At 58.6% G+C, this 57,671-nt stretch carries 53 protein-coding genes, 1 tRNA gene and 5 pseudogenes (1 of these 59 running past the window's edge); 37 read left to right on the top strand and 22 right to left on the bottom strand.

From position 1 onward, the window contains the following. A protein-coding gene (locus HME9302_RS00455; RefSeq protein WP_181815631.1) for an RHS repeat domain-containing protein crosses the window boundary here: on the bottom strand, window positions 1-3,972 show its 5' portion. It extends 261 nt beyond the left edge of the window; 3,972 of the gene's 4,233 nt are visible here — the first part of the coding sequence; the start codon lies at window positions 3,970-3,972; the stop codon falls past the left edge of the window. 171 nt (window positions 3,973-4,143) lie between these two features. Beyond that, window positions 4,144-4,365: a hypothetical protein gene (locus HME9302_RS00450; RefSeq protein WP_147270730.1), complete on the bottom strand. Its 222-nt coding sequence runs from the start codon at window positions 4,363-4,365 to the stop codon at window positions 4,144-4,146. 788 nt (window positions 4,366-5,153) lie between these two features. Between HME9302_RS00450 and HME9302_RS00445 the strand changes: the two genes are divergently transcribed. From HME9302_RS00445 to HME9302_RS00420, 6 genes are all read left to right on the top strand, one after another. Further along, window positions 5,154-5,720 (top strand): hypothetical protein, encoded by a 567-nt coding sequence (locus tag HME9302_RS00445; protein ID WP_181815630.1) that lies wholly within the window; start codon window positions 5,154-5,156, stop codon window positions 5,718-5,720. 180 nt (window positions 5,721-5,900) lie between these two features. Further along, entirely contained in the window at window positions 5,901-7,811 is a 1,911-nt protein-coding gene (locus HME9302_RS00440; protein ID WP_147270729.1) for a hypothetical protein, read from the top strand. Then, window positions 7,808-10,567, top strand: a complete 2,760-nt coding sequence (locus HME9302_RS00435; RefSeq protein ID WP_115365368.1) for an RHS repeat-associated core domain-containing protein — start codon at window positions 7,808-7,810, stop codon at window positions 10,565-10,567. Before HME9302_RS00440 ends, HME9302_RS00435 begins: the two co-directional genes overlap by 4 nt. Continuing rightward, complete coding sequence (locus HME9302_RS00430) at window positions 10,554-10,949, top strand: hypothetical protein (protein ID WP_115365367.1); 396 nt, start codon at window positions 10,554-10,556, stop codon at window positions 10,947-10,949. The genes HME9302_RS00435 and HME9302_RS00430 overlap by 14 nt, the downstream gene beginning before the upstream one ends. Window positions 10,950-11,100: 151 nt before the next feature. After that, window positions 11,101-11,988: an RHS repeat-associated core domain-containing protein gene (locus tag HME9302_RS00425; RefSeq protein WP_230079801.1), complete on the top strand. Its 888-nt coding sequence runs from the start codon at window positions 11,101-11,103 to the stop codon at window positions 11,986-11,988. Then, window positions 11,975-12,226 carry a hypothetical protein gene (locus tag HME9302_RS00420; RefSeq protein WP_115365366.1) on the top strand — a complete coding sequence of 84 codons (252 nt, stop codon included), beginning with the start codon at window positions 11,975-11,977 and terminating at the stop codon, window positions 12,224-12,226. The genes HME9302_RS00425 and HME9302_RS00420 overlap by 14 nt, the downstream gene beginning before the upstream one ends. Before the next feature lie 62 nt (window positions 12,227-12,288). Here HME9302_RS00420 and HME9302_RS13195 read toward each other — a convergent pair whose 3' ends face one another. Further along, the gene (locus HME9302_RS13195) at window positions 12,289-12,642 is read right to left on the bottom strand and encodes a hypothetical protein (protein ID WP_181815629.1); all 354 of its coding nucleotides are present in this window, start codon (window positions 12,640-12,642) and stop codon (window positions 12,289-12,291) included. Between the two features lie 1,010 nt (window positions 12,643-13,652). Here HME9302_RS13195 and HME9302_RS00410 point away from each other — a divergent pair. From HME9302_RS00410 to HME9302_RS00375, 8 genes are read left to right on the top strand one after another with little or no spacing between them, the layout of a single operon-like run. Beyond that, the gene (locus HME9302_RS00410) at window positions 13,653-13,940 is read left to right on the top strand and encodes a VirB3 family type IV secretion system protein (RefSeq protein ID WP_115365364.1); all 288 of its coding nucleotides are present in this window, start codon (window positions 13,653-13,655) and stop codon (window positions 13,938-13,940) included. Continuing rightward, the gene (locus tag HME9302_RS00405) at window positions 13,919-16,294 is read left to right on the top strand and encodes a VirB4 family type IV secretion/conjugal transfer ATPase (RefSeq protein WP_115365363.1); all 2,376 of its coding nucleotides are present in this window, start codon (window positions 13,919-13,921) and stop codon (window positions 16,292-16,294) included. The genes HME9302_RS00410 and HME9302_RS00405 overlap by 22 nt, the downstream gene beginning before the upstream one ends. Window positions 16,295-16,297: 3 nt before the next feature. Then, window positions 16,298-17,503: a type IV secretion system protein gene (locus HME9302_RS00400; protein WP_115365362.1), complete on the top strand. Its 1,206-nt coding sequence runs from the start codon at window positions 16,298-16,300 to the stop codon at window positions 17,501-17,503. Then, the gene (locus tag HME9302_RS00395) at window positions 17,500-18,255 is read left to right on the top strand and encodes a VirB8 family type IV secretion system protein (RefSeq protein WP_115365361.1); all 756 of its coding nucleotides are present in this window, start codon (window positions 17,500-17,502) and stop codon (window positions 18,253-18,255) included. The genes HME9302_RS00400 and HME9302_RS00395 overlap by 4 nt, the downstream gene beginning before the upstream one ends. Next, window positions 18,252-18,638 (top strand): TrbG/VirB9 family P-type conjugative transfer protein, encoded by a 387-nt coding sequence (locus HME9302_RS00390; protein ID WP_230079800.1) that lies wholly within the window; start codon window positions 18,252-18,254, stop codon window positions 18,636-18,638. Before HME9302_RS00395 ends, HME9302_RS00390 begins: the two co-directional genes overlap by 4 nt. Then, window positions 18,635-19,696: a TrbI/VirB10 family protein gene (locus tag HME9302_RS00385; RefSeq protein WP_115365359.1), complete on the top strand. Its 1,062-nt coding sequence runs from the start codon at window positions 18,635-18,637 to the stop codon at window positions 19,694-19,696. The genes HME9302_RS00390 and HME9302_RS00385 overlap by 4 nt, the downstream gene beginning before the upstream one ends. Next, a complete protein-coding gene (gene virB11 / locus HME9302_RS00380; protein ID WP_115365358.1) occupies window positions 19,696-20,667 on the top strand; it encodes a P-type DNA transfer ATPase VirB11 in 972 nt (323 codons plus the stop codon). Before HME9302_RS00385 ends, virB11 begins: the two co-directional genes overlap by 1 nt. Before the next feature lie 10 nt (window positions 20,668-20,677). Next, window positions 20,678-21,043: a TrbC/VirB2 family protein gene (locus HME9302_RS00375; RefSeq protein ID WP_115365357.1), complete on the top strand. Its 366-nt coding sequence runs from the start codon at window positions 20,678-20,680 to the stop codon at window positions 21,041-21,043. 16 nt (window positions 21,044-21,059) lie between these two features. On the opposite strand, the gene HME9302_RS00370 is transcribed toward HME9302_RS00375, so the two are convergent. The 5 genes from HME9302_RS00370 to HME9302_RS00345 form a co-directional block, all read right to left on the bottom strand. Continuing rightward, complete coding sequence (locus HME9302_RS00370) at window positions 21,060-21,287, bottom strand: TrbC/VirB2 family protein (protein ID WP_115365356.1); 228 nt, start codon at window positions 21,285-21,287, stop codon at window positions 21,060-21,062. Window positions 21,288-22,594: 1,307 nt separating this feature from the next. Beyond that, on the bottom strand, window positions 22,595-23,161 hold the full coding sequence (locus tag HME9302_RS00360; protein ID WP_230079799.1) for a PIN domain-containing protein: 567 nt from the start codon (window positions 23,159-23,161) through the stop codon (window positions 22,595-22,597). Between the two features lie 31 nt (window positions 23,162-23,192). Then, window positions 23,193-24,380, bottom strand: a complete 1,188-nt coding sequence (locus tag HME9302_RS00355; protein ID WP_115365353.1) for a helix-turn-helix domain-containing protein — start codon at window positions 24,378-24,380, stop codon at window positions 23,193-23,195. Beyond that, complete coding sequence (locus HME9302_RS00350) at window positions 24,373-25,746, bottom strand: 7-cyano-7-deazaguanine synthase (protein WP_115365352.1); 1,374 nt, start codon at window positions 25,744-25,746, stop codon at window positions 24,373-24,375. The genes HME9302_RS00355 and HME9302_RS00350 overlap by 8 nt, the downstream gene beginning before the upstream one ends. Then, window positions 25,746-26,321, bottom strand: a complete 576-nt coding sequence (locus HME9302_RS00345) for a hypothetical protein (protein ID WP_115365351.1) — start codon at window positions 26,319-26,321, stop codon at window positions 25,746-25,748. The genes HME9302_RS00350 and HME9302_RS00345 overlap by 1 nt, the downstream gene beginning before the upstream one ends. A 362-nt stretch (window positions 26,322-26,683) precedes the next feature. Between HME9302_RS00345 and dgt the strand changes: the two genes are divergently transcribed. The 5 genes from dgt (at window position 26,684) to HME9302_RS00320 (ending at window position 31,515) form a co-directional block, all read left to right on the top strand. Then, on the top strand, window positions 26,684-28,102 hold the full coding sequence (gene dgt, locus HME9302_RS00340; protein WP_115365350.1) for a dGTP triphosphohydrolase: 1,419 nt from the start codon (window positions 26,684-26,686) through the stop codon (window positions 28,100-28,102). A gap of 1 nt (window position 28,103) precedes the next feature. Continuing rightward, complete coding sequence (locus tag HME9302_RS00335; protein ID WP_115365349.1) at window positions 28,104-28,880, top strand: hypothetical protein; 777 nt, start codon at window positions 28,104-28,106, stop codon at window positions 28,878-28,880. A 306-nt stretch (window positions 28,881-29,186) separates the two neighbouring features. After that, window positions 29,187-29,456, top strand: a complete 270-nt coding sequence (locus HME9302_RS00330) for a DUF3489 domain-containing protein (RefSeq protein WP_115365348.1) — start codon at window positions 29,187-29,189, stop codon at window positions 29,454-29,456. Next, window positions 29,456-29,881, top strand: a complete 426-nt coding sequence (locus tag HME9302_RS00325; protein ID WP_115365347.1) for a DUF2924 domain-containing protein — start codon at window positions 29,456-29,458, stop codon at window positions 29,879-29,881. Before HME9302_RS00330 ends, HME9302_RS00325 begins: the two co-directional genes overlap by 1 nt. After that, a complete protein-coding gene (locus HME9302_RS00320) occupies window positions 29,878-31,515 on the top strand; it encodes a recombinase family protein (protein WP_181815627.1) in 1,638 nt (545 codons plus the stop codon). Before HME9302_RS00325 ends, HME9302_RS00320 begins: the two co-directional genes overlap by 4 nt. Window positions 31,516-31,717: 202 nt before the next feature. On the opposite strand, the gene HME9302_RS00315 is transcribed toward HME9302_RS00320, so the two are convergent. After that, a tRNA-Leu gene (locus tag HME9302_RS00315) sits at window positions 31,718-31,804 on the bottom strand. 476 nt (window positions 31,805-32,280) lie between these two features. Beyond that, complete coding sequence (locus HME9302_RS00310; RefSeq protein ID WP_115365345.1) at window positions 32,281-33,147, bottom strand: zinc-ribbon domain-containing protein; 867 nt, start codon at window positions 33,145-33,147, stop codon at window positions 32,281-32,283. 229 nt (window positions 33,148-33,376) lie between these two features. Between HME9302_RS00310 and ftsE the strand changes: the two genes are divergently transcribed. From ftsE to HME9302_RS00290, 4 genes are read left to right on the top strand one after another with little or no spacing between them, the layout of a single operon-like run. Beyond that, on the top strand, window positions 33,377-34,102 hold the full coding sequence (gene ftsE, locus HME9302_RS00305) for a cell division ATP-binding protein FtsE (RefSeq protein WP_115367355.1): 726 nt from the start codon (window positions 33,377-33,379) through the stop codon (window positions 34,100-34,102). Next, the gene (locus HME9302_RS00300) at window positions 34,099-35,043 is read left to right on the top strand and encodes a cell division protein FtsX (protein ID WP_115365344.1); all 945 of its coding nucleotides are present in this window, start codon (window positions 34,099-34,101) and stop codon (window positions 35,041-35,043) included. The genes ftsE and HME9302_RS00300 overlap by 4 nt, the downstream gene beginning before the upstream one ends. After that, window positions 35,040-35,570 (top strand): YdcF family protein, encoded by a 531-nt coding sequence (locus HME9302_RS00295; protein WP_115365343.1) that lies wholly within the window; start codon window positions 35,040-35,042, stop codon window positions 35,568-35,570. The genes HME9302_RS00300 and HME9302_RS00295 overlap by 4 nt, the downstream gene beginning before the upstream one ends. Before the next feature lie 16 nt (window positions 35,571-35,586). Next, the gene (locus HME9302_RS00290) at window positions 35,587-36,324 is read left to right on the top strand and encodes a lysophospholipid acyltransferase family protein (protein WP_115367354.1); all 738 of its coding nucleotides are present in this window, start codon (window positions 35,587-35,589) and stop codon (window positions 36,322-36,324) included. Here the strand turns inward: HME9302_RS00290 and HME9302_RS00285 are convergent. Then, on the bottom strand, window positions 36,321-37,232 hold the full coding sequence (locus HME9302_RS00285; RefSeq protein WP_115365342.1) for a prephenate/arogenate dehydrogenase family protein: 912 nt from the start codon (window positions 37,230-37,232) through the stop codon (window positions 36,321-36,323). The genes HME9302_RS00290 and HME9302_RS00285 overlap by 4 nt on opposite strands. Beyond that, a complete protein-coding gene (locus HME9302_RS00280) occupies window positions 37,229-38,332 on the bottom strand; it encodes a pyridoxal phosphate-dependent aminotransferase (protein ID WP_115367353.1) in 1,104 nt (367 codons plus the stop codon). The genes HME9302_RS00285 and HME9302_RS00280 overlap by 4 nt, the downstream gene beginning before the upstream one ends. 118 nt (window positions 38,333-38,450) lie before the next feature. Here HME9302_RS00280 and metX point away from each other — a divergent pair, with 118 nt between their 5' ends. From metX to HME9302_RS00265, 3 genes are all read left to right on the top strand, one after another. Further along, window positions 38,451-39,578, top strand: a complete 1,128-nt coding sequence (gene metX, locus HME9302_RS00275; protein WP_115365341.1) for a homoserine O-acetyltransferase MetX — start codon at window positions 38,451-38,453, stop codon at window positions 39,576-39,578. Beyond that, complete coding sequence (metW, locus tag HME9302_RS00270; RefSeq protein WP_230079798.1) at window positions 39,571-40,182, top strand: methionine biosynthesis protein MetW; 612 nt, start codon at window positions 39,571-39,573, stop codon at window positions 40,180-40,182. The genes metX and metW overlap by 8 nt, the downstream gene beginning before the upstream one ends. A 61-nt stretch (window positions 40,183-40,243) precedes the next feature. Beyond that, entirely contained in the window at window positions 40,244-41,149 is a 906-nt protein-coding gene (locus tag HME9302_RS00265; RefSeq protein ID WP_115365340.1) for a sterol desaturase family protein, read from the top strand. A 63-nt stretch (window positions 41,150-41,212) separates the two neighbouring features. Here HME9302_RS00265 and HME9302_RS00260 read toward each other — a convergent pair whose 3' ends face one another. Further along, complete coding sequence (locus tag HME9302_RS00260; RefSeq protein ID WP_115365339.1) at window positions 41,213-41,593, bottom strand: VOC family protein; 381 nt, start codon at window positions 41,591-41,593, stop codon at window positions 41,213-41,215. A 213-nt stretch (window positions 41,594-41,806) separates the two neighbouring features. Here HME9302_RS00260 and rpmG point away from each other — a divergent pair, with 213 nt between their 5' ends. From rpmG to ribA, 4 genes are all read left to right on the top strand, one after another. Then, entirely contained in the window at window positions 41,807-41,974 is a 168-nt protein-coding gene (rpmG, locus tag HME9302_RS00255; RefSeq protein WP_115365338.1) for a 50S ribosomal protein L33, read from the top strand. A 104-nt stretch (window positions 41,975-42,078) separates the two neighbouring features. Continuing rightward, the gene (locus HME9302_RS00250) at window positions 42,079-42,756 is read left to right on the top strand and encodes a LolA family protein (RefSeq protein WP_407641301.1); all 678 of its coding nucleotides are present in this window, start codon (window positions 42,079-42,081) and stop codon (window positions 42,754-42,756) included. 314 nt (window positions 42,757-43,070) lie between these two features. Beyond that, window positions 43,071-43,910 carry an exodeoxyribonuclease III gene (gene xth / locus HME9302_RS00245; RefSeq protein ID WP_115365336.1) on the top strand — a complete coding sequence of 280 codons (840 nt, stop codon included), beginning with the start codon at window positions 43,071-43,073 and terminating at the stop codon, window positions 43,908-43,910. Window positions 43,911-43,966: 56 nt separating this feature from the next. Beyond that, on the top strand, window positions 43,967-44,995 hold the full coding sequence (gene ribA / locus HME9302_RS00240) for a GTP cyclohydrolase II (RefSeq protein ID WP_115365335.1): 1,029 nt from the start codon (window positions 43,967-43,969) through the stop codon (window positions 44,993-44,995). Between the two features lie 12 nt (window positions 44,996-45,007). On the opposite strand, the gene asd is transcribed toward ribA, so the two are convergent. The 8 genes from asd to recQ all read right to left on the bottom strand — a co-directional run bounded on the left by asd (window position 45,008) and on the right by recQ (window position 51,646). Continuing rightward, window positions 45,008-45,859, bottom strand: coding sequence for an archaetidylserine decarboxylase (gene asd, locus HME9302_RS00235; protein WP_115365334.1), 852 nt, complete (start codon window positions 45,857-45,859; stop codon window positions 45,008-45,010). 25 nt (window positions 45,860-45,884) lie between these two features. Next, entirely contained in the window at window positions 45,885-46,157 is a 273-nt protein-coding gene (locus HME9302_RS00230) for a DksA/TraR family C4-type zinc finger protein (protein ID WP_115365333.1), read from the bottom strand. A 61-nt stretch (window positions 46,158-46,218) separates the two neighbouring features. Beyond that, window positions 46,219-47,244, bottom strand: a complete 1,026-nt coding sequence (locus tag HME9302_RS00225; RefSeq protein ID WP_407641300.1) for a right-handed parallel beta-helix repeat-containing protein — start codon at window positions 47,242-47,244, stop codon at window positions 46,219-46,221. Window positions 47,245-47,290: 46 nt separating this feature from the next. Next, window positions 47,291-47,569 (bottom strand): hypothetical protein, encoded by a 279-nt coding sequence (locus HME9302_RS00220; RefSeq protein ID WP_115365332.1) that lies wholly within the window; start codon window positions 47,567-47,569, stop codon window positions 47,291-47,293. Window positions 47,570-47,573: 4 nt separating this feature from the next. Further along, entirely contained in the window at window positions 47,574-48,536 is a 963-nt protein-coding gene (locus tag HME9302_RS00215; RefSeq protein WP_115365331.1) for an alpha/beta hydrolase, read from the bottom strand. Window positions 48,537-48,540: 4 nt separating this feature from the next. After that, a complete protein-coding gene (locus tag HME9302_RS00210; RefSeq protein ID WP_115365330.1) occupies window positions 48,541-48,759 on the bottom strand; it encodes a type II toxin-antitoxin system antitoxin in 219 nt (72 codons plus the stop codon). A gap of 24 nt (window positions 48,760-48,783) precedes the next feature. After that, window positions 48,784-49,722, bottom strand: a complete 939-nt coding sequence (locus tag HME9302_RS00205; RefSeq protein ID WP_230079797.1) for an SPFH domain-containing protein — start codon at window positions 49,720-49,722, stop codon at window positions 48,784-48,786. A 55-nt stretch (window positions 49,723-49,777) separates the two neighbouring features. Continuing rightward, window positions 49,778-51,646, bottom strand: coding sequence for a DNA helicase RecQ (gene recQ / locus HME9302_RS00200; protein ID WP_115365329.1), 1,869 nt, complete (start codon window positions 51,644-51,646; stop codon window positions 49,778-49,780). A gap of 186 nt (window positions 51,647-51,832) precedes the next feature. Here recQ and HME9302_RS00195 point away from each other — a divergent pair, with 186 nt between their 5' ends. The 6 genes and pseudogenes from HME9302_RS00195 to HME9302_RS00175 all read left to right on the top strand — a co-directional run bounded on the left by HME9302_RS00195 (window position 51,833) and on the right by HME9302_RS00175 (window position 56,482). Continuing rightward, a complete protein-coding gene (locus tag HME9302_RS00195) occupies window positions 51,833-52,243 on the top strand; it encodes a hypothetical protein (RefSeq protein WP_181815625.1) in 411 nt (136 codons plus the stop codon). Window positions 52,244-52,383: 140 nt separating this feature from the next. Then, complete coding sequence (locus tag HME9302_RS00190; protein WP_115365328.1) at window positions 52,384-52,626, top strand: hypothetical protein; 243 nt, start codon at window positions 52,384-52,386, stop codon at window positions 52,624-52,626. A gap of 23 nt (window positions 52,627-52,649) precedes the next feature. Next, a pseudogene (locus tag HME9302_RS13605) lies at window positions 52,650-53,802 on the top strand (acyl-CoA dehydrogenase family protein). Between the two features lie 217 nt (window positions 53,803-54,019). Beyond that, window positions 54,020-54,250, top strand: coding sequence for a CoA transferase (locus HME9302_RS13465; RefSeq protein ID WP_268243467.1), 231 nt, complete (start codon window positions 54,020-54,022; stop codon window positions 54,248-54,250). Continuing rightward, a pseudogene (locus tag HME9302_RS00180) lies at window positions 54,231-54,971 on the top strand (CoA transferase); the annotation flags it as partial. The gene HME9302_RS13465 and the pseudogene HME9302_RS00180, both read left to right, overlap by 20 nt. Before the next feature lie 279 nt (window positions 54,972-55,250). Further along, window positions 55,251-56,482 (top strand): annotated as a pseudogene (locus HME9302_RS00175) (acetyl-CoA C-acetyltransferase). A gap of 10 nt (window positions 56,483-56,492) precedes the next feature. Here HME9302_RS00175 and ppk2 read toward each other — a convergent pair. Continuing rightward, window positions 56,493-57,271 (bottom strand): annotated as a pseudogene (gene ppk2 / locus HME9302_RS00170) (polyphosphate kinase 2). Window positions 57,272-57,389: 118 nt separating this feature from the next. Here ppk2 and HME9302_RS00165 point away from each other — a divergent pair. Then, window positions 57,390-57,671: pseudogene (locus HME9302_RS00165) on the top strand (phenylalanine 4-monooxygenase); the annotation flags it as partial.

Raw genomic sequence — 57,671 nt, 5'->3', positions numbered from 1 at the left:
GGTCGGTAAATTTGGATATCGCTTTGCTGAAAAATCATTAGCTGCAGATTCGAATATGTCTAAAGCAAATCCAAGGCCCGACTTTCCAGCGACGATGCCTGCTCCGGCTAACGTACCTATAGACCCTACTGGACGATCTATAGGCGGCTTTGGACAGCGGAATATGTTCTTGGCACCACCGCCCTCATCGGAGATACGTCGCCCGGTAACCGTTATCATACCCAACTGACCGTCATCTTCACATTTTCCAATGCCTTGAGTGTAGAAAGCGAAAGGTTCGTTAGGTTGGCCAACTCCATCTTTGTTTTTATCCCAAACCCATTTGGTTCTCACCCCAGGAGTACAAGTCGTTTCTAGCCCAGTCGGATCGACAAAGTTCACCGGATCATTCCCGACATAGGCATACATGTTCATGCCATCGCCATAGCCGATGGGGTCGGTCTGCATGAACCGGCCCAGCGTGGGGGAGTAGAACCGGGCCTTGTAGTAATACAGGCCCGCCTCGGGGATAAATGTCTGGCCGGTATACTGGAACCGGCCGATATTGTCCGCGTCGGGTATGCCATACTCATCATAGGCGTTCGCTCCTATCAGTCCGCCCATACCGTTCGACGCAGCGATGATACTGCCGCGCTCGTCTGCATGGAGGTAGCGGCGGTCGGCCGTGCCAGCGCCCTCATACCACACAATCGGGTTGTCTACACCTGGACCGTGAACGTAGCGCCGCTGCAGCTGGTTCGCAGCGTTGTACTCGCCGATCATATCCACCCCGTCATAGGCGAAGCGGTTGATCGCCCCGCCTGCGGCAAGCCCGCTCGTCTGATACAGCCGTCCCACGGGATCGTAGGACATCGTTACCGCGCCAGTCTTGCCGGTCAGGAAGTTCTCGCTCGAATAGGTGAACCCGTCGCTGCCCGATGAGGTCAGGTTGCCGCGCGCGTCGTAGCCCAGCGGCACCGGCCCCGATTGCGTCAGCTGGTTTAGCCCGTTCACGCTGTAAGGACGATCGACGTTCACCAGACCGCCGAACGCGTAAGCATCGTTGGACTGCGTAACCTGAGCGATCTGTCCGGCAGGATTGTAGGCAAGGCTGCGCGTGTTGTCTGCCGCGGTGCCAGCAAGGTTCGTGGCGAGCGAGGTCAGCTGGCCCAGCGGATCGAACGTCAGGTTTTGCGTGGTGCCATTACCGCTCGTTACTGTGGTGGGCTGCCCATGAAGGTCATAGGCGTAGGTCGCCAGTGCCAGCCCGCCGTTTTCGCGGATCGCCTTCACCGATCCATCGACATGGTAGTCATAGGTGACGAAGAACCCGTCCGGCCACGTCATCCGCGTGCGGCGACCGGCCGTGTCATACTGGTAACTGACCGTGCCGAAAGGTCCGGCCTGGCTGGTGTTCCTGCCAAGCGCGTCATGCGCGAAGCTCAAAGTCTGACCGTTCTGCACGGCGCTCGTAAGGCGCCCGACGAGATCGTAACTATAGGATGCGTCCGGTTCTGTGCTAGGCAGGTTTTTCGATATCAAGCGATTGAGTGCGTCGTAACTATACGCGATCGACTGCCCATCCCGCACCCGGCGCGCGGTGACATTGCTGGCAGCATCGTAAGTCAGCTGTTCGTAATCCGACGGGTTCGAGTAGTTCTTCGTCGTCTTGTGCGGATAGCGGGTCTGCAGCAGCCGGTCGTGCCCGTCATAGATATAGGTCGTACGGTTACTTTCCCCGTCGGTCAGCGTTTCGGTCGGTCCGTTGGGGCGGAAAGTGGCCACATATTCGTTCGACACGGCGGGGCTGCCGACCCCACTTTCCACGCGCACGATTCGGTCGTCACCATCGTAGTACCGCCGGGTGATGCGATCGGGTCCGTTCGTCCCCTGCGTGGTCATGGTACAGGCGGATGCGGGGAGCGAACCCCAGGTGGCTGAATTCATCCGGATGGCCGAGCAGGTCAGGCGGTTCTGCGTATCGTAGCTGTTCTGGGTCAGTTGGTAGACCACTCCACCGGCCAGCAATTTCTGGACCGTTAAATTACCCTTGGAATCGTAGACATTCTCGATCACCTGCCGCACGGTCATGGCGTTCAGAGCGGCTTCGGTAATTCCGGTCGCCGTGCCGAACTCGCCCTTCAGCAGGTTGTTGCCCGCGTCGTAGGTGTAGCGCGCCGCACCGCGCCTGATAGCGCCGGCACCGTCCGGGTCAGGTCCGATAATACCCCGGCGGCGATCGAGACCGTCGTAGAAATAGTAAGTGGTGTCGTCCGGACCCGGCAGCGGGCCGTCCTCGCTCTTGAGATTATCGCGCACGTCGTAGGCAAATGTCGTCGTCGAGCTAATCGCGTTATTGCCGGACGATGTGGTGACACTACTCGGCAGCAAGTTGGGTGTGTTGTAAGCGACCGCCACGCGCTGCTCATTCGCGCTACCCGCGCAGCTTGCTGCGGTGGTGCAGGTGCGGATGAGGGCCGTTTTCCATTGCGGGAGACCCTGATTAACGAGGTTGCCGTTCGAATCTTTTCTTTTCGCATACAGCGACGTGTACGCAATATCGGTCGTGGGGCGTGGTTGCCCTGGTGCCGGCGCAGGACGTTGAATACGTGTCACAAGCCCGTTCGAAGCATCGTAGGTAAAATCGGTCCGGTTACCGCGCTCATCGATAATGTAGTTGGGCTTGTTACACTTAAGTGCGTTGAGGCAAGAGGCGTCGTAATTGGCGCTGGAGGCAATATTCGCCACACCAGAGCCCGGTTTGCCCACTCGCGTTGTGCTGGTGACGTTGCCGCGCGGATCGCGAGTGAACTGGACGTAGTTACCCTCTGGAAAGGTGGTCCGCATCAGCCGTAGCTGGGTATCGTAGACATTGGTCGTTATATTGCCGCTCGCATCTTTCTCGCTTACCGGCCGACCAGTTGTCGGGTTGGATATGACCTGTCCGTCCGAACCATCCGGGTCGGTCATATCGACAACTGTATTACCGCCGCTCGTGTCCCAACTGTATGATTTCGTCTCGCCATCATCGCTGATCGACACGACACGGTTCAATGCGTCGCGCGTGATGACGAGAGTGTCGGTGGTCCGACCGGGCTTGCGCACAGAGGTGCTGCTTGCATTTTCCGTGATACGCCAATTACCCGAAACGCTGTTGTTGATTTCCAGAACGTTCGATGCTGGACGAGCGTAAGTCACCTTTGGCCAATGTGCGCCAACCGGAGCGCAGCCGAACGAGGCACAATTTTCCTCCGACGTATCGACGAACGTCACCGACTTTCGATTGAACCAGGTTGGCGGGGGAAATCCTCCGTTGAAGGAGGATTGGTCCGATTCGAACTCAATAATCATGCCATAGCTTGCGTTGCTAATCACAGAGGTCATTCGGAATGGGGCGACGCATTGGTAGCTTCCGCTATCGCCCCCACCGAACGGATCTTCAGATCCACTCGGAGAGCTTGGATCGTAAACACCGCGACCGGGCATTCCAGGTAACGCCGGACTACCACCCGACGAACAAGTCAGCGGCACCTCCCATGTCAAGGTATAGATAATACCCGATGGGCGCTTTACCTCAACAGGCAGCCCGCAAATGTCGCCATTGGAACAGCCCGGCCCTCCATATTCGGCGCTAGGGTCTGTCGGACCGAACACCAAACTTTCCGGCGTCCTATAAACAATGCGCGTGCCGTCAGATGCCGTGTAAGTCCAACCTTCGGCATCGTTCGAAAGGGATCCGCCATTAGCTTTGACCGAAACCCATGCGCCATTTTGCGTTGTGAACTTCTCGGCAATCTTGCCAAGGCTGATGGTTGCGGTTTGCTGACCACCGCTGGCGGTAATCTTGATCGTTCCAGACCAATTGTCCCGCAAACCGCTTTGGCCATAATACCGAACCAGGGCGACACCGCCGTCTTGCGGGCCGATCTGACCTTCGACGATATCTAGATGGTATTTACCCGTTACAAGATCGACGCCATGTTCTTCGGTCATGACGTAAGCGTCAGGGGTAGAAGCCTCGGATTGAGCATAGGCGGGAACTGCCAAACCAAGCGCCAGAAAAGTCGAACAGAAAAGCGAAGCTCTGATTGCTCGCCTCACTGAACACCCGCGTGTTTCAAACAGCATGACCTACCCCCCTTATGATAACTTTATATCGTTGGCTCAGCTTGGAGCGTTTGTGGTTTTCACCCGCTTCCGGTTATTGGCTTTATCGATTTCGTATTCGGTTTTGGCTTGGTCGTTCGCCGTTCCGGAACGTTCGACTTTTACGAGTCGCCCTTTCGCATCGTAGGTGTATTTTACCGTCTCGGCCGCGCTTAATGGTAAGGAACCCAATACGAGCAGTCCGGCATACAAGGCATGACAAGAAGATTTCAGCTTCACGAGCAAACTCCTTTGGTCTAGAAATTCATCGTAACTCTCAATAAGTCAACAACATTCTGCAACCTCAAGACTTTTCCGTAACTCGGACATATATCTTAGGCTACATTGCCGCGAACATCACTTTAGCACAGGCTTAGCGATAGCGCCTTTTGTGCTACTAGTTTGGTGAACTATGTTGTACTATCTAATAGCCCTGTTCTATTGAACAACGAAAAGCGTCGTTTCGCCTCTGTAAGCGATGAAATGCCCGGTCTGACTGACGCTGCTTTCGTTTGTAAAAGTGTTCATCCGCAGATTGTCTCAAACTACGCGGTCAGAAATATACGGCAGTTCCCGAACCGGCTCGCGTCAGCCAGCAGATAGGATGAGCGTCACCACCTGACAAATAAGTAGCGGCTAATGATGAAGGCAAGTGGCGGCCAAGAAGCCGTCAAGCAGAACCCCTATACGCATTTAGGTACGCTTCTCATATCAGATCCGCGTAGTAAAGACCTTTGACTTATTCAGAAACCACCCAGACTATTCCCGCGGCTCGTGCAAAGGTTTTTTATATTTCTTACTCAAACAACTCTACAGGCAAAGTAGATTATCACGGCACCCCAACTCCGCTGGCCCTCAGTGCTAAACTGCTGAAGGGATTTACGCCACCAACATGGGCGGTTCCGTAGCTTCTGCTGGATCTTGTGGAAAAGAAATATAGGGCTTTCAATTTCAATGTACATCAAGATAGAAGGTCTATGGATTCGGTTCAATTTATACCCTGCGATAGCTACGGATGGTACAGTCGGATGAAAAAGTTAACCATTTTCTTTATTGTTGGGCTGAGCGCAGTCTCGGTTGCTCAAGCGCAGGAAACAAAAAATTATACGTATGATGCGCTAGGGCGACTAATTTTCGTCAAGAAAACTGCACCTTCCCGGATCGACCTCACATCCAACTACGTTTATGATAAAGCTGGCAATCGTAAACGCGTGATTGTCTGTGGTTCTAAAGGAGTACCATCCGAAGGGACCATCCACATTGGTTCCGCATCCACATTATACGTGAATGACGCATTGGTCTCTCCCAACGGTAAATATCAACTTCACCTACAGCTCGACGGACATTTAGTTTTATATAATTCCAGTAGGCCGGCGATATGGTATAATGGGGTTTCCGGCACTCATATATGCCGGATGAGCATGCAGGCGGACGGTAACTTGGTTGTTTACGACAATAAGGGCGCTGCGGCTTGGCATACTTCTACGTACGGCAATGGGCCAAGCCGACTGGTGTTGCAGGACGACGGCAATCTCGTAATATATCGATTAAGCGATAATATGGTTACTTGGCACACGGCAACAACTGGAATGTAAGACACTGAATGCTTTTTGCTTTAGGTTAAGTCGTATGTACCGCGCAAATCTGTTAGTTAGAAAGGCTGTTTCGGACAAATAATTAGGATTGCAAATTAACGATCAAAAATGGTCTGCGGCCCTGAGGGTTGAAGAGGTTGGCTGTTAGATGTTTGGGGTCTTGCAAACGGGGGTGTATTTGTGAAGTTTTCGGTTGCCGTAATGGCTACTTTAGTCCTGGCTCCGTTGAGCTCTGCCAGTGCAGCCCAAGAGGGCGGCGGTTCGATTGCACCGCCTCCTGAAAACTGGTCGATTGCTGGCGGCAATGTCGATCTTCGTACCGGGTCTTATGTCTATAGCCAAACCGATTTGTCGCTTGGCGGCGCAGGCGGGCTTTCACTCGATCGGATCGTTAGCACAGGGCTGAAAGGCTATCAGGATGCGTTTGGGAGCTTTGCCCACAATTGGGATATTTTTGCCACTTATAAACAGCACTATTCTGGCGACATGGGCAATCCTGACATCTCCGACCGATTGATGATTTGGCGCGGCGGGCGCCCGGAAACCTTTGAGCACATGGGGCCCGCCGGCACTCAAAGCTACGTCGAGATTTCTCGTGCAAGCGGAGGCCGGATTACCGCCTACTCGCCCTTACAGTATACGGCAGCTGACGGAACGGTGATTACCTTTGGGAACGGCGGTTGCACATTTGATTATGGAACTTGTCATTATGCGTCCCAAGTGCAGAACCCGGACGGAACGCGCATTACCCTTAGTTATGATACCGCACCGTCGGGAACGCAGAACAGTAAGCGTTTGCGTCGAATAACGAGCAATCGCGGCTATACGATTGTGCTGGAATACACGGCGCAAAATGCGCGTAATGTGATCAGGAAGGCGTGCATTTACAATCTGGCGGTTGCAGCAGCACCATCTAACAACATTTGCGATACGGCGGCAGCGCGAACGACCAGCTACACTTACACCTATTTCAACAACCGAGTGCGCATGACTAGTGCGACCGATGCGTCCGGCAAGGTTTGGCAATTCAGCCATGTGATGTCGGGAGAAAATGTTGTTCAAGGCTTTCGCAGGCCGGGCGAAAGTGTGGACTGGCTGACCAATACGATCGCCAATGAGAAAACGCCAATTTACGGTGAAAATGGAGCTGTTATTCGGCAGGATCATCCTGATGGCTCATTTTTCAATTATACATATTTCTTGATGCCTCAATCTGCTCATGGCGAAAATCAGATTGAACCACGGCCTATTACTGGAGGTCGTTATACTGATGCGAATGGTACCGCCTTTTCTGCGACTCATGAATTCCCGCTAGTTCCTTTGCAATGGAATGAAGCCCTTAGCGGACCAACGCCTTGGGTTTGGGTTAATGAACTTCAATATCAAATGACCCCAGGCCCTGCATGGGTTACTGCTTCCAACGGTCAAACAATCACCAATGATTATTGCGACCGTGTGGCTCTCCAGACTTACCCCGATGAGTGCTATGTGACATGGCTGCAGAAACAGACCGACCCTGAGGGAAATTGGCGCGAGTATTATTATCTTGGGCGCCCGAAGCGGGTTACCAGGGTTGAGCATCATCCAAAACCGAACTCCACGGAAGCTGTTCGAGTAGAGACCGCCGTTTATGGATGCTCTGCTGCGCCATGCAAAGCGAGCCCAACGCGAATCACAGACGCGAAGGGTGCACAGACGGACTATACATACGATCTTACGCATGGCGGGGTTCTGACCAAGACGGCGCCTGCTGATGCGTCGGGGGTGAGGCCGCAAACTCGCTATACTTATGCGCAGCGCCATGCGCGCGATGCTAGCGGCGCCGCGCTAAGCCCACCTGTCTGGGTGCTCGCAAGCGAGAGTTATTGCCGCACAAGTAGTGCTTCGGGCAATGGTTGTGCTGCGGGCGCAAGTGATCAGGTTGTAACCGTTTATGATTACGGGCCGACCAGCGGACCCAACAACCTCTGGCTGCGCGGCACTGCGGTGACCGCAGACGGTCAGACGCTGCGAACCTGCTTTGGTTACGATGCGTTTGGCCAGAAAATCAGCGAGACCCAGCCCAAAGGCAATGCGGGAAGCTGCTCATGAGCCGCGCGATAACACGGAGTGCGTTTCCAGCGGCCCTTGCCCTAATGATGGGCGGCACCGTTGTTCTACCCGCCGTTGTAGCGCAGGCGCAGACTTCGCCATCGGCTTATACGAGCGCAACGCGGTATGATGCGATGGGCCGGGTAACTGGCACGATCGCACCCGATCCCGATGGATCTGGGCCGCTGAGATATGCAGCTACCCGAACGACTTATGACGATGCCGGCCGCCCTACAAAGGTCGAAACCGGCGAGTTGTTGAGTTGGAAGTCTCATACGGTCGCACCGAAGGACTGGGGCGCGTCGTTTGCGGTGCTATCCAGCTCGGTTACCACTTATGATGCGCTGGGCCGAAAGCTTACCGAACGGGCGATTGGCTCGGACGGTGTCCCGGTTGGTCTAACCCAATACAGCTACGACACTGTTGGCCGGCTCGAATGCACTGCGCTGCGGCTGAACCCCGCGGTTTATGGCTCGCTGCCTGCAAACGCCTGCACTTTGGGAACAGCGGATGCGTTTGGTCCGGACCGTATCACGCGCAATGTGTATGACGCCTATGGTCAGCTTTTGCAGGTTCGAAAGGCTGTGGGGACGACCCTGGAAAACGCCGATGTGACCTACAGCTATACGCAAAACGGGCAGCAATCCGAAATCGTAGATGCGAATGGCAATCGCGCGCGTTTTGAATATGACGGGTTCGACCGGCAGACCAAATGGCTGTTTCCATCCAAAACCAGACCTGCAGCGTTCAACGATGCGTCACCTGCATCCGTCATGTCGAGTGCGGGTGCGGTCAACACCGCAGACTTCGAGCAGTATGGCTATGATCCCAACGGCAACCGCACCAGCCTGAGAAAGCGCGATGGATCGGTGCTGACCTATCAATATGATGCGCTGAACCGGATGACTCGCAAAACGGTGCCAGCGCGCAGTGGGCTGACCTCTACGCATACTCAGGACGTGTTCTACGGCTATGATTTGCAAGGGCTGTCTACTTCTGCCCGGTTTGGTTGGGCAGGCGGCGCTGGTATCCTAAACACCTATGACGGCTTCGGGCGGTTGACCAGCGCGACCAGTTCGGTCAGCGGTTCCACCAAGACCCTGGCGTTCCAGTACGATGCCAATGGCAATCGCACTAGGCTTACTCATCCTGACGGGGCATTTTTCACTTACGAGTATGATGGCCTGAACAGGGCAACGCAGCTGCGCAACGGTGCCGGCGATGCCTTGCTTGCCCCGGTATATCATCGGCGCGGGGGGATGAGTCGTTTGAACCGGCGCGATAGCGCGCTGGATACGGTTTACGGTTATGACCCGGTCGGGCGGCTGGCATCGCTCGCGATTGCCAATGGCACCTCTTCTTCCGATGTCACCTGGACCTTCACGCGCAATCCTGCCTCGCAGATCGCAACCGAGACCCGCAGCAATGACAGCTATCGCTGGACCGGTCACGCGAATGTCAACCGCAGCTATACGACCAACGGCCTGAACCAGTATACTGCAGCGGGCAGCGCCAGCTTCTGCTACGACGCGAACGGCAATCTCACCGCCGATGGCACGTCGCTCTATCTCTACGACATTGAGAACCGTCTGGTGGAAAAGCGCGCGCAGACCAATACGAACTGCGCCGCGCTGAGCTATGCCGGTGCGCTCCAAGCAGAACTGCGCTACGATCCGCTTGGGCGGCTGTATTACACATATGATCCGGTGGTGGGCGGCAATCATGTAACCACTTACCTCCACGATGGCGATGCGATGGTCGGTGAGTACGCGTGGAACAACGCGCTTAAGCAGCGCCATATTCACGGCACTAATGCCGATGCCGATGATGCGTTGATGTCGTTCGCAGGTGCCGACATCTCGCGCGGCAATGTCCGGTTCCTCTACGCCGATGCGCGCGGCTCCATCGTGCTGAGCACGAAACAGTTCGCCAGCGATCCCCGGATCAACACCTATGACGAATACGGCATTCCAGGCGCGGGTAACCAAGGCCGGTTCCAGTACACCGGTCAGGCCTGGCTGGAAGAACTGGGAATGTACTACTACAAGGCCCGCATCTACTCGCCGACGCTCGGCAGGTTCCTCCAGACCGATCCCATTGGGTATGAGGACCAGTTCAATCTTTATGCTTATGTCGGGAACGATCCGGTTAATAACGTGGACCCTGAGGGCGAGCGACGCATTCGAAACTGGATCAACCAAATTCGAAGCTCCCCGCATAATGCTCGGGCAAAGGCGGCTCGAAATGAATTGCGATCAATCGTACCCAACTATCGGGATCGCGCTTCAGCATCCTCGACTACTCCCTCAGTCGAAGGAGCGCGCAACAGAGCGGATGGCTACCAAGCTGAATTGAACCATGTTCGCGCAATCGGCACAGGTGCATTTCAAGGCAGAAGCGTCGTTGGTGAAGGTGGTTTCAACTCACAAATCGGCAGAGTCCAAAACATATTTTCGGGGGTGAGATATGAGAACCCGATCAACAACGGTTATAATTTCAGCGGCTCAGGCGGTCGCGAGGCAGCCAACCGTGCTTTTGATTCGATCGGTTTGACTAACGTTCGCTCCATTCAGAATGGGGCTGGTCGGCATGGGTTATTCTCACTCGGCAATGGCGGAGAGGTGAATGTCACAGCTCGACAGGGAGGCACTCGGGCTGATCCTTACTACCGGCTCGAAGTTCGCATAACGACCACTCGACTGGGTTCGAGGATTAAAGACACGACAACATTCAAGGTACGATATGAAAACGAATAGGATTGAATTCTCGGTTCCTGAGCACGTTTCGGCGCGATTTCGGACAATCGGAAATTCGACTATTAAAACTGCAGAAGACGATGGCTTTCGGTCTTCCCAATGGCAGTTTGAGGAAGACCTCTCGGCACAGAGTGGGATTATCGACGTATTCCTTCGCTCAATTTCGCCTGGTCAAAAGGTCTACTTCATAAACTTGAATGAGGCCGACAGGTCAGGGGAAGAAAACGTCATGTCCGATGATTTCTTAATTCCGTATTCTGAAAGTGGCTTCCGCGAGGTCTTTGAGGATTCCATATTTGCAGCGATGCGTATCATTTCACCTGAAGAAGGCACCTCGCTTGTGGCAAGTTTTATGGATTGGGGCATGTTGGTGCATCGGTAACAAGCTTTGATCTCGATCCCTTTCTCCAGCCATGTGGTTCTTTGAGCGATCCGGCCAAGTGATCGGATCGGGCCTCGCAATTTGGGAAGCCTTAGGGGGCACTCCGAACTCAGCTCCTGCTATTGATGAAGAGAAATTAGATTAGCAAGTTATGGTTGACTACCTCTACGATGGCGATGCGATGGTCGGTGAGTATGCCTGGAACAACGTGCTTAAGCAGCGCCATGTTCACGGCACTAATGCCGATGCCGACGATGCGCTGATGTCGTTCGCAGGCACCGACACCTCGCACGGCAATGTCCGGTTCCTGTATGCCAATGCGCGCGGCTCCATCGTGCTGAGCGCGAAGCAGTTTGCCAGCGACCCCCGGATCAACACCTATGACGAATACGGCATTCCGGGCGCGGGTAACCAAGGCCGGTTCCAGTACACCGGGCAGGCATGGCTGGAAGAGCTGGGAATGTACTACTACAAGGCCCGCATCTACTCACCGACGCTCGGCAGGTTCCTCCAGACCGACCCCATCGGGTATGAGGACCAGCTTAACCTCTATGCCTATGTTGGAAATGATCCGGTAAATAACGTTGATCCCACCGGCGAAATTCTAAAAGAGGTTGGGGGATTCATTGTCGGAGCAGGAGCTGAGGTTGCCTACCAGACGCTCGTGGAAGGCAAAGAGCTAGATGATGTTGATATTGGAGACGTGCTCGTAGCAGGCGTAGCGACTGGAGCTGGCTATGGTGCTGTCAAACAAGCTGGCAAGGCCTACAAAGCGTATAAGGCCTATAAGGGCACGAAGAAGGGCACCAAAGCCGCAAAGAAATACACCCAGAACAAAACGAGGGAAGGTAGCCAGCGCAAGATCAAAAATGCCAAGTTCAGAGAGCGCAAGGCGAAGGAGCGATCAAAGGCAGCCGCGAAGGATGCAGCAAAAGCTGCTGGCACAGCAGCCGGTTCAGTAGCGGGTGCGAAAGCCGCCAAAGAGGGATCACCTGAGGTTACCCCGAGAGATTTGAAGGAACGAGATGAGCGACGATAGAACTGAGAGCCACGAATTTGCGAATGAGCTTGCTGTCTCATTCCTGCAAGGCCTAGGTTCGTCGTTCGTCAAATTTTTTGCCGTGGTCACCTATATCCTTTATTTCCTCAGAACCTTCGTTCCTGGGGCATCGGGAGGGATGGTCTGGCTGGTGCTTTTGCTCTCTACCGCTGGGCTTTGGTGGGCAATCGATTTTGCTATGCAGTTCTTAGCGAAAAAGCTCCGGCCAAGCCCGTAGGCATAGCCAGTCCTCTCTGGTCGCCATTCTTCGGTGCCCCCTTACCACCAGCCCACCTCCGCCTACCGCCGCACCCCGTCGATCGCGCCGAACTGTGCACCATCGCGTATGCCGAGCGCTTCGGTGAGCCTGGCGCGACTGTCGGTGTAGAGCTCAACCGTGTCCTTGGCGGGGCATATCGCGACATAGCCCGCAGGTGCATCGACGGTGTTGGCGCGGAAACTCTCCAAATGCACCATGACCCGATCGGCGGTTGCGCCTTGTGCGGAGTGTATGGTGCGGACCCATTTGGGCCGGATATGCCGGTCGGCGAGGCGGGAGAGGTCGAGGGCATCGTGCTTACCGTCCTCGCGCTCGACCGTGATGCCGCTCCGCTGCGGATCGATCCCGAACACGCTGGCGGTGTGGCCGTTCAATCGCCCCGCGCGCCGGTTGTTGCGGGTGAACTGGATGCTGTCGCCGATGCGCAGCTCCTGCTAGACCTCGACGAACCCTTCCGCCTGGTTGCCGCCCCATCTGGTAAGTGACCCTCCGATGCTCTTACCCTGCGGCGTGGCGAGCGAGATTGTGCCTGCCTCAGCGTCGATACTCTCGACGCGGTGAGCACGTCCCCTGCTCGGCTGCCGTCCACGACTGCCGCGCCATGACGTGACGATCTGGCCAAAGGAATAGCAGGCGCCATCGGAACCCTCGGCGCGGGTCAGGCCCAGCTGTCCAATGTGGTCGCAATGATCGCGTCCCCTCCCAGCGTGCCGTCACGGACCAGCTTGGCACGAATTGCACGGTGAGCCTCTGGCGTCCTTCGCCTGTAGAATTAAGCATGAAGGTCCGCTCGAGGACTGCGGGCGAGAGTCTAGAGAACTCCCTATTGATGATCTCATAGCGCAAATCATTGTCACCCTCCTCGACGATCCGCCCGCCGCCCTTGTCGATGGCGTCGATCGTTGACGCGCATCGCCTGCCAGAATCTTTTCGACCGTTTCCCTGGTGTGGGTGTTCGTTCGGCGCACGACCTAGTCGAGCGCTTGGGTGGGCATACCGCGCTCTAGGATTTGCGCGATTGCGCGGCCTGCTCTGCGCTGCCGAATTGGTACACGGTGCGCACTAGAACCAGGTGGTCGCTGTTTTTGCGACCAAGGAATACTAGCGCCTCCCCATCGTGGGGCAGAGAGCATCGAACCCTTATGCGCGATCCAAGCCACACATCCGCGCCCGCTGTCGTTGGCCTGATCGAGTAGCCATGCGGTCGCTTTGAAAGCAAACTGGCGCACGGCGGTCGAGGTGGTATAACGCGGAACGAGCGCCTGCTGATATTTATATCAGACGCGTCGAGATATCGCATTCCCTTAATCTGAAAGCGCAATGAATTACTTGCATTTAGTGCTCAAATGTTGAGGGTTGCCATTCAATTACAAAAAGAGGTGAGATGGCGAACGAACTACGCCGCGACAATCTGTTCACCGCGCTTACGCGGCCGCAGATGTTCGCGGGTGTGACCTATACCTTCTTCATCATCAATGCGGTCGTTGCGGTTGAGCTGTTCTTAATTTTCCAGAGTTGGTGGGTAACGCTCATTGCACTGCTATTGCACGGCATTGGAGCGTTGTTTTGTCTGCGTGAACCGCGCTTCTTCGACCTCTGGCTTACGAGAGTGCGCACTTGCCCCCGAGTTCGCAATCACGCTTTGTGGCAATGCAACTCCTACCGGCCCTAACACACGACCCGAAGGTCGTTGCGCGCGAAGCGCCTGCGGGTAAGCATTTACCCTATGCCCGGCATGTTGACGCACATACGATCGAAACACGCGATGGTTTGCTGTTGCAGACCATCCGTCTGGGCGGGCTACTGTTCGAAACCGCTGATAGCGATGAGTTGAACTACCGCGCCGAACTGCGCGATGCGATGTTACGGGCAATCGGCAACTCGCGATTTGCGATCTATCATCATGTTGTGCGCCGACGGGCGGACGCCGATATCGATGCGGTTTATCCTGATGATTTCTCGCAAACTTTGGACGACAGATGGAACGACCGGCTTGGTCGTCGTCAGCTTTATGTGAACGAGCTGTTCCTCACTTTAGTGCGTCGCCCGTTGCAGGGCCGGATCGGTATTTTCGACCGATTCCGCAGCTGGTTCGCCCGGTCGACCAAGCGCAATGCTGCCGCCATGACAGGCGAACTGAGGGCGCTGGACAGCGCGCGCGAAGCCTTGATGGCGTCGCTTGGCCAGTATGACCCGCACCTCCTTTCCACCTATGACGATAAAAGCGGTGAACGCTCCGAGCAACTCGAATTTCTGTCATGGTTGTTTAACGGAGATATGCGCCCGGTGCTGATCCCGCATGGCGATTTGGGACATCATCTCCCGGCGCGCCGGATCAGCTTTGGCCAGAATGCTGTGGAGCTGGCGCCTGCCGGACCACTGGAGCGGCGATTTGCCGCCTTGGTTTCCATTAAGGATTGGCCATCGCAAACCATGCCTGGCATGTTCGACGAGCTTTGCCGCATGCCGTTCGAAATGAATATCAGCCAGAGTTTTGCGTTCGTCGAACGGGGCAAGGCGCTTAGCCAGATGAACCTGGCTCTTCGCCGAATGCGCTCTGCCGAGGATGAGGCGGTATCGCTCCGCGATGAACTCGGTATCGCAAAGGACGAGGTGGCTGCCGGCCGCGCCGGGTTTGGCGAGCATCATACGACGATAGCCATTCATGCGGACGATTTGAAGTTGCTGGATAGTCACGCAGCCGAAGTCATCGCGCTGCTGGCTGACCTTGGCATTACTGCCGTGCGCGAGGATATCGCGCTCGAGCCGACCTACTGGGCGCAATTCCCTGGCAATTTCAAATACATTACCCGGCGCGGACTGGTTTCGACGACCAATTTTGCAGGGTTTGCGAGCCTGCACAATTTCCCGGTCGGCCGTCCGCATCGTAACCATTGGGGAGATGCAGTGACCCTGTTCGAGACGACCGCTGCCGGACCCTATTTCTTCAACTTCCACCAGAACGATCTGGGCAACTTTACCATCATTGGACCATCCGGCTCGGGCAAGACGGTGGTGCTCAATTTTTTGCTGGCGCAGGCGCGCAAATACAATCCGCGCATCATCTTCTTCGACAAGGATCGCGGCGCAGAGCTGTTTATTCGCGCGATTGGCGGAACCTATGACCGGCTGCGACCTGAAGCGGCGTCTGGTCTCAATCCGCTACAGCTGGGCGACACGCCGAACAATCGCCAGTTCCTGTTCGAATGGCTGACCCTGCTTTGCGGCGGCACCGACAGTGCGGAAGCCGATCAGATACAGGACGCGATCGAAACCAACTTCCTGCAACCGCGCGAGCGACGCCGCCTGCGCTATCTGGTGGAGCTGTTCCGCGGGGGCGACCGTCCAAAGTCGGGCGATCTCTATTCGAGACTTCGTTCCTGGTGGGGAGATGGAGAGCGCGCTTGGTTGTTTGATAACGCCGAGGACCAGACGGACCTTGCTGCAGAAACCATCGGGTTCGATATGACCGCGATCCTGGACGATCCGGTCGCGCGGACACCTGCGATGCTGTATTTTTTCCACCGGGTGGAAGAGCGGCTCGACGGATCGCCCGCCATCATCGTAATCGATGAAGGCTGGAAGGCGCTGGACGACGATGTGTTCGTGCGCCGGATCAAGGATTGGGAGAAGACCATCCGTAAGCGCAACGGGATCGTGGGTTTTGCCACGCAAAGCGCGCAAGATGCGCTGGAAAGCCGCATCGCCAGCGCCATCATAGAACAGGCTGCAACGCAGATATTCATGATCAACCCAAAGGCGCGTGCCGAGGATTATATCAACGGCTTCGGCCTTTCGCGTCACGAATACGATCTGGTGCGAACGCTACCCGACAATTCACATTGTTTTCTCATCCGGCACGGCAATGATAGCGTGGTTGCCCGGCTCGATCTGACCGGCGAGAAAGATCTGCTCACCATCCTCTCGGGGCGCGAAAGCTCCGTTCGTCTGTTCGATGAACTTGCAAAAGAACATGGAACCGATCCAGCGAAGTGGATGGGCCCGCTGCTTGGAAAGGCGGCCTGAGGTTTGGCCTGTCCAGCGATCCTTACCGGCGACGATTTTCTTGTTCGCGTGCTGGGACATATCGACTGTCAGGCTCAGTTGATCGGCAGCTATGGCTGGCAGGCGCTCGGCCAACCCGGATCGCTCACATCGATTGTCATGACCGGACTTCTCACACTGTTTGTAGCACTGTTCGGTATCAGATTGCTGTTCGGACCAGCTCCCGGTGCGCGCGACGTAGTGTCTGACGTTATCAAGATCGGTATCGTGCTTACGCTCGCTTTTTCCTGGCCGGCGTTTCGGACAGTCATTCATGATGTGGTGCTGGACGGTCCGGCCGAGATTGCACGGGCTGCCGGGTCACCGGTGATGCCAGGCGAAGGAGTTTCGTTCGCGCGGCAACTTCAGGATGCTGACAATGCTATCGTGCGCCTGACCGAAGCCGGCACAGGACGGAATGTGGGCGCATTAGTCGATGATGCTGCACCGGGCGGAACATTCAAAGGCAGCGCGCTGGAAGACGAAAATTCGTTCGGATGGTCGCGGCTTGTCTATCTTGCAGGAATCTTCGGATCATTAGCACTTTTGAGAATAACAGCAGGAGTGCTCCTGGCCCTTGCTCCCCTTGCGGCAGGACTCCTGCTGTTCGAAGCCACGCGCGGCATCTTTTCCGGTTGGCTTCGCGGGCTTGTGCTCACATTACTTGCCTCGGTCGGTGTAACCATCGCCCTTGCTGCCCAACTTGCAATCATTGGGCCTTGGCTAGCGGATGCATTGCGTTTGCGAACCCTTGGTTATGCAACGCCGTCCGCTCCGATCGAGCTTTTCGCTCTGACGCTGGCCTTTGCGATCGTGCAGTTCGCCATGATTTGGCTACTGGCGAAGGTCGCTTTTACGCGCGGATGGATCACCTTGCCGGCGTTTCCCAATATTCGCGAGCGGCTTAGTCCGGCACCTGTCAATATTGCGCCGGAGCAACCGCAAGCACTTGCGGTAAGCCGCGTTCAACGTATCGCAGACAGTATGGAAACGCAGATCAGACGTGAGGAGCATTTGCGGACCGAGCGTACAGCCTTTCGTACACTTGGCAGTCGCAGCGATGGCGGTAGTGATACCGCTTCCTCCAATGGCCCGGTCGCCAGTGTTCCCCCAGAGCGCCTTGGCAGTTCATGGCGCCGAACATCACGTCGTAGCTCTGCGTCCGCTCAGCGGCGGGATGGTAAACCATGAACGCTCATCACAAAATTGATGGTGAGGAGGTGGTGATTGCAGATAGCTGGGCTACCAGTGTTACCGCTGATCTCGAGCGGTCATGCCGCATCGCATGGATCGTGGCAGGAATATCGGCAATCGCCGCGCTGCTGCTGGCACTTGCGATTGTGATCATGTTGCCTTTGAAAACGGTCGAGCCCTACACTTTGCTGGTCGACCGGCAGACAGGATATGTCGAGGAGCTTGCCCCGCTCGAACGTCAGGTTGTCTCCCCCGACGCAGCGCTGACCCGATCGTTTCTCGTGCAATATGTCATCGCGCGCGAGAGCTATGACACGGGCAGCATCCAGCGTGATTATCGCAAAGTCGCTCTTTGGTCCGAAGGCGATGCAAGGCAGCGCTATATCCGTCAGATGCAGCCGAACAATCCGGCGAGCCCGCTGTCCTACCTGCCGCGCAATGCGGCGCTGAATGTCGATATCAAAAGCGTGTCTTCACTGTCTGCCGACAGTTCGCTTGTCCGGTTCACAACGACCCGAACCGATCCCGGGGGGCAACCGCAAGACCCGCAACATTGGGCCGCTATCATTAACTATCGCTTTTCCGGAGCGGAGATGACCGCCGATGACCGCCTGCTCAACCCCTTGGGATTTCAGGTAACGCGCTATCGCAAGGATGCTGAAACGCTTCCCGACCCGCTCGTAATATCCGATCCGCTAGTGACACCAATATCGCGGCGTCCGCAACAAGAGCGGAGGCAGGACCAGTGAAACAATTGCTTCCCCTCTTGTTACTCGCGTCCTGCGCACCTCCGGTAGCTTCAGGCCAACTGGCACTGCCGATACTATCAGATACCAACAGCGGCCCTCAGAGCCTGAATGCACAGCAATGGGGTTATAGCGTCAAAGGTGACCGCGAAGTTCGTCCCGCAGCGATCGGCGATGACGGTTTTAAAACTCAGATCCAATATGCGCCGGGTCAAGCCTTACCCGCCGTTTTCGCTATTGGACCGGCAGGCGAAGAAGAAGTCGTCAATGGCTATATGCGCGGTGACTTTTTCGTCATCGACCGTGTCTACAACGAGCTGGTGTTTCGGATAGATCGCAAACGTGCCGTCGCTCGGCGTAGCGCTACTGCGAACGATACCCAATGACTGAGGCACTTCATACGGCCCAAACAGATGACGATGTGCGGCCCGTGATCGCTACTGGTAATGCGAACAATATCGGGCTTTGGATATTCTTGAGTACGCTACTTCTTGGAGGCGCTTTTCTATTTTCGGCCCTGGATGCCCGTCGCGGTGATGTGACCGCGCCAAGCACAATGGCAACCACCTCCGACACCAACTCCCGTATTTCTTCGCCGCCACCTTTGGCACTGCCTTATGACCAGCGCGATTACCTTGATAGTCGAGGAAACCTCCCTCGCGTCATAGGCAGGATCCCGATCGCCGTTCGGCCGGAACCGCCTGAACGCCTGCCAATCCCGTCGCCCGTTCAGCAAACCAGTGTGTCGCCTCAACAGGCGCAAGCTGACCCTCCGGTGTTTCAAGACTCATACAGACCGCTGCCTCTGGATACGGCCGAACGCGGTCAGCCTGTCGCAGGTCCGCCGCCTGTAAGTGACGAGGAAGGCGATCAAAACCGCGTTCGTGCCCGGCGGCTCGCAAACCCGTCAGTGACTGTTCCCCAGGGCACGGTAATCCCGGCCGTTCTAGAAACTGCAATCGATTCCACCCGCCCGGGCGGCGTCCGTGCGTTGGTTCAGCGCGACATTCATGCATTCGACGGCTCCAGAGTGCTTATTCAACGGGGAAGCAGACTGTATGGTGAATATGAAGCCGGCATCGATGCGGGGCAAAACCGCGCATTGATACGCTGGACACGGCTAATACGCCCTGACGGCGTAACAATCGCGCTCGACTCCCCCGCCTCAGACCCGCTTGGCCGCGCCGGCGTCAAGGGTAAGGTCGACAGCAAATTCTTCCAGCGGTTCGGCGGCGCATTGTTGCAGTCCGTGCTCGACATTGGTGTTGGAGTAGCAACACGCGAAGCGACCGACGGTGTTATCGTGGCGCTTCCCGGCAGCACACAAAACGTGACACCGCGCGTTACCACGCAAGAGATTCAGCGAACCCTGAAAATCCGGCATGGCACCAGCGTATCGGTGTTTGTCGCGCGCGATCTCGATTTCTCGACCGTTGAACTGTGATGGTGGAGGCCGGTTACTATCTCGACAGCTTCCTCGCGCCCCTAACGCCCTGGCTGGCACGGGCAGATATAACCGACATCTGGATTAACCGGCCCGGCGAAGTGTGGGTTGAAGCCATCGGTGGCGGAATCGAACGACATGACGAACCGCAGCTTACCGAGCAGCTACTGGGACGTCTTGCAAAGCAAATTGCAGCCTTTGGATCGCAAGGCCTGAGCCGTGCCAATCCCTTGCTGGCTGCATCGTTACCGGACGGGTCGCGGGTTCAGGTGGTAGGACCGCCAGCAACGCGCGCCGGGCATATCATCGCGATCCGGCGTCATGTAGCCTCCGAACTGTCGCTATCCGACTGGGAAGACGACCAGGCGTTCTCCAGCTTGGCATCAGGCGGGACAACCATCGACAATGAACGCAGCTGGCATACCGTCGGTAGTCGCAATGCCGCAGCAGTTCTGCGCGATGCCGTTCGGGAGCGGCGAAACATCATCGTTTCAGGCGGCACCTCGACCGGCAAGACCACCTTCTTAAACGCTCTTCTTGCAGAAATTCCGGCTGAAGAGCGGCTTATTACGATTGAGGATACAGAAGAACTTCGTATCAAACATGAGAATGCAGTCGGCTTGATCGCGGCACGCGGGGATTTGAGCGAAGCCGATGTAACCGCCGAAGACCTGCTGATCGCAGCGCTGCGTATGCGACCCGATCGGATTATTCTGGGCGAGTTACGGGGCCGCGAAGCATTCACATTCCTGCGCGCTGTAAACACCGGCCATCCCGGATCGATGACCACGATACACGCCGATACGCCGCAACGCGCTATCGAGCAGCTTGCGCTGCTGGTTTTGCAGACAGGCTCCAAATTATCACGTGATGATGTTCGCCACTATGTCCGAGAAAGCGTCGATTTGTTCGTTCAACTTGAGCGCCGGGACGGCAAACGCCGGGTTGCACAAATGTTGATGGCGCGATGAGAAGCGAACGATGACCTTACCGCTACGATCCCTGTTCGAACCCGCCGGTCAATCCTCGATTGGCGCGTCTGTAGATTGGCTGACCGGGACGCTGCTAGGCAGCCTCGCCATCGGTCTTTGTATCATTGCAGTCGCAGTCGTTGGTTTGACCATGCTGACCGGAAGACTGTCCTTGCGCGACGGCGCGCGGGTCGTTCTGGGCTGTTTCATTCTGCTTGGCGCGCCGATCATCGCAAACGGGTTCATGAAGGCCGGTACTGATATCGGTACCGCCCCCTCCCTACCAATGGACACTATGGTTGCTGCACCCATTAGGGATCTGCCTCCGGCCGACTACGATCCCTATGCCGGCGCGTCTCTGCGCGACGACCGTTAAAAGGTCGCCGTCGGTTTTAACCAACCCCGGACCGAATACCGGCCACGATCGAGGCAGCTCCGAACAGGATGAAACATCCCACGATGACTGTAGCACCGAACCGCCAGTTCATCCGGCCCGTCAGCATCATAAAGCCAACAGCAGCCACCGCCATTACGGCGACAACTGTGGCGACGGTCCCAAGCAACGTTCCCTGCAGCCATTCGACCGCATTCACCAATACGCCAGAGCCTTCCGGATCCATAATCGCCTTCCCCAATACCGATATTGCTGTGTATCGGCGGTTATGATGGAGAGCAATATCGTTTGAGTTACATAGATAAATGCACTCAAGCCCGACTTCGCAAAAAATCGGATTGAAACTTAGAATTAAAGCTTTGAGGTTGTGATAGGAGCTCTCAGTTGCAGAAACATTTCCGCTACGTAAGCGTAGAGCAATCACGGAGCTGCGCTGCAGATTATGAGCCTTCGCAGATTTCCTACCTTACCCTATTTGATATAGACAAGTAACATCTATTCCAGCGATGAATTAATAATAACCTATCTTGTCAACTCGAAGATAGGAGTACCCATGATAGAAGGTTCGCATTTCCATCCGATGCCCAACACGCGCCGATGTCATCAAAAACGGAAGCTCGAAAACTTGGTACGAATACTTGCCAAGAAATTCGTGCCGGTTAATAGATCGAACCGCCAACACCTGGTTGGCAGTTCGATCATAGACATCTACAGTTACAATTCGAGAATTATCAGCTGAATTATGAACGTCTACTAACATACGCCAGGTTGCCACTCGTGATCCGGTCGGTATTGAATCCGTGTAAGGTCCGTATGTGAGGTAGGACGAACTGGTATTGATGTTGGCTGCCCATCCATCGCCATCAGCATAACCAACCAGATGAGGTAGGGCCTCGGCCTCCCACGCTGCGGTAAACTGCTTTTGCACCGCAACGGCGGTGCGATTGTTCGCCTTATCGTAATTGTACCGAGAGTTTGCCCCCTGACCGTCGCTAACCGCTATCAGGCGCCCTAATGCATCATATTCATACGATATTACGCTTTGCGCCGACAGGCTGGTTGGCAGAACCAGCGAACCAGCTATCAAGATGGACCGTAGCTTCATAAGATAGCTGACCTCTTCCGCAGAGCCGATAGCATAGACAAGACATCCTACTTGGCAATCCAGTTTTAATCCTGGTCATGCGTTGTGATAAATTTCCGGACGCATTCGGGTTTCAGCGTTGATTATAAGAAATGCTCGGTAATCTTCAGGTGGTTTGTCAATCTGCAAACTTTTGGAAACGAAGCATGGAAGACGAAGAGTTTCAGCGGATGCTGAGGCTGGTAGGAGGCAGCGAAAGATGAACCCGTCGGGATGAAGCGCCGACATCAAATGTCATTTTCCAGTCGGCTTAGCATCTGTAATTGAAGCGCTTCGCATACCGTCAATTTTTGGGCCGTTAGCGGTCGGTCCGCTTTGGAAAGATGCACGCGAGAAATCTGCCCTCCCACTGACATGATCAATGACGGGTGAGCACACAAGAATACTGACTATGCGGACAACCAAAATTCCCTACGTTCTTTGAACCCCGGGAGACTGCTGCAGGTAATGGCGCGCTCAATTCCTATAAGCTGCACAACAGCGTCGCAGCGCTCTTCATCGATCCTCATCCGACCTTTTCGAAGGGCAAGATAAACGGCCTCGATGTACCCGTCACCGACAAGCTCGGACTGAGCCGCTGGATGCACCAGCAGGTCCAGCGACCAAGCGGGGGCTTGGCCGTTCATCAGGCTTTGGGCTCGGGCCCGACCCTTCCGCTCATCGATAATAGGCAGAAATCCCTGCGACACAGCCACTCCAATCGTGGCCGCTTCGCCGTCGTCTAGCGAACCCGGTGAGCTGATCATCATCTCGAAAAGACGAACCGCAGCATCATCCATCTCCACGACCTTGACGACATTCTCCGATATCAGGCGCTGGATGAACCCGTTCTCGCCGTTGGCGTAACTGGTTTCATGGTTGAGCTCTTCGACCACCGTTTCAGTCAGAATAATGTCGTTTGGGATGGCCCGAAGCACCTGTTCACCAAACGTACAAGCGTTCAGGTTGATCAGCACGCTCGTATCGGGGACTATTGGAGTTAGCTTATCAGAGAGGGAGCTTAAACAGGTCATCCGTTTCGCTCTCCTCAAGTTCCATTTGATCGAGCAGAGCGCGCAACTCAAGTCGCTTGATTTTAAGAAGCTCGGCCAATTGTCCTTCTGACATCAGATCGCGTTTCCAGGCGGTGTAAACCATGAAGCTCATGCGATGAGAAACGGGCCGGTCTGCATCACCTTTCGCGGGGTCGGACTTACTCGCGGCATCGCCCAACACTTCACGCACCTGTGCAAAAGTAATGCCACCATGGGCCTTCAGCTTGTCCCATGCACCCCGCTTAACAAGTCCGAGCTCTTCCAGCCTCCTCACACAGGCTTCGCGTGAAATGCGGAAGTGGTGCGCCTGTACGATGATTGGCCTGCGGGTAATCTCAGAGCCAGCTGTGAGCTGACGCCACGCCGCTTCAAAGCTCTTGCGCGGTGAGAGAAAGGCGCGCCCAAACGCGTGAGCATATCGCTCTTCGCGTGACTGAAACTTTTCATTTTCCTCCAGCACCTCTGGAGCCTGACGTGTGCCAACGAAATGCCCCAGCTCGTGAGCTGCGGATTGAATACGTCGCTCCAGAGGGAAATTTGCATTCAATAGAATGCACGCTCCCAAAGTCTGGTCGTAGGTGAAGAGCGCGTCCACCTTCGATCCCTTCGACAGGCGTCGCTGGTGGAGTCGGATGCCGAGATCCAACTCCATAAGGGTGAAGATATCGGCGATTGGGCCAGAGCCCAATCCGAGCCAGTCGCGCAGCTCCTGCGCGTGCTGTTCTGCCAATTCGACGACATCGCCAGTGTTGATGCCCCTTTCGGGCGGGTAATTCTTAGGCCGCTCAATGCCAAGAATGTTCTCTAGCTCAACTTCAGCTCGAACGAGATCATTCAGCAGTTGCACTGCCTCACTGGTATGCTCATCCTCGGTTTCACGAAGTCGGCGGAAGCGTGGCACAAGGTCAGTATGGACTGCCTCGCGGCGCAGCAGGGCATTCACTGATACCCCATAATGGTTCGCAAGCGCCTGAAGCTCTTGAATGCGAACCCGCCTATCCCCCTTTTCAATCGAAACGAGGGTGGGGCGAGACATGCCAATTACCTTGGCGGCTTCGTCCTGACGGATTTTTGCGCTTTCGCGGGCAAGGCGAAGGCGGCGACCAATCTCCTGTGCGGTCAGCTCGTTTAGATCAGCCATGGCAACCTCCCCTCGTCCATAGTTGCAGAAAACTCTTTTCGCCGTGGCCCTGCTCGAATGCGGCCCATTCTTTCGAATGTTGCACGAGCATGTCCCGAAGCTGCCTAGTCACGTCATCTACTGACGATCCGACGGCTTCAGCGATTTGGAATGCGTGAGGCTTCAGGGCGGTATCTGGCACACAGGCCAAATCGGCCAGTTGTTGCAGGTGCCGCGCGCCCATGTAGCCGTAATCGTAAAGGGTGTTGGTGGCCCTGAAGCTGTTTTGCTTCGGCAGGGCATCACTAAATCGTGCGGCCCGCAAATCGGCAATGGCATACTTCTCGGTCGGCTCTTCAACGCCGGCGGCGTGCAAGCTCATCCTGCGCAAGAGGCACGCCGCACAAATGCCGCATTGGCGTACTTTCCCTCCCACGCGCACATTGGCCCGTTGCTGCCAGCACGAACGGGTATCAATGACTTGTTGGGGCTTTATGCTAGGCTTCGCCAGAAATGCCGCGATGGTCTGGCCTTTGGTATGCCAGAGGCGCGGTTGTTCATAGGTCAGGTCGATGCCAAGCAACGCCCTTACGAAACGCTCCATCTTTCTGAAGAAAGTCGGGTGGTTCCTGTAGTCTGGATAGATGTTCAGCAGGGGGAGCAACACTGGCCCCAATGCGCCCTGACCACTTTCAGGCACAATGATCCGGCTGACATTTGACAGCTGCGAGGCGATTGCAGTCACCGCCGCAAATTTGAAACCGCGCGAACGGGCGCTGGTCTCTGGATTCGGCTTCACCTTCACATCAAAGGGCAGGCGATCGAACGGCCGTTCATCTTTGCGCAGGCGTTGCTTGAATTTCGACACACGCACGCTCACGGCAGTGTCATCCTCGTTGTAGAGACCCGAGACACTTAGCGAGTCCAAGCCTTCGCTGTACGCAATGGCGAACGCCTTTTGCTGGTTTGGAAATAGCGGGCCTTGTCGCGGCTTGCTTGTGGCTGCGCCCTCATGGCGCACGAAGCTGAAACGCCACTGGTCACCAGTCAGATGGCGCAGGGTATCGCAAAGACTTTTTTGAACTGTCGCATCTTGCCAGGTCGCAAGCTCAATCACGGGCACAGTCACATGAAAGTGCCGTGCCCAATGTGCATTGCCGCGTCCCCAGCGACGATCTGCAAATTCGACTGCCGCGCAGACAATCAGCAGGTCGTGGTGGATGTTGCTCCAGCCCTCATGGCAGTAGCTGTCAAAGATGTCCTTATCGCACTTAATCTCTGAGCCGATGGTCGCATAAACGCGCCCCTTCGCGCCTCGACGCGGAGCCGCTAGTCCCGCCTCAAGTATGGTTAGGTCGCGCTCAGAAATCTTAGAAAATTCAATCATCACAATGACAGTATTGGGTCATCGAGACCGGTTCTTTTTTTGGCGTCCTGCTTGAACGCGTTCTTGTCGCAGCTCTTCACGGCATCCTGGATGCGCGCACAGTCGAGGCTCTTCGAGACTTCGCCCAATCCTTCATTGAGACGGTCGAGCTGGTCTTTGTGCATCGGGCCTTCCCGGTGCGCCTCTAGCCCAGCTTCCTTAATACGGGTGAGCGTCTTGCCGATATTGGTTTCGACACACGAGTCCAAGGCCTTGTCGATTGCATCGCGAGAGTTGTCGCCATCGTGCAGCCTCATGGCGACTTCACGTTGGAGGTCATCCGAAAATTCCGACTTGTCGTACTTTTCGAAGATGCCCTTGATTGATCCCTTCGGATCAAGATCGAGCTGCCCGTCCTCGCCATAGCTTTGCAAGTCGCGGATCAGCCCGTCGTTTCCTGACAGAATGCCGTTGACGATGGCATGGCTGCCAAGAGCGCAACGAGTGTCATGATCTTCAGCCTCATTCTGCACAGCTTCCGCAAACCGCCTTGAGCGGCTGTCGAGCTTTAAGTTTTTGAATGGGCCATCGGTCATGACTTGCTCCTATGGCAGTTTATCATGTCAAAAATCTGACATTGTCAATTCTTTTACGTATTATCCTGACATTTTGTGATCGATATGGTTAGGTATAGAGCTTGGGTTGCCAGGGCGAGATGACCGTCGATGGAGTCAGGTGAGGCTGAACACTAACGTTACGCCAGTCATTGGGGCAGCTCTAGGGCTGCTTGTGTCTGATTCCCGGTCGAGAAAATGCGGACCTGGCATAGGTGATCTCCAAAAACTGTTCTACTTATGTTCAGGTCGGTGTAAGGTCAGATCGGAAAGTCGGCGCGATCTTGGAAATGCAAGCCTTGCGGCCTATTTGGACCGGGCAATATTGAGGGTGGTAAAACTGAATGGCAACGATCTGGTCTGATAGAAGAGTAGGTGAGCTGAACGAGGAACCGACAAAGCTGTCGCCTGAAGCGGTGAGGTCGCGTTTTCAACAGGATTATGACCGGTTGTTGTTCTCGACACCCGTACGTCGGCTGTCGGACAAGACCCAAGTTTGGCCGATGGATGACAATGACGGCGTGCGCACCCGGCTCACACATTCACACGAAGTTGCCAACTTGGCGCGCTCAATTGGCTCCCGCATCCACAATGCTAATGCAACGCTTTTCTTGGAAGCAGACCTATATCACGTGATCCAGCCGATGCTTACCGCGATAGGCCTGGCGCACGACCTTGGGAACCCGCCATTCGGACATCAGGGTGAGGCCGCCATCGGTCGATGGTTTGATCAGCGAAAGGAGTGGATTTTCACGAACCATGCCGAGGGTGGGCGCGGATTGCCGACCGCTATTCCCGATGATCTACACGCCGAGTTCTTAAAGTTCGATGGCAACCCGCAAACACTTAGGCTTATAACTAAGCTACAGACGAACATCGCGCATCTAGGGCTCGACCTTACCTCGGCAACGTTGAGCGCGGCAATCAAGTATCCGGTCGGCGCTGCAAATCGCGACAAAAAGAACCCGATCGCCAAGAAATATGGGTACTTTGAAGCAGAACGCACGCTCGTCGAACGTCTGCGGATGGAGACAGGACTTGCTGAGCGACAACGCCATCCGCTTACCTGGATAATGGAAGCCTGCGATGACATCGCCTATTCCGTCCTCGACGTCGATGACGCGATGAAGAAGGGCGTCATATCACCGGATGACGTGCTTGCGAGCCTCCGTGCCGATAAGAATACATGTGAGCATGCGGCGGTAACGAAGGTGCAGGCAAAGTTTGAAGAAGTCGAAAGTGCAGGCAGGCGTCCAGAACTCGCCCGTGATATCAAGATCGGATACCTACGCGCCTTTTTGATTGAAGCACTTATTGACCATGCCAGTGGCACCTTCGTCACCGCCGGGGAAGCGATTAAGGCTTTCTCGCACCAAACACCTCTGATGGACGACAGCGACTTGTGTGAGAAACTCAAGTCGCTCGCCCGGCAACATGCTTTTGGTAATCCAGGAGTTCTACGAATGGAGGCGAGCGGGGCGGAGGCGATCGACGGTCTGATGACTGCGTTCTGGGATGCAATCCACGACCGCCCGGCAGAAGACTTCGACGACATCCTGGCCCGCAGGTCCGGTGCGAAAAACAAGTATGTCTTCGCACTTATCAGCCAGAACTATCTTGAGGACGCTTCGCGCGCAGCGAACGCCAGCGGTATTGCTGCATCAATCCGCTATCGCGAACTGCGCCTTTTGACTGATATGCTCTCGGGTATGACCGACACGTTCACGATCAAGCTCTGGCAAGAGCTGAAAGGCATGCATTGAGGTGACAACGGCGGAAACACTGCCAAAGGTCAAGCGACGAGTCGACGACTATCTTTGGCGGGAGGACGGGCTTCCGATCCGTCGCCTGCGCGAAGTCTTTGCGACCCAATTCGAGCCGCTTGGTCCGGTGGCCATAATCGGCGGCTTGGTGCGAGATATTGCACGAAAGGGAAAGGTCGGCTTCCAGTCTGATATCGATCTAGTAATTGACGCTGAACCAGCAAGCGTTGCCGCGCTGGCTGCAAAGCTTGACGCGACGCCAAACCGCTTCGGGGGTTTCTCCTCGATCCATCCGCTCTGGAAGATAGATTTCTGGTCGCTGCCCAACACTTGGGCTGCGGCAGTAGGGCTGGCGCAAGTAAACACTCTGGCAGATCTAGTGAATACCACCTTCTTTGACTGCGACGCGATTTGTTACGAGCTGCAAAAGCGCAGGGTCCACGCAAAACCCGATTATCTCGAACGGTTGGCCGAGCGTATCATCGACATCAACTTGCTACCCAACCCCTCAATTGACGGCAACCTTTTGCGTGCTGCCCGGCGCATCCTACTCTGGAACTTCAGACCTGGCCCTGAGTTGTGCGAATTCATCGAACGCGAGCTGAATAATGAGTCGTTCGGTCGTATCGTCGCAACGGAGCAGGCAATCTATCAGAATGACGTTATTGGTACATTTAGCGGACCAAATGAGCTCACCGACTTTTTGCTAGGGGATGAAATGCCGGCCCAGTTTTTGGGCTTTGGCCAACAACTAGAATTGCCTGGTTTCAATGAGTAGGCTCTGCTTGACTACTGGTTGCTTTTTCAATTTCTGTTGAACTGGCCCTACGGGTCAATGTTGACTTGGCCGCCCCAGAACGTCAGCTAATGGTTGATCGCGTCGAATGATGAACGTCTCAAATTGGGGCGCATTTCAGCCATTCGCACAGCTCGGCACATTCCATTCGACTTCTCCCAATAACGAAGCATTGGTGTCGCTACTGAATCGCGGCTCAAAGGAGCCGCTGCTCCGGGCGCACTGAGCGATGCCGGACCATGGGTGGTGGGAACGGCATGGTGCTGCGCCCGCACAGGAGAACCACCCATGACAAAGACCAAAGAGAAGAAGCTGAACTCGAGCAAAGCAAACGCAAAACGCAAGACTAAAGCATCGATCGTAGAAGGCCTACTTGCGCGTGAGGACGGTGCGAGCCTAGATGCGATCGGTAAGTCGACCGGCTGGCAGACGCATAGCTCGCGGGCCTTTCTGACCGGTTTGCGAAAGAAGGGCTGCGAGTTAGTCCGGTATAAGGACGGCCAAGGCGCGTCGATCTACAAACTGACCTCGCGCAATGTCGATGAGGGAACATCCTGATGGCTGGTAAGAAGGTCGCGCTGCCAAGGGACGAGGACCTCTCACCAGCGAAGTTAAGGGAAGACTGGGCGCGTCGGTTCGGGGCGCCAAGTCCGAACATATCACCAAAATTACTGCTGCTGGGAGTAAGCTACAAGCTGCAAGAGCAACGGCTGGGCGGACTAAGCAGAGAAGCCCGATCTCTGCTGAGGCAGCACGCGAAGGCCAATTCAGCACAGACACCGTTGTCGCCGCCGCGCAAACTCACATCGGGAACTCAGCTGGTGCGTGACTGGCACGGTACTGGCCATACAGTCACTGTCTTAAACAAGGGCTTCGAGTATGATGGTAAAGAATGGCGCTCCCTAAGCGCGATTGCCAAGGCCATCACCGGCACGCACTGGAACGGTCCGCGCTTCTTCGGTCTGACGGAGCAGCGCCGATGAAACCCCTTCGCTGCGCCGTTTACACCCGCAAGTCCACCGAGGATGGGCTTGAGCAGGAGTTCAACAGCTTGCACGCCCAGCACGAGGCCTGCGAGGCGTACATCTTGAGCCAGCGCCATGAAGGATGGGCGCTGGTCGAACGAGCCTATGATGACGGAGGCTTCTCAGGTGGCAGCATGCAGCGTCCAGGGCTGCTTGCATTGATCGAAGACGTCGAAGCAGGTCTCGTCGACGTTATCGTGGTCTATAAGGTCGACAGGCTCACTCGCAGCCTCGCTGACTTTGCGAAAATCGTGGAACGGCTGGACGCTAAGGAAGCCAGCTTCGTATCGGTGACCCAAGCGTTCAACACTACCACCAGCATGGGGCGGCTGACGCTGAATGTGCTTTTGTCATTTGCCCAGTTCGAGCGGGAAGTGACCGGAGAGCGGATCAGGGATAAAATTGCAGCATCAAAGAAGAAAGGCCTGTGGATGGGCGGGCCAGTCCCACTTGGCTACAAGGTGATCGAAAGGAAGCTGGTACCGGTGCCAGAGGAAGCCGAGCGCGTAAGCATAATCATGCGTCGGTACATCGCATCGCGCTCCGCCAATGAACTGATCGCGCAGCTTAATGCCGAAGGCATTCGAACCAAGATCCAGCGCCGTACCAGTGGTCCACACAGAGGCGGTATCCCATTCAAGCGCGGCAGCCTGTTCCACCTGCTCAAAAATCCGATCTATCGGGGCAAGATCGTCCACAAGGGTACCGCCTATGAAGGCGAGCACCAACCGATTGTCGATGAGAAGCTTTGGAACACGGTGCAATCTAAACTGAACGAAAAGGCGCCGCCGCGCAAACGTCCGAAGAACGATACGCAAACTGCATTTCTACGTGGTCTACTCACCGATCCACAGGACCGACCAATGGTCCCAACTTATGCCACGAAAGGCAGCAGGCGGTATGCCTACTACGAGACCCGCAAGGATTTGGCACGGCCCGATGATTTTCCAGCAACCCGTATCAGGCAGGGCCAGCTTGAGCGTCATCTCATTGTACAGCTCACAGCGCTGCTGGAAGACGAGCATGTACTGCGCAGGCTATCCAAATTGACTGAGGCCAATCAGCTATTGGGTATGTTCGAGGCGGGGCGTGAACTGGCTGCACGGTTAGTTATCAGTGAACTGCGCCAGCCTACCATCGCCAAACTGATCATATCGATCCAGTTTGCTGACGACCATCTGGACATCTCTTTCGATCCAAGTGCTCTTGGTATCGAGGCAGCCAATTCGTGGCGCTGGAGCATCCCCGCCCCATCTTGCAAACCGTTTCGTGAAACCAGGCTGCGGATTGATCCGGCAGCCGAGCAGGCAGAGCTAGATCCTCAACTGATCCAACTGCTTGTCGATGCGAAGGGAGTCCAAGAGTTGGTACTGGGATCACCCGAGCTAAGCCTGAATCAAATTGGCAAACGAGAAGCGCGATGCCGCACCCAGCTTGCCAAGTACCTTCGCTTTTCATGGCTAAGTCCGAGGATCGTCGAAGCCATCCTCACTGGCGATCAGCCTACGGGTTTCAAGCGTACGCAACTCCTCAAGTGTGATCTGCCCACCGACTGGGGCGCGCAAGAGCAGCTTCTCGGATTCGCTACCTAATTGACTACATCCAGCCAGCAAGCATGGTGAAGCCTAGAAATCCGCTACAGAGAATATTGCGGGTTTCGCGGTTCTGGAGACCTCTCCTGCGTCAGTCTTAGGCTGCAGGGATTCAATCGCAGTCAACAAAGCCCGCCGACTTGCGCCGTCTTCGGCGAGATCTCGGAGAGACGGTAGGTATTTGGTTCACTTGAAGACTGCTTGGTGCGGTCGAGAAGACTCGAACTTCCACGGCCTTTCGGCCACAACGACCTCAACGTTGCGCGTCTACCAGTTCCGCCACGACCGCACATCGTACTGCTTCGGGTCCGCTTGTGTGCGGCCCCATCCGGTAGGCGCGCGCCACTAGCAAAGGGTTGCCGGCGCGGCAAGCGATCATCGTGCAGTTCGCAGCGAAGATACGGGTGCGTCCGGTTGGTACGGTGTCTGCTCTTACCTTCGGTCTGGTGTTTATCTCCTCCAACCGGCTGTCCCGCTGGGGGACGAGGATGGCATCACAGTTGCGCCATTGGTTACCAGCCTATCAACCATAATACATGGTTTCTGCTTTCGTTTTGCTAATCGCCGCCACGGCTGCACCTACGGCCCCTCGGCCAGATACGGCGCAGCCGCGTTCGACATCCGCCACTAAGGTAGTGCGCAAAGTCAGCGCTCGGGTATCAATCGTGCGCGGCGAGCGTGTCGGCTCCGGCTTTCGGTCCGTGACGACACACGCCCCGCACCGTACGGTGTCGCACGATGGGGCCGACACGATCTGGGTGGAATTCAGCTAGGGCTCCAGCCGATCTCGGCGAATTTCGCGGATTTCGGCACGTCTGTCACCGCCTCATTTACGGTCAAACTTTCGCCCGGTGCCAGGCGAGACTTCGTCGGTACCACTTTCCAGCTATAGACGATCCGGTCGCGAGCATCGCGCAGTACGATCAGGATGGCCGGCACGTTTTGCGTAGTGCGCCCGACATTGGTGACGGTCCCGCTGGCCCCGAAGAATTCGGTTCCATTGGGCAGCGTGCGCCGGTCCTGCTGGCCGGGCGGGAATTCCAGCACCAGGTCCGGCTCTTCCATGGCGAAGGTCGGGCGGCTGACCGGCACCCATTCGGGCAGGCCCCAGTAAGACACTGCCGCCACTACCCCTAACGCCAGCGCCGCGAACATGGCGGCTGCGGCAGTCCAGATTTTAAGCGGATTGCGCCGTCCGCGAAATGGCGGGGCATGATCGAATTGCGACCCGTAATCGATATCGTCGCGCTCGGTCGAAACGGCAGGCGATGCGCGTTCCACGACCGAGGGTTGCGAAACGGGCGCTGGCGGCGGTTCGGGGTTGCGCTCGGGTTCGGCCGCCACGGCAGGTTCCGCCTGCGCAGGCTGGGAACGGACGGGGGCGGCAGGAACGGATGATACGGAAGCAGGCGCCTCGTCGACCGGTACTGGCGGCGTGACCTGATCGGCTGGCGGCGTGGCCGGATCGGATCGCGCAGCGTGCTCTCCTACTTCATTCCGCAGCTCCAGTTCCGGCCCATCCTGGAACCAGCTATGTTTGCATTTGGCGCAGCGGACCGTACGCCCTTCCACGCCGACCGCGTCATCGGGAACGACATAACGCGTGGTGCAGGCGGGACAGGCGATTATCATGGTGAACGGGTCTTACGCACTGCGCCGAATCGCAACAAGGCCTTCGCCGGCGGCTAATCCACGCCTGAACGGCTTTTCATGGGACTCTGTGGCTTTTTTCCACACCGAACCGCCGCTATAGGCGGTAAACGATGTCCACTGTTCCTTTCCCGAAACCGGCCGGCAGATCGCGCCGATGAATGTTGAGGACAGCTTTGATACGGATATGGCGGTCGGTGGGAAGACCGACATGCGAAACCGGACGGGCGTGGTCAGCTTCGACAATGTCGGCCTACGCTACGGCACCGACCGCGAGGTGTTGAGCGATGTTTCGTTCAATCTCCATCCCGGCAGCTTCTATTTCCTCACCGGAGCAAGCGGCGCGGGCAAGACTTCGCTGCTCAAACTGCTTTACCTGGCGCAGCGTCCGTCGCGCGGCGTGATCCGGATGTTCGGCACCGATCTTGTCACTCTACCGCGCGCGCGCCTGCCCGCATTCCGGCGTCGGCTGGGCGTGGTGTTCCAGGATTTCCGGCTGGTCCCGCATCTGTCCGCCTATGACAATGTCGCATTGCCCTTGCGCGTTTCCGGTGTTCGGGAAGCCGAATTGGCAAAGCCCGTTTCCGATATGCTCGAATGGGTTGGACTGGATCATCGCAGCCATGCCCGCCCCGAAACGCTGTCGGGCGGCGAACAGCAACGCGTCGCCATTGCCCGCGCGGTGATCGGACGTCCCGATATGCTGGTTGCCGACGAACCCACCGGCAATGTCGATCCGGACATGGCGCTCAAACTGCTGCGCCTGTTCGAGGCGCTGAACCGGCTTGGCACTACGGTCGTCGTGGCGACTCACGATGTGCATTTGCTGAAAAAAGTACCCGATTCGCTCATAATGCGGCTCGATCGCGGGCGCCTGTCCGACCCGACGGGCGCGCTGCGCTATCCTCCGCGCCGCAGCGGGATGGAGGACACGTGAGCAAGCCGCCGGCCATTAAACGTGCCGTCGCACGCGGCTTCGCCACGTTTGGCGGGAAACGCGCCGCCGATCTGGTTCCGCAGGCACGGCTAGCAGGGCCGATGCCATGGGTAATCGCCATCATGGTGGCGCTGACCGTAATCGCTGCGGCAGGCGGCCTCACGCTTAGCAACCTTGTGAGCGAAGCGCGCACCGAACTGGCCAACGGTGCAACTGTACAGATCGTCGAAGCCAACCCTGCGGAACGCGACCGGCAATCCGCCGCTGCCGAAGCAGCCCTGGCGCTGCTGCCGGATGTCACGTCCATCCGCCGCGTGCCGGAACAGGAAATGCAGGACTTGCTCGAACCATGGCTGGGCGCTGGGATCGAGGGGGGAGCCGATGGAGCCACCGTGCCCGTACCCGCGCTAATAGATATTCGCCTGCGCAATACCGCTGACGATGCTTCGCTTGCGCGGGTCGTGTCTGCCCTCGGCCCGGTAGCGCCAGCCGCACGGGTCGATGCGCAGTCGAGCTGGCTTGCACCTGTTTTCGGCGCCATCGCTGCGCTGCAATGGTTGGCGCTGGCGCTCGTTGTCTTGCTGGCGCTGATCAGTGCTGCGGCGGTGTATCTCGCCGCGCGCAGCGCGCTGGGCAGCAATCGCGGTACGATCGAGGTCGTGCATCTGCTGGGCGGCACGGACAGCCAGATCGCACGCATTTTCCAACGCTCGATCGGCTTCGATGCAGTATTGGGCGGAGCGGTCGGGCTGGCTATCGGGCTGGGCGTGGTGCTGGTGCTGGGGGCGCAGTTCAGCGCGCTAGGATCGGGCATGACGCAGGGGGCAGGGCTCGGCTGGCTAGACTGGCTCGCGATCGCGCTGGTGCCGCTGGTGGCCGTCGGCATAGCGATGCTGACCGCGCGCGTGACTGTACTTACCGCGCTGCGGGGAATGCTATGATCCGGCGGCTTTTTGCTCTCATCCTGCTCGCTTGGGCGTTAGGCTTCCTGTGGTTCGCCTTTCTCTTGCCGCAACCGATGCCCGATGGCCGCACAGACGCGGTGATCGTGCCCACTGGCGGGGAGGGACGGATCGCGCGCGGACTGGAAGTGCTGGCGGACGGGCAAGCCGAAGCGATGCTGGTCACAGGCGTGGACCGCGAAGTGAAAGCAAATGAATTTGCAGCGCAGTTCGACGTCCCCGACGCCGCGATGGAATGCTGCGTCACGCTGGGTTTTGCCGCCGTCGACACCCGCTCCAACGCCGATGAAACCGCACGCTGGCTCGCAAAACACGAATATACTACGCTCCGGCTGGTGACGACCGACTGGCATATGCGCCGCGCGGCCGGGGAATTGCAGCGTACGCTGGGCAACGATATCACGGTGCAGCGCGATGCGGTGCCATCCAGCCCCAGCCTTGGCACACTGTTCCTCGAATATCACAAGCTCCTGGCCAGCACACTTGCGCGCTGGATCGGGCTGTGACGGTGGCGCGCCGGCGATGATTACACTCCTGCGCAATCTGTTGTTCTACCCGGTGTTCTACCTCGGGAGCTTACCCATCGTGTTAAGTGGTTTCCTCAGCCTGCCGGTCGGCCAGCCGGCGGTACGCGCGGCGACCCATGTCTGGACCGCGTGGCACCGCTGGTGCGTGCGTTGGTTGCTTGGGATCAAGGTCCGGGTGGAAGGCGAAATGCTGGACCGGCCCTGTATCTATGCAATGAAGCATGAAAGCTTCTTCGAAGCCATCGACGCGCCGCATCTGTTCCGCCTTCCCGCCCCGTTTGCGAAATCCGAACTGTTCGCCATTCCCGGCTGGGGCCGTGTTGCGAGGGCCTACGGGCTAGTGGAGGTTTCGCGGGCTGACGGGGCAAAGGCTCTACGCCGGATGATTGCAGAAGCGCGAAACCGTAGCCAGGCGGGCCGCCCGCTGGTGATTTTCCCCGAGGGGACTCGCAGTCCGCATGACCGCCGTGCACCATTGCAGCCGGGTTTCCTTGGCATTTACAAACTGCTCAGCCTGCCCGTCGTGCCGGTCTCGGTCGATAGCGGGCCGCTTTACCAGCCGGGGCTCAAACGCAGCGGCACGATCACCTATCGCTTCGGCGAGGTGATCGAACCGGGGCTTCCGCGCGACGAGGTTGAGCGGCTGGTGCAGGAAGGGATCAATGCGCTGGGCGAACAAGGGTTGCGCCCACCCGCGCAAAGTCCAACCACGCTGACGTCCCACGACGCTTAGACCTCTTTCGATCCCCGCCCAAAATCGGGTTTTGCCACATCCTGTCCCTGTTCCAGAATTGCCTGCCGGATCGCGCGCGTGCGGCTGAATATTTCCAACAGCCGGTCACCATCGCCGTCGCGAATGGCGCGCTGCATCGCGGTGAGGTCTTCTGTAAAGCGCCCCAGCATCTCCAGCACTGCATCGCGGTTGTTGAGGAACACGTCGCGCCACATCACCGGGTCGGACGCGGCAATGCGGGTGAAGTCGCGAAAACCCCCGGCGGAGTATTTGATAACCTCGCCCCGTGTCACGTCTTCCAGATCGGACGCGGTGCCCACAATAGTATAGGCGATCAGATGCGGAATATGGCTGGTCACCGCCAGCACCAGATCGTGGTGGTCGGGGTCCATCAGTTCCACCGTCGCGCCGAGCTCCTGCCAGAACAGCGTCAGCGCGCTCACCGCATCGGTATCCGCGTTTTTCGGCGGAGTAAGGATGCACCAACGCCCTTCGAAGAGGGTGGCGAAACCCGCGTCCGGTCCGCTGCGTTCCGTCCCGGCAACGGGATGGGCGGGTATTACGATGGCGTCGGGCAACGCTTCTTCCAACGCTGACACGACGGAGCGCTTGGAGGAGCCGACATCGCTGACGATCGCGCCCTCTTTCAGGCACCCGGCCAGCCCACGCGCTGCATCTCCCATCGCGCCCACCGGCACGCACAGGATCACCAGATCGGCGCTTGCGACGGCTTGGGCTGCCGTATCGCAAACCGCGCCCACCAGACCATTGGCAGTAGCTCTGCCGCGTACGTCGGCGTCAGCATCGAACCCTGTCGTGGTAACCTCGGATAACTTCTCCCGGATGGCCAGGCCGATGGAGCCGCCCAGCAAGCCCAGCCCGATGATCGCGACCGAGCGGATCGTCACGCCTTGCTTCCCACCAGTGCCGCGATCGTGTCGGCAATGGTATCCATCTGTTCCGCCGTGCCGATGGTGATTCTGAGCGCATGCGGCAGGCCCTGCCCGGGCAAATGGCGTACGGCGTATCCGGCCCCTGCGATGGCCTCCAGCGCATCCGCCGCGCTGACCGCGCCTTCGAACAGGACCATCACGAAATTGGCTTCGCTTGGCAAAGCGCGCAGCCCGTAATTGCCCAACGCTCCGATCCGTTCGGCGAAGCGTGCGCGTTCGGCGGCATTATGCGCGCGCGACCGTTCGACGAAGTCCGCGTCGTCGATTGCCGCTGTGGCGGCCGCTTGCCCGCTTTGCGTGACGTTGAACGGCCCACGAATGCGATTGAGCGTATCGATGAGGCCCGGCGCGCCGGTTGCCCAGCCCACCCGTTCGCCTGCGAGCCCGTGAATTTTCGAAAATGTGCGCGTGACCAGCACGTTGCGATGCGCCGCCGCAAGTTCCAGCCCGCCATCGTCTTCGTCCTGTGCCAGATATTCGGCATAGGCCTGATCCAGCACGAACAGCACGTCGGACGGCAGACCCGCGTGGAGCCGTTCCACTTCGGGGCGAGCCAGATAGCTGCCGGTCGGATTATTCGGATTGGCCAGAAAGACCACTTTGGTGGCGGGCGAAACCGCTGCCAGCATGGCATCGACATCCGCACCGTAATCCGCGTCCGCAACTTCCACCGGAGTGGCCCCGCAGCGCCGCGCCGCGATATCGTACACGGCGAAACTGTAGCGGCTGAACAGCACTTCGTCACCCACACCGGCGAAGCCCTGCGCCGCCAGATTGAGCAATTCGTCCGACCCCGTTCCGCACACGATCCGCGCCGCGTCGAGGCTGTGCCGGTTCGCAATCGCTTCGCGCAAAACGCGCGCATCGGGATCGGGATAGGCCGCCGGATCGCGCTGCTCGTCTAACGCCGCCCGCGCTGCATCGCAGCAGCCCAACGGGTTCTCGTTCGCCGATAGCTTGACCAGCGGCTGGCCATCCGCCGCGCTGGACTTGCCCGGCACATAGGCATGGATATCGGCGATCCACGGCTTGGGATTTGGGTGGGTGTCAGTCATGGCCACCGGTCCCTTAAGGAAAAACGGTCCTTCGACAAGCTCAGGACGAGCGGTTAGGGAGCCATTGTTCTTGAACCCGCTCATCCCGACCCTGTCGAAGGATCGTACTTTCTCTCTTATGTCCGTCCGCAAACCCACAACCCTTACCCTGCCGGTACCGTTGCCGCTCGATAGCGGGCAAGCGCTGGATGCTGCGCAAATTGCGTATGAGAGTTATGGCGAGCTGGCGGCGGACAAGAGCAACGCCATCCTGGTCTGTCATGCGCTTACGGGCGACCAATACCTCGCCAGCACGCATCCGGTAACGGGCAAACCGGGGTGGTGGGACCGCATGGTCGGGCCGGGCAAGCCGATCGACACGGCCAGATATTTCGTGATCTGCGCAAATGTCATCGGTAGCTGTCTTGGCTCCACCGGCCCTGCCTCGCCCGCGGCCGATGGGAAGCCTTACGCCATGCGGTTCCCCGTCATCACTATCCGCGACATGGTGCGCGGGCTGGTGGGACTGCTGGACGGGCTGGGTATCGAACGGCTGCACGCTGTCGTCGGCGGATCGATGGGCGGGATGCAGGCGCTGAGCCTGGCAGCAAACTTTCCGGGGCGAACCGAACGGGTTCTGGCAATTGCCACAACCGCGCGGCATTCGGCACAGAACATCGCCTTCCACGAGGTTGGCCGGCAGGCGATCATGGCCGATCCGGCTTGGGCGGGCGGCGATTACTACGCGTCCAGCAAGCAACCGGATGCGGGTTTGGCCGTGGCGCGGATGGCGGCGCATATCACCTATCTTTCCGAAGAGGGGCTGACGGAAAAGTTCGGGCGGCGGTTGCAGGACCGCCCCGATGGTAGCGCGGGCGAAAAGAGTTTCGGCTTCGATGCGGATTTCCAGGTGGAAAGCTATTTGCGTTACCAAGGGAGCGGTTTCACCCGCCGGTTCGATGCCAACAGCTACCTCTACATCACCCGTGCGATGGATTACTTCGATCTGGCAGAAGAATTTGCGGGCGAGCAAGGGGGCGGCCAGCTTGCTGCTGCGTTCGCTGGCAGCTCGGCGCGATTCTGCCTTGTTAGCTTCGACACCGACTGGCTGTATCCCACCGCCGAATCGCGCCACATCGTGCACGCGCTGAATGCGGCGGGCGCGCCGGTCAGCTTCGTGGAATTGAGCGCTCCCTACGGCCATGACAGCTTTTTGCTCGACGTGCCGCCGCTCGACCGGGTTGTGCGGGGGTTCCTGGGTGGCTGAGGCGGTGTCCTACGATTTGCGCCCCGACCTCGAGGTGATCGCGCGCGAAGTGCCCGCTGGCGTGCGGGTGCTGGACGTCGGCTGCGGCGACGGGGCGCTGATGGCGGTGCTGCGCGATACCAAGGGCGTGGATGCGCGCGGGATCGAGATCGACGGACCGAGCGTGGAACGCTGCGTGGCGCGCGGGTTGAGCGTGGTGCAGGGCGACGCCGACCGCGACCTCACCTTCTACCCCGACGGCGCATTCGATTACGCGGTATTGAGCCAGACGCTGCAAACCGCCGCCCGGCCCGACCGGATGCTGGCCGAACTGCTGCGCGTGGGCCGCCGCTCCTTCATCAGCTTCCCCAATTTCGCCTATTGGCGGATGCGCCGCGCGCTGCTGCTGCGCGGCCGGATGCCGGTGACGCGGCATTTGCCGGTGACGTGGTACGAAACGCAGAATATCCACCACGTAACCGTACGCGATTTCGAGGAATTGGCGGCAGGCCTCGGCATCACCATTGAACGCCGCTGGTTCTTCACCCGCGAACGCGAAATAAGCCCAGCAGGGGCGAATTGGCGCGCGGAATATGCGGTGTTCGAAATTAGTGGGAGTGGGTGACGTTCCTGCGGCACAATGACCCATGGGTTGCTTCTGCATTGCCGTCTGATAGATTGCATGCATGGAAAGCCTTCGGGAAGTAGTCGAATTTGTCGGCGGGCCAGTTTCGCTGTGGATCCTGGCGGGAGTGTATTTCGGCAGCGTAATCCTCGAACGCATCTGGGCAATTCGCGGCAATCCGGATTACGACAACAAGGACGCGCTTGCCTCTATCGGGCTTAACCTCATGTCGAGCACGCTGAACCTCGTGCTTGGTATTTTGATACCGCTCGCGCTTTATGTGCTTGTCTATGATAATTTACGCTTATTCGAAGATATTGCGTTGTGGATTGCGATCCCCATCGCCTTCCTGGCTCATGAACTGGCATATTACTGGGACCACCGGCTCAACCACCGGGTCGGCCTGTTATGGGCGTTTCATGCAATCCATCACTCTTCCAACGAATTCAACCATTCCACCGCGGCGCGGGGATTTTTCCTCGACGGTCAACTGAAGCGATTGTTCGCCGTCGTTCCGGCCTTCATTGGAATTGATCCAGTGGTCTATATCGCGGTCAGCGTACTCACCAATGCTTATGGTATCTGGAACCATGCAAGCTACGTACCGCGTCTCGGATGGCTCGACCGGGTGTTCATGACGCCCAAAATGCACAAGGTCCATCACGCCAACCAACCACAATATATCGACAGAAACTACAGCCAGGTTACGCTGCTTTTCGACCGTATGTTCAGCAGCACTGCCTATCTCGACGAGGAACCGAACCCCGGGCTGGTGAAGCCGGTGTATGACTACAATCCGCTTACCGCGCAATTTGCCGGGCTCAAGCAGTTGCAGGAGCGGATGGACACTGCACCGCGTTGGCAGGACAAGGTCGCCTACCTGTATCGCCCGCCGGAATGGTCGCATGACGGGATTTGCCGGTCCGATTGTCCGAAATATCAGCTTCGCGAACCGCAACCGGTTTAAGTGTCTCGGCAAAGGCAGGCCGGGGCAGACCTACCCGCCCCGGCCCGCAAACGTTTTACCCAATCACCCCATGCGTTTCATCACGCAGATCTTGTTGCCAGCGGGGTCGCGCAGGTACGCGAGGTACATATTGCCGATCTCGCTTTCCCGGATGCCGGGTGGGTCTTCGATGGCGGTGCCGCCCGCTTCCAGTCCGGCCTTGTGCCAGGCCTCGCCCTGTTCTTCGCTTTCCACTGCAAAGCCGATCGTACCGCCATTGGCAAAAGTCGCGGGTTTGCCGTCGATGGGTTTGGACAGCAGGAAGATGCCGCCATTATGCATATAGATAACACGGCCCTTGGGATCCATGCTGCCTTCGCGGCCGCCCAGCGCCTTGAAGCAGGCGTCGTAGAATTTCTTGGAAGCCTCAATATCGTCGGCCCCCAGCATGACGTGACTGAACATGGTATTCTCTCCTTGGTTTCGTTGGCTCACCATAACGGTTGCAAAGTGCCACTATACTACCGCCGGCCTGCCTGCCACGCTTGACTTTCACCCGGCCCTGCACCAAAGGAGCGCCGCACAAGGGCGGCATCCCGTTTTTCGGGAGCGTCGCCTGTTTCGTTTCTGCGGCGTTCCTTGCACGAAGGGCCGCCCCGCTTTCATCAGGATACCGCCATGGCGAAGTCAGCAACCGTCAAGATCAAGCTCGTCTCGACCGAAGACACCGGCTTCTTTTACACCACCACCAAGAACCCGCGGAACATCACCGAAAAGATGACTTTCCGCAAATACGATCCGATTGCGCGCAAGCATGTCGAGTTCAAGGAAGCCAAGATCAAGTAAGGTCGAGTTTCGGGCCTCGGTTCCCAAAATTCATGAACGGCAGGAACCGGGTGGGTTCAGTGATGGTTCAATGCTCCGGCACTATCGCCCGGAGCATGACAGCAATGAAAAACCTATTCGCCGCCCAGACAATACGCAAACCGCTTGGTTTCTGTGTGGCCGCCGCAGCCGCATTCGCCATTCCCGCAACAGCTATGCTGACGATGCCCGCACCTGCCACGGCGCAGGCCAGTACCGGCAGTCTCGACAGCGCCGTGTCCGCACTGCGCGGTATCGCCACGATGAAGGCGGACTTCGTCCAGACCGACCGCGCCGGCAAATCCATTCGCGGCGTTATGACGTTAAAACGCCCCGGCAAGATCCGTTTCCAGTACGAAAAGGGCATTCCGATGCTCGTCGTCTCGAACGGCAAGTCGCTCTATCTCGTCGATTATGAAGTGGACCAGGTCCAGCGTTGGCCGATCAGCAATTCGCCATTGGGCGCGCTGCTCGATCCCACTCGCGATGTGAAGAAGTTCGGAAAGCTCAACGCAACCGGCAATCCGAATGTGCTGAGCGTGGAAGTACGCGATCCCAAGCGCCCCGAATTCGGCGTGATTACGATGATCTTCGTCAAGGATGCCAAGGCGCCCGGCGGGTGGCGGCTGAACAATTGGGTCGCGCTTGATTCGCAGAACCACCGGACCAGGGTGGATTTGAAGAACCACCGCTACGGCGTGTCGGTCGCTGACAATGCGTTCAAGTTCAAGGACCCGCGCGGCTCGTCTCGTCGCGGCAGGTAAACGACGCGGCGCGAAGCGTGCTTCGGCCGCGATGGCGGGCGCGTGCTCGTTCATTTGCGGGCAACGCTAAGAGGCGTAATTGCTTAAAGGGCAAGGTGGATGGAAGGCGGGTTTCCCCCCTGTTGCCCTGATCTTCCACATAGCATCCCCTTGTACAAAAGCGTGACGAACGCTGAATGGAAGCCCTCGCGCCAATGCCCCCGGTGCGGGGGTTTCTAGTCGTTCGGGGAGGCCGAATCGCCAGCCATCCGGGCGGAAAGGCGCGAAGGGGTGGCGGCTTGCCGCCATGCGCGCCGCGACCTAAGGCATGCGCCATGAACGCGCCCACAAATCCACAAAGCAATGTCACCCCCAATGTCACGCCCGATATCACGGTCGCCACTTGGAACATCAATTCCGTGCGGCTGCGTATGCCCATTGTTGCGCATTATCTGAAAGAGCACGCGCCCGATGTCCTGTGCCTGCAGGAGATCAAGACGGAGGAGAAATTCTTCCCGTTCGAAGCCTTCGCCGAAGCCGGTTATCCGCACGTCGCCCTGTCCGGGCAGAAGGGGTATCACGGGGTAGCCACGGTCAGCCGTTTGCCGATCCGCGAATCCTCGAAGCTCGACTGGCAGGCCAATGGCGAGGCTCGTCACGTCGGCGTTGAGCTGGTGGGGCGGGATATGTTTATCGAGAATGTCTACGTGCCCGCTGGCGGTGATGTTCCCGACCGGGCGGTGAACCCCAAATTCGGCCAGAAGCTCGATTTTCTGGGCCGCATGACCGAATGGGCAGATGCGCTCGACAAACCCACGCTGATCGTAGGCGACTTCAACATCGCCCCGTTGGAAAGCGATGTCTGGAGCCACAAACAATTGCTGAAAGTGGTCAGCCATACGCCGCTGGAAGTGGAAACACTGAAGCGGTTCCAGGATGCGCATGGCTGGATCGATTTGGGCCGCGAATTCATTGCCGATCCCCAACGCTATTTCTCGTGGTGGTCCTATCGCGCGAAAGATTACACCAAGGGCGATCGCGGGCGGCGGCTCGACCATATGTGGGCCAGCCCCGAACTTGCCAAACAGGCGGTATCGCACAGCGTGCTTGAAGAGGCGCGCGGGTGGGAGAAACCGTCCGATCACATACCGCTGATTACCGGGTTCGACCTCTGAGCGGGACAGGCACCCCAATCCCGGGCCCCTCTCCTGCGAGACGGGCGGCGCAGGCGGTGGATGCGTTGCGCCACGGCTGGCCTATTGCGCTTGCCGCCGGTCCGGTCTTGCTACCGGTCGAAACCGCAGTGGCTTCGCAGGCGAAGGCAGGCCGGATGCTGGTTTCGTCTGCCCGTGCAGCAACGCTCAAACTCACCAATCAGCGGGCTGCGGCGGAGCCGAATGCGCCGGTCCTGATACGCGGAGCAGAAGCGTTCGATTTGCGCGCCGCCCTGCCGATAGCCGATCCGGCGCTGGATCTTGCTGCGCCGTTGAAGGGGCCGTTTGTCGCGGAGACGCTGGACTTCGAAGAAGCCGCCATCGCCGCGCTGGAACTGGCCCGCATCGCCGGAATTCTCCCGGCTTTTCTGGTCGATTCAAGTGATGCAGGCGAAGCGCAGCCTTTCGATCCGGCGGACATTGCCCATCTCGCAGACCGGGATCGGCTGGTCATCGTCACACGCGCGAAACTGCCGGTCACGGCATCTGCGGACGCGCAGATCATCGCCTTCCGCAGCGCCGACGATCTGCGAGAGCACGTCGCATTGGTGATGGGGCAGCAGAGCGGCGACCGCGTGCCGCTGGTCCGGCTGCATTCCGAATGCCTGACGGGGGACGCGCTCGGCAGCCTGAAATGCGATTGCGGCCCGCAGCTCGACGCGGCGCTGGCGCAAATGGCGCAGGAGGCGGCGGATAATGGCGGCTGGGGCGTTCTGTTGTATATGCGGCAGGAAGGGCGCGGCATCGGGCTCGTCAACAAACTGCGCGCTTACCGTTTGCAGGATGAGGGGTTCGATACGGTGGATGCCAACCAACGGCTGGGTCTGCCCGACGAATCCCGCGATTTCGGCACGGCCGCCAGAATGCTGGAACTGCTGGGTGTTCCCGCGATCCGTCTGCTGACCAACAATCCGCGCAAAGTCGACGCGTTGATAGAAGCCGGTGTGACCACTGTAGAACGGGTGCCGCACCAACTGCCAGACAACCCGCACAATACACGATATCTGGCAACCAAACGCGACCGGTCGGGGCATCTGCTCGAATAGAGCCGCCTCTGCCTATAATCGGCGTGCCAGCGCCTCGCCCATGCGGGTTTTGCTGCCGGGTTTGAACTGCGGCAGAAATTCGATTTTCTCCTGTTCGAACAACAGCACAACGGTCGAGCCGAGCAGGAACCGGCCCATCTCGGCGCCCGCATCCAGCCGCGTCGCACGACCGGGTGTTTCGCGGTGCAGGCGTTTGCCGCGCCCGCGTTCTGGCGGTTCGACACGCCCGCCCCAGACGGTCTCGATACCGGCCACGATCATCGCGCCGACCATCACGCTGGCCATTGTGCCAAGCTCGCTATCGAACACGCAGGACAGGCGTTCGTTGCGGGCGAACAGGCCGGGCACATTGGCAGCCGTAGTCTGGTTCACGCTGAACAGATCGCCCGGCACATAGCTCGTGCTCTGAAGCGTTCCTGCAGCTGGCATGTGTACCCGGTGGTAATCGCTGGGGCTGAGATAGATCGTGATGAAGTCACCCTGATGAAACCTGGCCGCCAGGGCTTCATCCCCGCCCAACAGTTCGGCAACCGTATATTCGTGCCCCTTGGCCTGCACGATCCGGCCGTCGCGGATGGTACCGAGCTGGCTGACTTCGCCATCGGCGGGGCAAAGCACGTGGGTGGCGGCATCGGCCAGCGGCCGCGCGCCCGGTTTCAGGCTACGCGCAAAAAAGTCGTTGAAGCTGGCAAAATCGCCGATGTCGCGCTCAGCCTCGTCCATATCGACGTTGTAAGCACGCACGAACCGGTCGATCAGGCGGTCGCGTATCCATGGCTTCTCGCTCGCAGCCACCCGTCCGGCAAAGCGGGTGAGACCGAGTTGCGGCAGGGCGTGTTGCAGCCAGATAAACGGCTTGCTCATGCGAAACCTTCGCGCAGGTAAGTGATCATCGAAGCTGGGAATCCTTGCTGCCGCGCCGATTGATGGCGGAATGGCGCACTGACGCGTCGCGGGCGGACTGGCAAGCGACACAGGTCCTCACGCCGGGCAGCGCATTGCGGCGCTTGTCCGGGATGTCTTCTCCGCAATCGTCGCAATATTCCGCGCTTTTGCGCGATTCTGTCGCTTTCAGCCTGGCCCTTGCCGCGGCGACCGCGTCATTCACCGTATCGTCGATCTGATCCTGCACCGCGCCATCGCGCGCCCAACCACCTGCCATCGTATCGCTCCTTCACCCTAACAACCGGCGAAGCAGCGCAAAGTGCCGGAATGGATTGACTTTAGCGTCGGTCGGTAACCTTCAGACCCGGCGCCAGCGTATTGTCACCAATAGCAAGTTTATCGTCTGTCCAGTTCGCCACGAAGGTCGATTCGCGGCGTACGGTCGGCGCGAAGCGCGCATCGTTGCCGGCAATCTGAAGTCCGGCGCTGCTGTGCGAAATCGTTTCCGCACCCACTGCGATGAAGGCGCTGTAATTGTCCTTGTTCTGGCCCTGCACGAACCAGTTGTTGGTAATTTGGCCGACAGACCCTGCGGGCAGGTCGATCATGTAATTTGTACCGCGGCCATTGGCGTCATCGAAACTGGAGGAGGCAATGTCCACGCGTGCCGAGCGTGACTTCACATAATGCCCACCCGTGCCGCGCTCGAACCGGCTGCGCGTGACGCGCAAATGGCCGTAATTGCCGATATAAATGGAATGCGCGCATCCACCCGGGCCTTCGCAGGTGCCAAGCCCGCTGAAAGTCGATTTGTCGATAACGATGCGCGATGCCGGATCGTTATTGGCGAGAATGCCCTGCTGGCTATCCATGAACCAGCTTTGTGACACGGTAAGGTTGCCGCCTTCCAGACGGATGCCTGCCCCGTTGAAATCGGGCACCGCCATCTTGCGGAAGATCAGGCCGGAAACGCTTGCTTCACGCCCGCCGAGCACCAGCGCGGCCTTGCCCTGGCACGCGACGCCGTCAAAAATGGCGGTGCCGGGCTGTACAGCAAAATATGCGATCGACCCTTCGCTTTGTACCGCGCATTGGCGGTGTTCGCCCGGCGCGATCGCGATAGTCCCGGTTCCATTGCCGATGGTGTCAACGGCCTGCTGGATAGTGCCGAAGCTGCGCCCGCTTTCGACCACTGTGAAGGGCGAGCCGGAATTGGCTGGCTGGGCCAGAACGGCGGCAGCCGGAATAGCCGCAATGGCAGTGGCCGCCAACAAGAGCGACATCGTTGTCGATGGGCGGCTCGCCTTCTGCGCGGACAGGCGGGAAGGCAATTTGGCGGGTCGGGGCATGACAAAACTTTCCATACTGCCCGGCTTACGGGAAAAGGGTTAACGGGGCGCTAAGCCAGATTTACTCGCTGTCTTTGTTGCGCAAACCCCAGCGCCAGCGCCAACCGCCTCTGGTTCGCCGCGCAGCTATGACAAGGAAGACGATGGTGGCAGGAATCAGTACTGCCAAGGCGATGACAGGACCGATATCGGGAATGTACTCCGCCAGCAGTCCCGCGCCGATCGCCAGCGCGATGAACCCGCCAAGCAGCACCCAGCCCTGCCACGCGATCGGCATACCCGCTCCGTAACCGAACCGTTTGGGTGCGAACCAGTCGCCTTCCTCGAAGAACCCGCTCATCGATCTACTCCTGTTGGTCCAAAACGAAGTCGGCGATGGCAACGGTTACAGTTGGGGCGATGGGTAGTTCCGGATTGGCATAGCTGGCCATATTCTGCGCCCGGTCGGCATTCCCCACATCTTTCAGCACATGATTTACGCCGGGCAGGCTGGCAAATCGCGCAACGGGTTGCGCGGTAGAAAGCGCTTTTGCATCGGCACTCGCAACTTGAATGTCGGCTTCACCCTGCACGATCAGTACCGGCAAATCGGTATCCGCAATCAGCGCAGCCGGATCGCGCGCAAACAGGTCGATCAGAAACCCCTGCACTTGCGGTGCGAACACCCCCTGCAGCGCCGGATGCATTGCACTGACATCCACCCGCTCGCCGGCTTCCAGCGCATCGATCGCCGCCATGGCATCCGGCAGGATCGGCGCGTTCATCGGGTTGGCTGTAAACTGTTCGCGCATTATCATGCCCAGCGGCCGGCCTGGTGCGGCGATCAGTATGAGACCGCACAGGTTGTCCACTTCGCCAGCTGCCGAAAGCGCTACCAGACCACCCTCGCTATGCCCGGCCAGCCAGATGCATTCCGCACTCGTTTCCATGCGGGCGGCGGCAATCCATGCAGCGATATCCTGAACATAATCGTCGATCGTAACCGCGTTGGCGTCCTTTACCGCTGCCGCGCTGCCGAACATTCCGCGCTTGTCGATTCTGAGGGACCCGATACCGCGCGCCGCCAGATCCTCTGCCAACATCCGATAGGTCGAGGCGCTTATGCCAAGCGGGCTGTTGCCATCGCGGTCGGTCGGTCCAGAGCCAGGGATTATCAGCACCAGCGGCTTGCCTTCGGCTGGAGCAAGAAGCGTTCCGGCAAGTTCGCCGTCCGGTCCTGCAGCGGTGATAGGCCGGGCGTCATGCGCCATCAGAACGCTGCTCGACATAAGGGCAATTGTTGCGATTGCAGCTTTGGTAATATCCATCGGGTCATTCCTTTGCATCGGTTTCTGGTTTGGGCGGACGCCCCCGCCGGGCGGGCTTGCTTGTCGGTACATCTATTCCACGGGTCTTTAGGGCATCGCGCAGCATCATCTCGATTTGCGCGTTGGCGGAACGCAATTCAGTCGCGGCCAGCCGCTCGATCGCGGCATGGACTGCCGGATCGAGCCGCAGGGCAAAGGCCTTCTTCTGGGGTTTTTTCGCCATAAATGAACGCGCGCGACCTTCCGCCTACTGGTAGAGCGAGCCGGAATTCACCACCGGCTGTGCGTCACGGTCGCTGCACAGCACCACCATCAGGTTCGACACCATGGCCGCGCGGCGTTCGTCGTCCATTTCCACAATGCCATCGTCGGACAGCTTGGTCAGCGCATCGTCCACCATACCGACCGCACCGATCACGACGGTCTTGCGCGCGGCCACCACGGCTTCTGCTTGCTGGCGGCGCAGCATGGCACTGGCAATTTCCGGCGCGTAGGCAAGGTGCGTAAGGCCCGCCTCATCCACCAGGATGCCGGCGACACGAAGGCGTTCGTTCAGTTCTTCCAGCAATTCGCGATTGATGGTTTCCGCGCCGCCGCGCAGTGTTACTGCTTCGCCTTCGAAATCGTCATAGGGATGGCGCGAACCGACAGTGCGCAGACCTGCCTCGATCTGGATGTTCACGAATTCCTTATAGTCGTCGACATCGAAGCTAGCCTGCGCGGTATCGACCACGCGCCACACCACATTGCAGGCAATTTCGATGGGATTGCCGCGCAGATCGTTGATCTTGACCCGGTCCGAATGCACGTTACGCGCCCGGACGGACACTTTCTGGCGCATCATCCATGGCCATACCCAGCGCAAACCCTCGGTCCGTTCGCTGCCGCGATATTCGCCGAACAGCGTAATTGCGGCGGCCTGATTGGGCTGGATCATGAAGAAGCCCGCGGCAACGAGACACAGCGCAAGGATCGTACCGACGATCGATCCGGCAAACAGCAGCTTGGTACCCTTACCAGCCCCGACACCCGGAAAACCGGCCCACATAATGAGGAAGCCGATCGCCGCCACACCAAGTAGCACCAGCAACATCATATAGCCGTTAAAAGTACTGGACGGCCTTTCCTCGCTGACGTTCATCGCGCCTTTCGCGCGCGGCACCGGGGCGGATTGAGTGTCGGACATAGTTTCTGCTCCTGATATAATTATGATATCATATTTATCAGGAGCCGGCAGTTTGTCAATATTGCCGGATGACCGCCAGGAATGCATCGCCGAATGCGTCCAGCTTCTTCGCCCCCACACCGCTGATTTGCCCAAACTCCGCCACCGTCGTGGGGCGCGCCTTGACCATTTCGCGCAACGCCGCGTCACCGAATACGAGATAAGGCGGGACTTGCGCCTCGCTTGCGAGCGTGCGACGCAAATCGCGCAACGCCTCGAACAACGGATCGCCGATCGGATTGGCCTCGTTCGCGCCGCGCCGTCCGCGTCCGCCGGATCGCCGTGCACGCTTGGGCGGCATCACCATTTCGACCGTTTGTCCGCCGGTCAGGATGTCGCGCGCATCACCGCCCAGCGCCAGCCCGCCATGCTCGGTCGAAACAAGCGAGCCACGCGCTTGCAATGCCCGGCTCAGCGGTTGCAGTAGAACCGCATCATCCCCGTCCACAATGCCGAACACGCTCAATTTGTCATGCCCGCGCTGGCGCACGCGTTCGTCTTCATTGCCGGTCAGCACCTTGGCCAGATGGCCGAAGCCGAAGCTTTGTCCCGTGCGATAAACGGCGGAAAGCAATTTGCGCGCCAGCTGCGTCACATCGGCCACTGCCGGCGCTTCGATGCAATTGTCGCAATTGCCACAGCGTTCGGGCGGGTCCTCACCGAAATGGCGCAGCAATACCGCCCGGCGGCAACCCGGCGTTTCCACCAGTCCGGCGAGCGCATCCAGCCGCGTGCGTTCGGATTGCTGGCGGCTTTCATCGAGCTCGCCCAGCCGCTGCCGGGCCTGCGCGAAATCGCCTGCGCCCCAGAACATCGCGGCTTGCGCCGGATCGCCGTCACGGCCCGCACGGCCCGTTTCCTGGTAATAGGCCTCGATTGATTTGGGGATGCCGACATGGGCAACGAAGCGCACATCGGGTTTGTCGATGCCCATTCCGAACGCAATAGTGGCCACGATCACCATGTCTTCGGACTCGACGAAAGCGGCCTGATTGGCCTGCCGGACTTCGGGATCAAGCCCGGCGTGATACGGGCGAACCGGGCGGCCGGTTGCCGCCGCCAACTTCTCAGCAATGTCCTCAACCTTGCGGCGGGTAGGGGCGTACACGATGCCTGGGCCGGGATGCGCGGCCATCAAATTAGTCAGCTGGCGAGAGACGCTATCGCGGTGATCGATAGCGTAGCGGATATTGGGCCGATCGAAACCTGCGATGACCAGCCCGTCATCGGGAATTCCCAGCTGGGCCATGATGTCGCCGCGGGTGTGGGCATCGGCGGTAGCCGTCAGCGCCAGCCGGGGCACATCCGGAAAGGCGTTCATCATCGGGCGGAGCTGGCGATAATCGGGGCGGAAATCGTGGCCCCATTCGGACACACAATGCGCCTCGTCGATGGCGAACATGCATAGCGGCGCGGCGGAAATCAGATTGCGAAACCCCTGCTGGCTGGCGCGTTCGGGCGCGACATACAGCAGGTCCAGCTCGCCATTCCGGAACGCGTCCTGCGTTTCTCGCCAGTCGGCATCCGCGCTGGTCAGCGTGGCCGCACGGATGCCATTGGCGCGGGCGGAACGCAGCTGATCATGCATCAGCGCGATCAGTGGGCTGATCACGATGCAGGTCCCGTGCATCATGGTGGCGGGCAATTGGTAGGTCAGCGATTTGCCTGCACCGGTGGGCATGACCGCCAGGGTGGACTGCCGCGCCAGCACGCGAGCAAGCACATCCTCCTGCCGACCGCGAAAACCGGTAAATCCGAACAATTCGCGCAATCGTGCACGCGCGGCGTCCAGAGTAAGCGGCGCGAAATTCGCGCTAGCTCCGGCATCGGCACCGGCGTTCTCGCCTGTGGTCAGGGGTGCAGTGGTGCCGGGCGCGTTGTCCATTCTGCGCTTTGACAGATGGGACGGCGCGATGAAACGTCTGCGCCACCGCTTATCCCATACCCTCCTCCGTAACGCGAACAGGTGACATAACGCATTCCCTTGATTGCCGGTTGTGCTTGCGCTATTCAGCGTTTGCGAAGCCGCCAGCCAGCATGGAGGCGGCATTTGGTAAAAAGGGTCAGTCCCATGAAGTTTGCGTTGAAAATTACCGCCATCTCTTCCCTCGCGCTGGTATTGGCTGCGTGCGGCGATACCGATGATGCCTCGGTTGAAGCCGAAGCCGATACGGTCGAAATGCCCGCCGACGTGGCGCTCGAAACTGTGGAGGAAGAGCCGGTCGAAGATCTGGACGCGGATGCTTCCAACACCTCAGTCGCTCCGGCCACGACTGCAAATGAAGCAGTCGTCACGGAACGCCAGATCGACCGCGCAGAAGCCGCCGGTACACAGGCGCAGGACGTCGCCGCTCGCGCGCAGGCAGCAGCTGCCGCGGCTGCCCGGGACACTACCGACCGGGTCCGCGAAGAAGCACGCGACAATGCGCAGGACATGCAAAGTGCGGTGAACGGCTCGCAGGCTGAACGGGTGAACCGGTAAGAATAACACCGTTGCCGTTACGGCATCGCAGAAACAGGGCGGACGCAGCATCATGGGGTGCTTCGTCCGCCTTTTCTTTTGTCCAAACGGCAATAGAGTGCGGTGAATGAAACCGTTCTCGGACTGCTCGCCGCGCGCGCATGTGCGCCGCCCTTACCGCAACAATCTTCGTCGCCGCATGCGGCCCGGCCGATACCGATCCTGGCGAAGGCGGCGTGACCGTGGGCGAAGCGCGCGCGCTGGACGAGGCGGCCGAGATGGTCGAGGCCGGACGGCTCGACCCGGCGGTCGTCGGTAACGCGCCTGAACAAGGTTCCGTTGAAACAAACCATGACGCCACAAATCCTGACCCAGAAGCCACGCCGGAGGAGCTTGCCCCATGACCGCCATCCCATCTGAAAACGGCATGGACGCCGAGACTTTCGACCAGTTCATCGAGCAGCTCCAGCGCTATGTGCGCGAACGGCTTATCCCTGCCGAATCGCAGGTCATCGCAGACAATATGATCCCCGAGGATCTGCAGGACGAAATGCGCGGCATGGGCCTGTTCGGACTCACTATGCCGGAGGAGTATGGTGGTGCAGGCATGAACGTGCCGCAATATGTCGAGGCGATCCGCGTGCTCAGCTATGCGCTTCCGGCATATCGCAGCCTGACCTCCATCAACCTCGGCATGGTGTGTTCCGCCATCAAGAAAAACGGCACCGACGAACAAAAGGCGGAGTATCTGCCCGGCTGGCAGCGGGGCGAAATCGCCTGTTTCGGCCTGACCGAACCGGGCAGCGGATCGGACAGCGCAGCGGATGCAGACCACCGCCACGCGCAGCGGCAATGGTTACGTGCTGAACGGGTGCGAAACGCTACATCACCAACGCCCCGTTTGCGAAGATCGGCCTGATCATGGCGCGCACGGAGAAGACAATCAGGCCAAGAACGCCCATGTCAGCGCCTTCCTCGTCGAAATGGACACCGACGGTATCGCGCGCGGCAAGTCCGACAAGAAGATGGGGCAGGAAGGCAGCCATATCGGCGACCTGTATTTCGATGATGTCAAACTGCCGGGCAGCGCGCTTCTGGGTGGGGAGGAAGGCCGCGGTTTCGCCACCGCCATGCAGAGCCTCGATAATGGCCGCCTGTCCGTTGCCGCCGCCAGCGCCGCTATGCCAAGCGCATCCTCGACAGCGCGCTAAAATATTCGACCGAACGCAAGGCATTCGGCGATTCCATCAGCCAGTTCCAATTGATCCAGGCCATGCTGGCCGACAGCAAGGCGGAAATTTACGCGAGTGAATGCATGATCCGCGACGCCGCGGCCAAGGCTAATAATGGCCCCGCCATTATCAAGGCGGCTGCCGCCAAGATTTCGCATCCGAAATGTGCCGGCCGTGTGGCAGACCGCTGCGTGCAGATCTACGGCGGCGCGGGCTATCTGGCCGAATACGAGGCCGAACGCTTCTTCCGCGACAGCCGCATCTACCGCATTTACGAAGGAACCACGCAGATCCTGCAGCTGGTCATCGCGGAAGAACATGCTGCGGCAGTTCGCGGCCGAGAGTTGAGGGTTGATGTGTCTGTCAGTACGGCTGGGCTATCCTCGCTTCGCTGCGGGCGGTCCTTTGGGCCTATGACTGCCGTGACCTGGAAACGGACTACCTATGTAGCTTGGCGCAAGTTCGGTCCGCGACCAGCGGACCGCAAGGCCCGACGGGCCGCCCGAGCTTATGCGAGGAAGCAAGGAACCCGGGATGGGTTCCGCCCGCAGGGCCCCAAACAAAAATGTATAACCTTCTCTCCGACCTCTCGATCATCGAAGCGTCCAGCTTCGTCGCTTCCCCTACTGCCGGACTTTATCTCGCGCAAATGGGTGCCGAAGTCATCCGGGTGGACCAGATCGGCGGCGGGCTGGATTACGACCGGTATATGCTGACCGAGGAGGGCCGTTCGCTCGCTTGGGGAAAACCTCAACCGGGCCAAGAAATCGGTCGCGCTGGACCTGCGCAGCAGTGAGGGGCGCGAATTGCTGGTGGAGTTGTCCGCCGCGACCGGCCAGCTGATTACCAACATCCCGAATGGCAGTTTCCTCGACCATGAAAAAACTGGCGGCCAAACGCGCCGACATGATCACCTTGCGTATCATGGGCTGGCCAGACGGGCGTCAGGCGATGGATTTTACCGTCAACGCCGCGCGAGCGGATATCCGCTGATGACCGGCCCGGCGGAATGGGGCGCTGACACCGCCCCGCCAGTCAACCAAGTGCTGCCCGCATGGGACTTCATCACGGGTGCCTATTCTGCCTTCGCGCTGATGGCGGCGCTGCGCCACCGCGATGCGACCGGCGGGGGCGGCGAGGTGCGGGTGCCGCTGGGCGATGTTATGATGGGGACGGTCGCCAATTCCGGCGCGATGGCGGAAATGCTGTATCGCGGCGATGATCGCCAGCGGCTTGGCAACGCCATCTGGGGCGCGTTCGGCACCGATTTCCGCAGCCGTGACAACATCCGCTTCATGGTCGCCGCGCTAACGCACAAACAGTGGGCGGCAACCATCGCCGCGTTCGATATCGCCGATGGTGTCGCAGCCATTGAAGCCAGCGAAGGCGTGAGTTTCGCGCGCAGCGACCACAATCGCTTCACCCACCGCGAGGCGCTGTTCGCACTGGTACAGGATCGGGCGAGCAAGATGGATTATGCCAACATTGCGCAGGCACTTGGTAAGGCGGGTGCGACGTTCGAGAGATACCGGACTATGCACGAAGCCTCGACCGATCCTGAGCTGGTTGCCAACAACCCGTTGTTCGGCCCCCCCCCGCCAATCCCAGCGGGTTCGCCTATCCCGCCCCGGCCCCCATCGCCAACATACCCGCGCAGGATCGTGGTAACCCCGAAGCCGCGCCTTACAACGGCCAGCATAGCGAAGAAGTGCTCGCCGAACGGCTGGGGCTATCCTCCGGCCAGATCGGCGCGCTGGTCGACGCAGGAACCGTGGCCTTTCAGACAGGAAACCGACATGACCGCACTCCGCCGCGCCGCCATCTGCACTCCGCTTCGCACGCCGGTCGGCAAGTTCCTTGGCACCTTGGCCCCGCTGGAGGCTGGCGCGCTCGGGGCGATCATCATCAAAGCGCTGGTGGAGCGAAGCGGCGTCGATCCCGAACGCGTGGACGATGTGATCTTCAGCCAAGGGTATGGTAGCGGCGAAGCGCCGGCCATCGGGCGCTGGAGCTGGCTGGCGGCGGGCATGCCGATCTCCGTGCCCGGTTATCAGCTGGACCGGCGCTGCGGCAGCGGGCTGCAGGCGGTCGTCAATGCGGCGATGATGGTGCAGACCGGCGCGGCAGATTGCGTGCTGGCAGGCGGCGTGGAATCGATGTCCAACGTGGAACATTACACCACGAAAGCCCGCCACGGCGCGCGAATGGGCGACATGGCGCTGTGGGACCGCTTGACGCGCGGCGGTTGATGAGCCAGCCGATCGAACGGTTCGGCGTTATCAGTGGCATGATCGAGACCGCGGAGAACCTGGCGCAGGATTACGGCATCACGCGTGAGGCATCCGACTCTTTTGCGGTTCGCAGTCATCAGAACGCTGCCGCAGCATGGGATGCGGGGAAGTTTGACGAACAGCTGGTCCCGGTCGACGTGCCGCAGCGCAAAGGCGATCCCATCTCCTTTGTCCGCGATGAAGGTTTTCGCACCGATGCGACCATGGAAACGCTTGGGAAGCTGCGCGCCATCGAAGGACGCGACAATCCTGACGCAGTTGTCACCGCGGGTAATGCCAGCCAGCAAAACGACGCCGCCGCCGGGTGCCTGGTGGTGGCGGAGGACAAGGTCGAGGAACTGGGCCTTACTCCGATCCTATGGTTCTACAGCTGGGCTGCCGCCGGATGTGACCCCTCGCGCATGGGCATCGGCCCGGTGCCGGCGGTTGACCGCCTGTTCGCGCGCGGAAGACGCAGCTGGGATGATATCGGTCTTGTCGAACTGAACGAGGCGTTCGCGCCGCAGGCGCTCGCAGTCATGAAGGGTTGGGGCTGGGCCGATGACGATTCGCGCCGCGATCTCGTCAACGTCAACGGATCGGGCATCTCGCTTGGTCACCCCATCGGCGCGACCGGCCTGCGTATCCTTGCTGATATGGCATACGAAATGAAGCGCCGCCACGTGCGTTTCGGGCTGGAAACCATGTGCATCGGCGGCGGTCAGGGCATGGCGGCGGTGTTCGAGCTGGCGCGGTAGGAAGGTCCACCTATTCCACCACATAATCTTTCAGCGGTGCGACCACGCGATATTCCTCCACCAGCGGCTCATGGCCGAGGGGTGGGAAGACGATATCGGGCGGCGCGATGTCGTAGTTTGGCAAGCGATCGAGCAAATCGCGGATCAGGGTCAGCCGCCCGCGCTTCTGGTCGTTGAAATTTACCAGCGTCCACGGTGCATGGTCGGTATGCGTAGCCCGCAGCATCGTCTCGCGCGCGTCGCTGTATTCGGCGTATTTCTCGCGTGCGGCGAGGTCCATCGGTGACAGTTTCCAGCGTTTGAGCGGATCTTCCAGACGTTCTGCCAGCCGCTCTTCCTGCCGGTCCTGATCGGTTGCCAGCCAGTATTTGAACAGCAGAATACCGTCATCCACCAGCATCCGTTCAAAGCACGGTGCCTCGTTCAGGAAGCGCGCAACCTCCTCGTTCGACGCAAACCCCATCACCTTTTCGACGCCGGCACGATTGTACCAGCTGCGGTCGAACAATACTATTTCCCCGGCGGCAGGCAAATGCCGGACATAGCGTTGGAAATACCATTGCGTTTGCGCCCGCTCGTCAGGCTTCGGCAGTGCCACCACCGGCATTGACGCGGATTGAGGCGCTGGCTTACCGCCCGGATCGCGCCGCCCTTGCCCGCCGTATCACGCCCCTCGAACAGCACACAGATGCGCTGCCCTGTTTCGCGTGCCCAGCGGGCCATACCCACCAATTCCTCTTCCAGCGGACGCAGCAGGTGCCGGTAATCCTTGCCTTTCAGCTTTCCCATGCCAATCCCCGTTAGAAATGCGCACCTTTTGGAAGCATTTGGGTTATAGGGGAAGGCCATGGCTACTATCGCACTCGACAAAGCATCCGCCGCTGCCAATTACGCGCAGCTTCCCGAAATGCCCCAAGACGTGTTTACCGCACCGCTCCAGAAGCCGAACCATCTGGGCGAAGACTGGCTGGAGCCCGAGCAGACGAGCTACGACAGCGAGGACGATGCGATCTGGGACGACCTCTTCGCGCGCCAGATGAAAGTGCTGCCGGGACGCGCCGTCTCAGCGTTCATGCGCGGGCTCGACAAGCTGGACCTGGGGCGCGGCGGAGTGCCGGACTTCGTCGAAATGAGCGAAAATCTGGGCAAGCTAACCGGTTGGAGCGTAGTGCCCGTGCCCATGCTGATT

Origin of the sequence: Alteripontixanthobacter maritimus, assembly GCF_003340475.1 — a bacterium.
GTDB lineage: Bacteria > Pseudomonadota > Alphaproteobacteria > Sphingomonadales > Sphingomonadaceae > Alteripontixanthobacter > Alteripontixanthobacter maritimus.
Note: the sequence above shows the minus strand (reverse complement) of the source record. Positions and strands in the feature narration are given on the sequence as shown.

Coding starts and splice junctions, on each gene's coding strand:
- rpmG (WP_115365338.1), top strand. CDS start 41,807: ATGGCGAAGTCAGCAACCGTCAAGATCAAGCTCGTCTCGACCGAAGAC.
- virB11 (WP_115365358.1), top strand. CDS start 19,696: ATGGTGGAGGCCGGTTACTATCTCGACAGCTTCCTCGCGCCCCTAACG.
- HME9302_RS00385 (WP_115365359.1), top strand. CDS start 18,635: ATGACTGAGGCACTTCATACGGCCCAAACAGATGACGATGTGCGGCCC.
- HME9302_RS00410 (WP_115365364.1), top strand. CDS start 13,653: ATGGCGAACGAACTACGCCGCGACAATCTGTTCACCGCGCTTACGCGG.
- HME9302_RS00345 (WP_115365351.1), bottom strand. CDS start 26,321: ATGACCGATGGCCCATTCAAAAACTTAAAGCTCGACAGCCGCTCAAGG.
- dgt (WP_115365350.1), top strand. CDS start 26,684: ATGGCAACGATCTGGTCTGATAGAAGAGTAGGTGAGCTGAACGAGGAA.
- HME9302_RS00375 (WP_115365357.1), top strand. CDS start 20,678: ATGACCTTACCGCTACGATCCCTGTTCGAACCCGCCGGTCAATCCTCG.
- ftsE (WP_115367355.1), top strand. CDS start 33,377: ATGCGAAACCGGACGGGCGTGGTCAGCTTCGACAATGTCGGCCTACGC.
- HME9302_RS00325 (WP_115365347.1), top strand. CDS start 29,456: ATGGCTGGTAAGAAGGTCGCGCTGCCAAGGGACGAGGACCTCTCACCA.
- HME9302_RS00260 (WP_115365339.1), bottom strand. CDS start 41,593: ATGTTCAGTCACGTCATGCTGGGGGCCGACGATATTGAGGCTTCCAAG.
- HME9302_RS00445 (WP_181815630.1), top strand. CDS start 5,154: ATGAAAAAGTTAACCATTTTCTTTATTGTTGGGCTGAGCGCAGTCTCG.
- HME9302_RS00395 (WP_115365361.1), top strand. CDS start 17,500: ATGAACGCTCATCACAAAATTGATGGTGAGGAGGTGGTGATTGCAGAT.
- metX (WP_115365341.1), top strand. CDS start 38,451: ATGTCCGTCCGCAAACCCACAACCCTTACCCTGCCGGTACCGTTGCCG.
- HME9302_RS00370 (WP_115365356.1), bottom strand. CDS start 21,287: ATGGATCCGGAAGGCTCTGGCGTATTGGTGAATGCGGTCGAATGGCTG.
- HME9302_RS00205 (WP_230079797.1), bottom strand. CDS start 49,722: ATGTCCGACACTCAATCCGCCCCGGTGCCGCGCGCGAAAGGCGCGATG.
- HME9302_RS00190 (WP_115365328.1), top strand. CDS start 52,384: ATGTGCGCCGCCCTTACCGCAACAATCTTCGTCGCCGCATGCGGCCCG.
- HME9302_RS00195 (WP_181815625.1), top strand. CDS start 51,833: ATGAAGTTTGCGTTGAAAATTACCGCCATCTCTTCCCTCGCGCTGGTA.
- HME9302_RS00230 (WP_115365333.1), bottom strand. CDS start 46,157: ATGGCAGGTGGTTGGGCGCGCGATGGCGCGGTGCAGGATCAGATCGAC.
- HME9302_RS00355 (WP_115365353.1), bottom strand. CDS start 24,380: ATGGCTGATCTAAACGAGCTGACCGCACAGGAGATTGGTCGCCGCCTT.
- HME9302_RS00295 (WP_115365343.1), top strand. CDS start 35,040: ATGATCCGGCGGCTTTTTGCTCTCATCCTGCTCGCTTGGGCGTTAGGC.
- HME9302_RS00290 (WP_115367354.1), top strand. CDS start 35,587: ATGATTACACTCCTGCGCAATCTGTTGTTCTACCCGGTGTTCTACCTC.
- HME9302_RS00420 (WP_115365366.1), top strand. CDS start 11,975: ATGAGCGACGATAGAACTGAGAGCCACGAATTTGCGAATGAGCTTGCT.
- HME9302_RS00435 (WP_115365368.1), top strand. CDS start 7,808: ATGAGCCGCGCGATAACACGGAGTGCGTTTCCAGCGGCCCTTGCCCTA.
- HME9302_RS00280 (WP_115367353.1), bottom strand. CDS start 38,332: ATGACTGACACCCACCCAAATCCCAAGCCGTGGATCGCCGATATCCAT.
- xth (WP_115365336.1), top strand. CDS start 43,071: ATGAACGCGCCCACAAATCCACAAAGCAATGTCACCCCCAATGTCACG.
- HME9302_RS00405 (WP_115365363.1), top strand. CDS start 13,919: ATGCAACTCCTACCGGCCCTAACACACGACCCGAAGGTCGTTGCGCGC.
- HME9302_RS00220 (WP_115365332.1), bottom strand. CDS start 47,569: ATGAGCGGGTTCTTCGAGGAAGGCGACTGGTTCGCACCCAAACGGTTC.
- HME9302_RS00430 (WP_115365367.1), top strand. CDS start 10,554: ATGAAAACGAATAGGATTGAATTCTCGGTTCCTGAGCACGTTTCGGCG.
- HME9302_RS00350 (WP_115365352.1), bottom strand. CDS start 25,746: ATGATTGAATTTTCTAAGATTTCTGAGCGCGACCTAACCATACTTGAG.
- HME9302_RS00425 (WP_230079801.1), top strand. CDS start 11,101: ATGGTTGACTACCTCTACGATGGCGATGCGATGGTCGGTGAGTATGCC.
- HME9302_RS00310 (WP_115365345.1), bottom strand. CDS start 33,147: ATGATAATCGCCTGTCCCGCCTGCACCACGCGTTATGTCGTTCCCGAT.
- recQ (WP_115365329.1), bottom strand. CDS start 51,646: ATGGACAACGCGCCCGGCACCACTGCACCCCTGACCACAGGCGAGAAC.
- HME9302_RS00265 (WP_115365340.1), top strand. CDS start 40,244: ATGGAAAGCCTTCGGGAAGTAGTCGAATTTGTCGGCGGGCCAGTTTCG.
- HME9302_RS00225 (WP_407641300.1), bottom strand. CDS start 47,244: ATGGAAAGTTTTGTCATGCCCCGACCCGCCAAATTGCCTTCCCGCCTG.
- HME9302_RS00215 (WP_115365331.1), bottom strand. CDS start 48,536: ATGGATATTACCAAAGCTGCAATCGCAACAATTGCCCTTATGTCGAGC.
- HME9302_RS00320 (WP_181815627.1), top strand. CDS start 29,878: ATGAAACCCCTTCGCTGCGCCGTTTACACCCGCAAGTCCACCGAGGAT.
- HME9302_RS13465 (WP_268243467.1), top strand. CDS start 54,020: ATGTATAACCTTCTCTCCGACCTCTCGATCATCGAAGCGTCCAGCTTC.
- HME9302_RS00330 (WP_115365348.1), top strand. CDS start 29,187: ATGACAAAGACCAAAGAGAAGAAGCTGAACTCGAGCAAAGCAAACGCA.
- HME9302_RS00210 (WP_115365330.1), bottom strand. CDS start 48,759: ATGGCGAAAAAACCCCAGAAGAAGGCCTTTGCCCTGCGGCTCGATCCG.
- asd (WP_115365334.1), bottom strand. CDS start 45,859: ATGAGCAAGCCGTTTATCTGGCTGCAACACGCCCTGCCGCAACTCGGT.
- HME9302_RS00250 (WP_407641301.1), top strand. CDS start 42,079: ATGAAAAACCTATTCGCCGCCCAGACAATACGCAAACCGCTTGGTTTC.